The organism is uncultured Phascolarctobacterium sp., from assembly GCF_905212365.1.
GTDB lineage: Bacteria > Bacillota > Negativicutes > Acidaminococcales > Acidaminococcaceae > Phascolarctobacterium_A.
Genome location: NZ_CAJMEH010000003.1, coordinates 1 through 57,671 on the forward strand (window position 1 = coordinate 1; position 57,671 = coordinate 57,671).

A 57,671-nucleotide genomic window follows, 5' to 3' on the forward strand; every position below is an offset into this window, starting at 1 on the left:
GCGGAGATGCAGAATATCAGAAAGGTATCGTGAGAGAGGGGACTGGAGAAAAATGAAAGCAAGAAATGTCAGCTTTTCGCCTCCGGATATTACGGAAGCAGAAATCAAGGAAGTAGCGGAGGCTTTACGCAGCGGTTGGATAACCACTGGCCCGCGTACTAAAAAACTGGAAAAAGAAATTGCAGAAATGTGCCGCACATCTAAGGCGGTGTGTCTGAATAGCGCGACGGCAGCTTTGGAGCTGAACCTGCGAGTACTTGGTATTGGGCCCGGCGATGAAGTAATCACCAGCGCCTATACCTATACTGCGTCTGCCAGCGTTATCGAGCATGTGGGAGCGACTATTGTATTGGTAGATACAGCGCCGGACAGCTATGAAATGGATTATGCTAAGCTTGCTGACGCTATTACCGATAAAACTAAAGCGATTATACCGGTAGACTTGGCTGGTATTCCTTGCGATTACGATACAATTTTTGCCGTAGTAGAAAGTAAAAAGGCGCTGTTTAAGCCTGCCAATAAAATACAGCAGACCCTTGGACGCGTTGCTGTGTGCGCTGATGCAGCTCATGCTTTCGGCGCAAGCTGGAAGGGCCAGCCTGTGGGCAGCATTGCCGATTTCACCAGCTTTTCCTTCCATGCTGTAAAGAATTTTACTACGGCAGAAGGCGGCGCAGCCGTTTGGCGCGATATTCCCGGCATCGATAATGAAGAGCTGTACCATGAATACCAGCTGCTGTCCCTGCATGGGCAGAGCAAGGACGCCTTGGCTAAAACACAACTGGGAGCCTGGGAATATGATATCAAGGGAACTTATTATAAATGCAATATGACGGATATTATGGCAGCCATCGGCCTGGTGCAGTTTGAACGATATCCGCAGCTGCTGGCTCGCCGTAAGGAAATTATCACTCAATATGATGAAGCCTTAGCTGATTGCAATGTGCAGGTATTGGAGCATTATAACGGCCAGCATCAGAGCAGCGGGCATCTGTACCTTGTCCGTTTCAACGGTAAGGACAGCGAGTACCGCAATAAATTTATTATTAAAATGGCAGAGCGCGGCGTAGCGACAAACGTGCATTATAAGCCTCTGCCCATGCATACTGCGTATAAGAATTTGGGCTTTGATATTAAGGATTATCCAAATGCTTACGCGCAGTTTGCAAATGAAATGACACTGCCGCTGCATACCTTGCTGACTGACGAGGATGTGGAGTATGTGATGGAATGCTTTAAAGCTGTGCAGAAGGAAATGGCATGATGAAAAGACTCTTTATTATAGGCGCTTCGGTTTTGCAATTGCCTGCTATAAAAAAGGCTAAAGAAATGGGCTTTTATGTAGGCGTGGCAGACTATAATCCTGAAGCTGTTGGAATTAAATTTGCCGATAAATATTTTAATGTCAGTACAATTGATGAACAAGGGATATATCGGGCTGCTAAAGATTTTCGGGCCGATGGAATAATGACTTTGGCAACTGATATGCCAATGCGTTCGTTGGCGTATGCTGCGGAAAAATTGAACCTTCCCGGTATAAGTTATGAAACGGCGGTTAAAGCTACAGATAAAGGAGAAATGATAAAAGCCTTTGCAGCTAATGGAGTAGAACACCCATGGTATTTTGTTTTACAGCAAAAAGATGATCTGCATAATATTATTGAAAAGATAAAATATCCATGCATCAGCAAACCTGTTGATAATGCTGGCAGCAGAGGCGTTGTACTTGTAAAAAGCAAAGAAGAATTATTCGCAGCTTTTGAATATAGTTCAGAGCAAAGTCGTAATGGGGGCGTCATAATTGAAGAGTATCTGGAAGGGCAGGAATATAGCGTAGAAATAATGGTCTTACAAAATATTCCTAAAGTACTTCAAGTTACAGATAAATTAACTACAGGTGCTCCACATTTTGTTGAAATGGGGCATAATCAGCCTAGCCTTAGCAATGACGAGAATATAGAAAAGATTAAGAATTTAGCATGCAGAGCGGTTCAGGCACTAGGAATAAATATAGGTCCAGCTCATGTAGAAATAATGCTTACAAAAGAAGGACCTAAAATGATAGAGCTAGGTGCAAGAATGGGAGGAGACTGCATTACAACGCATTTAGTGCCGTTATCTACTGGTGTTGATATGGTGAAAGCCACGATAGAGTTATCTTGCGGCATAACTCCTAATATCGAGCCTTTATTTAATAAAGGTTCTGCTATTAGATATTTTCCGTCTGTAAAAGGAATCATAAAAAGTATAAGCAATGTGGAACAGGCAAAAAAAATTAGAGAAATAAAAGAGATAACTTTTGTACATAGAGCTGGCGATATGGTATCTGATGTAGCTAGTAGTACAGATAGAATTGGCTTTGTAATAGCGCAGGCAGAGACTGCGGCAGAAGCTATAAAAGCTTGTAATGAAGCTACTTCAATAGTAAAAATAGAGGAATAATATATGTACAGTAGATATTTTAAAAGATTGATTGATGTTTTAATAGCAATATTAGTATTTCCGTTCTTTGCTGTGCTGTTTATTATTGTAGCTCCGATGATTGTATTGGAGGATGGAGGCAGTATATTTTATAAAGCTAAGCGCAGAGGGTTAAATGGGTGTGTGTTCGAGATGTATAAATTTAGGTCGATGAAGATGAATGCACCTGATTTGCGAAATGCGGATAATTCTACTTATAATGCACCAGATGATCCTAGAATAACAAAGATTGGCAAATTTTTAAGAAATACTTCTTTGGATGAAATTCCGCAGATTATAAATGTCCTTAAAGGTGATATGAGCATTATTGGACCAAGACCTATTACGATAAATAGACCACTCCAAGATTATGATGAAAAAAGAAGAATTAGATTGCAAGTAAGGCCTGGGATAACAGGATATACGCAAGCTTATTTTAGAAACTCAATTAAACAGGAAGAAAAATTACAGTATGACGCTGATTATGCAATGAAAGTTAGCTTCTTTGGAGATATGGACATTTTGATGAAAACAGTAGAAACAGTTTTGCTTAGGAAAAATATTTATATTAAAACTAATAACGTGAAAGATGTTCATAAGATAAATTGAAATATTTAAAAAGAAAGGTCGTGTAATTATGGGAGTACAAGGTAAAAGGTTACTAATTTTAGGAGCTGGTCGTGGTCAGGTAGGATTGTACAAAGCAGCAAATGCTTTGGGTATTCATACTATTGCTGGAACAATGCTTGATAATAACCCTCCCGGAATTAAACTGGCAAAAGAAGTTTGTGAAATGAATATTGCTGACCCAGATGAAGTGCTTTTGAAAGCTAAAAATTTAAATTTAGATGGGATCGCAACTTGTTGTTTAGATACTGGAATTCCTGCGTTGGGCAAAACCTGTGATGCATTAAATCTTATTGGACTTACTGAAAGTGCTGCGATAATGTGTGGCGATAAGTTAAAAATGAAGCAGGCTTTCATGGAACACAATGTTAGTACAGCTAGATTCTATGAAATCTCAAATGAAAATGAATTAATAGTTGCTTTAGATAAACTGCAATTACCAGTAATCATTAAAGCTACAGATTTACAAGGAAGTAATGGCATATATATTGCTAAAACTAAAAAAGATGCTTTTGTTGGTTTCGCTGAAGCAATGAAAAAAACAAAACGCTCTTATTGCATTATAGAAGAATATATTGAAGGCTGGGAATTTGGTGCTCAAGCTTTTGTGTATAACGGACAGGTATTGTTTGTAATGCCGCATGGTGATGAAACATATATGAGTCACACTGCAGTACCGGTAGGGCACTATGTACCTCTTGATTGTAGCCAAGATATTTATAGACAAACTGAGCAAGCAGTGAAAAGTGCAATTTTAGCATTAGGATTAAATAATTGTGCTGTAAATGTTGATTTAATTTTAAAAGATAATACTGTATATGTGATTGAATTGACTGGCAGAGTGGGCGCAAATTGCTTGCCTGAATTAGTACAAATTAATTTTGGTATAGAATATTATAAAATGATTGCTATTATGGCTTTAGGAGAAGATCCATCTGAGCTTTGGCAGCAACAAAGAGGATATAATAAAGCTGGCCTAGCTAGGATGATGCTAGAAACTGAAAAGCAAGGAATTATTAGGGATATTAATTATGATGGTAAAGTAGCTGAAAACGTTATTGAAGTTACATTCTTTAAAAAGGTTGGCGATACAGTTAGAATTTTTGAGAATTCTAATGATTGCATTGGTCAAGTAATAGTGCAGGGAGATAATATGGACGAATGTAAAGAAATCCTTGATAATGTAATGAACGATATCCATATAAATTTGGTGTGATTAATATAATAAACGAGAGCTATTATGAGTAATACTTGTAATAGCTCTCTTAAAAATATTTTATGGTGTAAGAGATGAGAAAATTATTTTTGTTTACCAATGAATTTCCATATGGAACATGGGAACCTTATTTAGAAACTGAAGTAAAGTATTATAATAGATTTGATAAAGTATATATTATAGCATTACAGTTACGTAAAGAGCATACTAAAACTATACGTACTTTACCTGACAACGTGGAAGTAGTCCCTGTTTATTATGCACCAAAGTTCATCTATTTAATAAATAGCATCAGAGTATTGTTTAATGTAGATTTATATAGAGAACTTAAAGAATTATATAAGTCCAATAGATTGGGTGTCAGCCAGATAGTGTCTCTTTTTGTGTATTTGAGCCGGGCTGATTATGAAGCAAGAAAAATAAAAGATTTAATTCCAAAAGCTGAATTTAAAGATTCGCTGTTTTATTCTTATCGTTTTGAATATCAGCCATATGTGGCTATATTGTTGAAGAGATGGCTAATACTAAATAATAAAATAGTTTCTAGAGCTCATAGGTATGATTTGTATGAAGATAGACGAAAAAATGGCTATATACCTTTAAGAAAAATATTATTGGAGAATATAAACTGGGTATTACCATGTTCTCTGGATGGAGTAACATATTTGAATAATTGTTATCCTATTTATGCAGATAAAATAAAAGCCGCTTTTCTAGGAACAATGGATAAAGGAGTGGAAGAGTATTATTCAAGCGATAAATTTAGAATAGTAAGTTGTTCTAATGTAGTTGAAGTAAAACGGTTGGATTTATTGATTGAAGCTTTATCAAATATCCAAAAGCATCAAATTAAGTGGACTCACTTTGGTGATGGTGTATTGATGGAAAAGATAAAAAAACTAGCTGCTAATTTACCTGCTAATATTGAAGTGGATTTCAGGGGAAATGTAGCAAATAGTACATTAATGGATGATTATAAAAATAATTGTTACGATTTATTTGTCAATCTAAGTAGTTCGGAAGGGATTCCAGTATCTATAATGGAAGCTATGTCTTTTGGAATACCTTGCTTAGCTACAAACGCTGGTGGAACGGGAGAAATAGTTGAAGATGGAGTATGTGGAACCATTATTCCCGTTGATATAAGCGCTAATAAAGTTGCTGAAAATATTGTTAAATATATAAATATAAATAAAGAAAAATATTTACAATTTAGAAATAATGCTAGGGTACAATGGTTGGAAAAGTTTGATAGTTATAGAAATTATCGTGTTTTTATAGAAAAATTGATTAATGTCTGTGATATGAGAAATGAGGAATGAAGACTTTATGTGTTTAACTGTAAATAAAATTTTCGCTTTGACATTGATGTTATTTCTTCTTCCAATTTTACTATTTATTTTGGATTGTAATATTGTTTTTGTGGCTGTTGTTTATCTATGGTGTTATTTAGCTTTATATTCATATAAAGAGATAGAGAAAAGGGGGATGCTGTTTGCTTTTTTAGTTACTTTTTTTGCTTTTTAATGGGGAGAGAAATCTTAGAACAGTTTTTTATATATAAAGTAGAAGCTTTTGACGATAATACTAATAGGCATGCTTATATATCTATGCTGCTTAGTTTATTGTCTGTTGGCTTAGGTTATATGTTTTTTAGTCAAAAGAAACAAGAATCTAAAGGATTGATTAAAAATGATGGGAATAGTATTCGTTTGAGACTGATAAGTAAAATAGTTTATTATTTTACTATAATATTTGCTATAATAACTAAATTGGTCATAGCAAGATATGTTTTTTCACATGGGTACACTGAATATTATGTAAGTTTTTATGAAAATATGGCAAGTAATGGTATTTTGTATGTTATTAGCAAAATTGAAATTGCAATGCCTGTGGCGTTATGTGTATTTTTATCGACATTACCAACTAAAAAGGAATTACGTCAGCCAATATGGGTATATTTATTTTATTTACTGGTTTCATTAGGTAGTGGGCAAAGATCCACGTTGATGCTAGGGTTACTATTTTTAATGGTATATTTTTTTGTATAGACAGAGTATTGATCCAGATACGCTTTGGGTTAAAAGGAAATGGATATGTGGATCTATATTTGTTGTGCCATTTTTAGCATTGTTTTTTTCTTGGTTTAATGCTTGGCGTTTTAATGAAACGGATAATAACTTTGTATGGTATGCAGGATTATTTGATTTTTTTTATGCACAGGGGGTTACTGTTAATATTATTAAGCATGCTTATAATTTATATGAAGAATTAGCGAATCAACAATTTTATATATTAGAGTTCGCAAAAAGTGGTTTTTTAGCAAGATTATTTAATATTGAAGTATATAATGGAAATTCTATTGAACATGCTTTATATGGAGGAAGTTTTACACATGCCTTGGGGTATAAAGTTCTAGGCAATCTTTATTTAATGGGAAGAGGTACAGGAACTAGTTATATCGCAGAATTATTTCAAGACTTTTCTTATTTTGGTATAGTTTTAGGAAACATACTATATGCTTATTTATTGGCTAATATCAATAGATTTTCAGAATATAAGTCTATATTTATGCATTCGTTACAATTATTGATGATTACTCAGCTTTTATGGGCTCCGAGAGGAAGCTTTTCAGGCTTTTTGTCAGTAATATTTTTCCCATCTACAATCATTACGTTAATAATTATTTTTGGGCTTAACTATTTAATCTCTATCGGCACACGAGGTTCTAGGTGATGAAATGTCAGAAAAAAATGTAATACAGAAATCTATTAGTTGGTCCTTGTTATCTGAAGTAGCAGCAAAATTTATTACTCCAATAACTAGTATGTTGCTTGCACGTATTCTTACACCTAATGACTTTGGCGTTATTGCCATATGTAATATGGTAGTTACTTTTACCGATATTATAAAAGATGCTGGTTTTGGAAAATATATGATACAGAGAGATTTTTGCGATAAAAAAACTCGCGAAGATTATGCCAGTGTAGCTTTTTGGTCTAATTTATTATTATCTATATTCTTGTTTTGTTTTATTATACTAAATCAAGATATTATCGCCTCGTATTTAGGAAATAAGGAATATGGAGCAGCTATTTCTATAAGTTGCATACAATTAATGATTGCTTCTATCTCTAGTATACAAACTAATTTGTTAAGAAGAGAATTTGAATATAAAAAATTATTTATTGTGCGCATATTGATTTCTGCTGTACCTCTTTTAATAACTGTGCCATTGGCTTTCGTTACTAAATCTTTTTGGGCATTGATCATAGGTAATTTAATAGGTGCATTATGTAATGCTGTTACATTAACGTATTTATCTGATTGGAAACCTAGAGTATTTTATTCGGTAAAGATTTTAAAAGAAATGTTCAGTTTTAGTTTTTGGTCACTTTGTGAAGGATTAGCACATTGGTTAATATTTTGGATAGATACTTTTATTGCAGCACAAGTATTTTCTGATTACTATATAGGCTTATATAAAAATTCTGCTAATATGGTTATGTCAATAATGGGGATGGTTTCTGCTTCAATGAGTCCGGTGTTACTATCAGTCTTATCAAGACTTAAAAGTAAAGAAGATTTATTTTATTATACTTTTCTCAATATACAAAAGCTGATGTTATATTTAATCATTCCAATGGGATTAGGCCTATTCTGCTATAGAAAAATTATAACGTTAATTTTATTTGGTGCTAGGTGGTCTGAAGCAAGCGATATTGTGGGTATGTGGGGTTTAATGATGATGTGCAGTCTTATATTTTATAGTTTTACTGCCGAGCTTTACAAAGCAAAGGGAATTCCTAAAGTATTGTTTTTGTTCCAATGTTCATATTTGGCTTTTTTAATACCTGTATGTATGTTGACTACAAGATATGGGTTCTGGAATTTTGTATATGGGAGATGTTTTTCAATTTTAGAATTTGTAATAATGAGTTTGATACTTCTTAAAGTGACTTTTAAAGTAAATATCAAAGAAACTCTATGTAATATGATTAATCCCTTGATTGCTTCTTTAGTTATACCTATATCTTATTTGATGATGAACACATTAATGATTACTGATTTATTGGAATTTGTTGGTATGATGATAAGTACTTTTTCCTATTTTGTTGTAGTACACATGTTTCTTGTTAAAGATATAAATAATCTTAGAAGCTTAATCAAAAATGAGAAAATGGTTTGATGGAATTAAATGGACAACAACAATATAAAACTATAGATATTCTAAAATTTGTAATGGCTTCTTTGATATTAACGCTTCATATTGGAATTCCGTATGATAGCCAAAATATATTGTGCATTATAGCACAGTATATTACTAGATTAGGTGTTCCTTTTTTCTTTACTACATCAGGATTTTTTATATATAGGTAGAGGCTTATGCTTATAATAATAAAAAAGGACGGCCTGCGCCGTCCTCTAGTTTGCAATATGAAGCTGTGGCGTGGGCTGCACAACGGTAGCTTTTACTGAATAGCAAATTCTTTCATTAGGGCATTCCGATAATCTTTATCTATAGATACTCTCCGCGCATCATCCGTTCTACCAAGGGAATAAAGCTTTTGCATCAGTAAAGCGAAACGCTCTTCACCGCGGGCCTCACCACGAGCTTCGCCTTGGGCAATGCCTCTAGCAAATGCGACATCGGATAAATCATTAATAATCTTGCACATAGTTTGCACTCCTTCCTCGGTTTCCTTCAAGTATTTTACACGTTCCTGTAATTGTTTATAATGCATATCACTAGCGCTTGTGCAGAAAAAATCGTGCATCAGCCTGCTTAAAGCAGTTTGGTCGTAACGGCAATTGCCGTTGACATAAATAATGTGGGAGCCGTCGTTAAAGCTGGCTCCGCTTTCCTCAATCTTACGCTCGATGTGGTAAATAGGGCGGCCTTCGCCTAAAATATCGTCCTGCGTAATAAAGATTACATAAGTTTCAAAAAGCTCATGGTAATCGATACCTTTGGAAAAATGCGCAGTATCGACGACGCCGCCGTAGTAACGGGCGCGCTGCGGCGAAGCTCCTTCACTGGCGCTTTGTATTTCTACATTGAAGTACTTACCATTAGCGTCTTGGGCAAGTAAGTCCAGCTGTGCTGAATGTCCGTAAAGGTTGCTGACAACATATTGGCTTAGCGCTCTTACCACCTTAATTTTATCATCATGCAGGATGATACGCAAGAGAAGCTCGGCGGCTGGAATATTGTTTTCAAAGGCCTTGCGCATAAAGAAATCATCGATAAGACGCAGGCGCGCAATGGCTTCAAGATATTCCGGCTTGACAAATTCGTTGGGCATACTTTCATCTCCTATTACAATATATTTGGACAAGGAAGCCGGGCAGCCAGTCCGGCCTCCTTTCCATCTCATGCCTTTGATTTAAAGATTTTGAGTGAAAATACATAAGCAGAATGGGGTAAAACAAAAAAGCAGTACCGGCGCTCTGCAAAAACAGAACGGAGATACTGCTAAATAGATACCGTAAGGTACCGCCCTACTTATGTAATTTTTCAATGTTAGTATAACATATAATAAAAATATATACAAGGGTACTATTTTACAATATCCTTCAAGAAAGGCTACCATGATTGATTTGCAAAAAACTATTGGCACGTTACAATTGAATAATAAGCTTGTAATTTTGCGTACTTGCGGCAGCGAGCATCAAAATACTTTGCTGCGTGGGCTGACGGCCGGCTATCATGCGGTGGATTGCTCATTGCCCAGCGTTCGCATGCAGGTGGAGCAAGACGTTGAGGCTTTCGCAGGTAATTTACCATTGCCTGTTTATTTGGCTCATTTGCATTATGTGCCTGCTTTGCTGCCATGCTTACTGCGCAGCGGCTTGCCGTTGGGGCAAATACTTGCCAGCTGTGGGCAAAGCTGTTTTTTACAGCAGACGGTTAATACAGGCGAGGACGGCGCCGCAGTATTTATGGATTTACCTTTGGCTGCGGCAGATGCCGTAGGGCAGTATACGTTTTTGCCAACGGGGCAATGCCTGGAGCAAATTTTACAGCGGGAAAATAAGCGCGACGTACTGACGGCAATTGTTCAGGGAAGCTTTGGCGCAGACAGGCGGCAGGCGGCGTCCCAGTATATTCATCAGACCTTGCAGCACGACATTATGGAGCATACGCCTGTCAGTGACGATATAGCGCTGTACCGCCTGCTGTGCGCTGCCGCCGGTATGAGCGGGTCAGTAGTCAATTATGCTTTGCTTGCTAATAGCGTGGGCATCAGCGCGCCTACGGTTAAGCAGTGGCTGCAGTTTTTGGCGGGAGCCGGAGTGATTTATTTTTTGCAGCCAGTGGATGATATTGCCGGTAAGCGATTGGTCAAAGCGCCTAAGCTTTACTTTAGAGACACCGCTGCTGCTGCGTATTTGCTGCGGCTTTATGATGCTTCGGCGTTAGTTCCGAGCTTGTATTTTAAAAATTTGTATGAGAATTACGTTGTCAATATTTTGCGCGAAGGCTTTTTACGGCAGGGTATTGTGCCCGAGTGGCGCTTTTATCGTGATTCTAATAATAAGGAAATAAATTTGCTGATACGCTGGGAAAGTACGCTGTATCCTGTTTTTATTAGTAAAGATGCGGTGAATGTGCAGAAGCTGCAAAAGATTGCGGTGGTCTTGCAGCCTTATGCTGAGAGGCTGGGCTTATACTTAGGCGTCGGCTGCGTAATTACCTTGCAGGGTGAAAGCAGGCAGCTGGCGGCGGGCTTATGGCAGGTGAACGCAGCAAGCTTATAATAAAGAAAACCAGGCGTTGCACTGCGCCTGGTTTTTTAGCTGTATTTTATTTGCATAATTGTAAAATGTCGCTGGCTTTTTCCGCTAATAATTGCGCGCCGTGGTCGATTAAAAACTGGCGGCCGCGGAAGCCCCAGCAAGCGCCGATGCAGGGCACGCCGGTATTTTTTGCGGTTAAAAGGTCGGTGTCCGAATCGCCGACGTAGATGGTGCTGTTTTTATCAGCATGTAGCTGCTCCATAATAGCCAGCAGCATATCGGGCTTCGGCTTACGGGCGATGCCCTGGCGTTCGCCGCAGGCTGCGTCCAGCAGGTTAGGAAAATATTGCTGTGCCAGCTCCTGCACGGCGTAGTCCGCTTTGTTGGAGACGATGGCCGTTTGGCAGCCCTGCTTCCGCAGTTCGGCCAAAAGCGGCAGAATGCCGGGATAGGGCTGGGTGTTATCGGCGCAGTGCTCTTTGTAATAAAGGTTGAAGTCGGCAAAAACGGCTTCCTGAATTTCCTGCGAGGTGCCGGCGGGTACGGCGCGGGCGATAAGATTGCGAATGCCGTTGCCGACGAATTGACGTACTTCATCTACGGTACGCAGGGGCAGGCCGTGCTTACCTAAAGTGTAATTGGTAGCGTTGGCTAAATCCTGCAGCGTATCCAGCAGCGTACCGTCTAAATCGAAAATGATAGTGGTGTATTTCATTGTGTACTCCTTGCTCTAGTTTGAGATTAGCTTCTCTTGATATTCTAACATAAAAAATAGCTTTTGACAGCAAGATGCTATATAATAGTAGTGTCTTGAAATTTTGTGATAACCTTGGGGGAACGCAGATGACTTACGCTTATGAACGCATAAAAAAAATAAAGTGCTTTTTGTTTGATATGGACGGCACTATCAATTTAGGAAATGAGCTGATACCGGGTATGGAGGGCTTTTTTGAGAAGCTGAAGGCGGCAGGCCGCGATTATTACCTGCTGACCAATAATTCCTCCCGCAGCCACGAGCATTATGTAAATAAAATGAACGGCCTTGGCGTGCCGGTAACGCGGCAGGATATTTTGATTTCCTCCGACGCTTTGACTAATTGGCTGCGCAAGCATCAGCCGGGAGCGCGGCTTTTCGTTTTGGGCACACCGCAGCTGCTGCAAACGGTAGCGGAAGCGGGCTTTACGCTGACCAATACGTTGGACGAGGGCGCGGATTATGTTGTCGTAGGCTTTGACCAAACGCTGACCTACGAGCGTCTGAGCATTGCCTGCCGTTTGATTGACAAGGGCGTGCCTTATGTGGCTACACACCCGGACGTGCGCTGTCCTATTGAGGGCGGCGAATTTATTCCCGATACGGGCGCAATGCTGGAACTGATTAAAACGGCGACCGGAAAAACGCCGCAGCTGATTTTCGGCAAGCCCTATAAATATATGGTGGACGTGGTGCTGGACAAAACAGGCTATGCTAAAGAGGAAATCGCTATGGTGGGCGACCGCTTGGCGACGGATATTGCCTTTGGGCTGAACAACGATATTTTGTCCATTATGGTGCTGACCGGCGAAGCTACTATGGAGGACGTGGAGCAGGGAAGCATTAAGCCGGATATAATTTTGCCGCACGCTAAGGAAATTTTAAAGTATTTATGAGCCGTTAAAGCGGCTGCTTGTTGTGTATTGCGAGGGTGGTATTATGGCAATTTTAGAAAAAGCTACTGTTTTTACCGATAAAATCAGACCGGTTCCTGCCAGCGAGCTGGAAAAGCGTTTGCAGGCCTTCCGTCAGGCCATGGATAAAGCGCATCCCGGCTGGGAGATGGCGGCGATAAATCACAAAATCGCTATGTATTATTTTACCGGCACTATGCAGGAGGGGGTGCTGCTGATTCGTCCGCAGGATGCGATTCTGTGGGTGCGCCGCAGCTACGACCGTGCCTGCAACGAATCCCATTTCGACGATATCCGTCCGATGCGCAGCTTCCGTGAGGCGGCAGCCTATTATGGTAACGCGCCGAAGATTATGTATATGGAAGTAAGAAAAGCGACGGTGGATTGGGAACGCTTGCTGCGCAAGTATTTTGCGTTTGAGGAGATTGGCTCCATCGACGGTGTGCTGCAGGATTTGCGCATGGTGAAAAGCAAGTACGAGCTGGAAATGATGGCGACCAGCGGCGCTATTCACGAAACGGTGCTGGATGTGGTTGCTCCGGGGATGATTCGGGGCGGCGTCAGCGAGGCGCAGCTTGCTATCGAGCTGTACAGCGAAATGGTGATGCGTGGTTCTCACGGCATCGCGCGTTTTAACCTGCCCATGGGCGAGGAGGTTATCGGTATTGCGGCCTTTGGTAAGAGCGGCCTGGTGCGCACGGCCTTTGATGGCCCCGGCGGCACCAACGGCACCTGTATTGCGGTGCAGTCCATCGGAAACGCGTTCCGCAAGTTGCAGCCGGGACGTTTGGTGTATTTGGATATTCCCTGCGGCTTCGACGGCTATCATACGGATAAAACCGTGGTTTACTATTACGGCGATATTAAAAAGGACGAGCAGGCGCAGAAAATTTTGAACGCGCAGGAGCGCTGCCTGGAGCTTGAGCAGGAGGTCGTTTCCATGATGGCCCCCGGCGTAACGGTGGAAAGCCTGTACCTGCGCACGATGGCGAAATTCAATAATGTTTACGGCGACGGCTTTATGAACGGCGGTAAATTTTTAGGGCACAGCATCGGCCTGGTTATGGACGAAGCTCCGGCTATTGCCAAGGGCTTTACACAGCAGCTGCAGCCGGGAATGGTTTTTGCCGTGGAGCCTAAAATAGCGCTGCCGGGGTTGGGCTTAGTCGGCACGGAAAATACTTACGTCATTACGGAGCGCGGCGCTCAATCGCTGACGGGCCGCAGCCATGGACTGCGCATTGTAGATAAATAATGTACAGAGAGTCCGGCGATTTGCTGAGTTTTCACTGGCTGTATTCTGTTTACAGTTTATATTAAGCCAACAGTGAAAAAATATTAATAAAGAAGCTTAGAAAACTGAATATTTATGGCTTGGCGGCTTGCTGTGCTATCTGCCAAGTGATATAATAATTATAATTTCAAAGGTATATTGACATAATGAAAACTTTATCGTTCAATAAAGTGCGGAGGTGTAGTAGCGGCAGCAGGTATTTTGCTGCAGGCGAGAAACGATGTATGACATTCATTCTCATATAATTTACGGTATTGACGACGGTTCTCCTGATATTGAAACTTCCAGAGAGCTGCTGCGTATGGCGGCAGCCTGTGGGACGAAGCATATTGTGGCTACGCCCCATGTTATTGAAATCACTAATTGTCCGTCCTGGCAGAGAATTCAGGATGGCGTCGCCGAGCTGCGCGGTATAGCGACTGAAGAAAAATTAGATTTGACTATTTATCCCGGCGCGGAAATTGAAATGAACTGGGATATTTTGGATTTGTTTAAAGAGGACGAGCGCTGCTATTGCATAGGCGGTACGAGATACTTATTAGTCGAATTACCTGCCATGACTATTCCCGATTATGTGGAAGATTTTTGGTATGAATTGCAGTTGAAGGGTATCTGTCCGGTACTGGCGCATCCGGAGCGCAATAATATGCTGATGGAACAGCCGGAGCGGTTGTTGAAATGGATGCACGGCGGCTTGCTGACTCAAATGAACGGCGGCAGCGTAACCGGCAGATTTGGCGAGCATGTGCGCCAGAAAGCAGAATTTTTGTTGAAGAACGGTTTGATTTGCTTCTTTGGCAGCGATGCTCATAGAGTGAAAATACGCAATACGGATTTGACCCATGCGCGTGCGCGGCTGGCGGAATTAGTCGGCGAACAGCAGGCGCGGGCGATTTGTGTGGATAATCCCAGGAAGCTGCTGGCTAATGAGGACATAATAGTCAAGCTGCCGCAGCGCTTACAAAAAATAGAAAAAAAGAAGAGCTTTTGGAGTAAGCTTTTTGGATAAGGAGTGGAGTATGAAAAAGTTATTGTTTTCAGCATTGCTGGCAGGCAGTATTTTGTTGCCCTTCAACGGGGCGCTGGCTGCCGACCCCGCCGACTATATTATGTGCGGCGGCGATCAATTACAGCTGACCGTTTATAATCATCCTGATTTGAGCAGTCCGCCTACGGCAACTAATAACCCCTATGTCGTACGCCCTGACGGCAAAATGTCCATGCCTTTGATTGGCGAGGTAGACGTTAATGGTAAAACTGTAGCGCAGGTAACGCAGGAAATTACCGACAGGCTGAGCGAATACATCGTCGACCCGTTGGTAACGATTAATATTACTAAACTGGGCACGACGCGGGTTTACGTTTTAGGCGAGATTAAAAAACAAGGTCTGTACGAATTAGAAAAGAGCCATAATTTGTTGGACGCTTTGTCTAAGGCCGAAGGCTTTACGGAAAAATCCGGTAAGAAAAAGATTTTCGTTATCCGCCGCGGCGAGCAGGAGCCTTTCCTGAAGGTGAATATTAACGAGCTGCTTACTAAAGGCGATACAAGTAAGAATATCGTGCTGAACGAGGGCGATTGCGTATATCTGACCAGCAACGGTAAGATTACCTTCCAGAGAGATATTCTGCCGTTCTTGAGCGGTATTTACATGGTAAGCGAAGTCAAAGACAACGAGGACAATTAAGGAGTATAGACGTGGACGAGCAAGAAATTACAATTGATTTACGCGATTTATGGAACGTAATAAAAAAGAATGTGCCGACTATCAGAAAAGCGACGCTGGGCTGCGTAGCGGCAGCCGCGCTGTACCTGATTATCGTGCCGCCGACGTATGAATCCGTAGCCTTGCTGCGCGTGAAGCAGCCTAAGGGCATTGGCAGTTCCATTTTGGAATCCATGCCCATGGGCAACGCGATGGCTACCAAGCAGCTCATGAGCACCTACGCTGAGATTTTAAAGAGCCGCAGCGTAGTTGTGCCGGTAATCGAAGCTACGGAGGAGGCCGACGACGACGGCTTATACCCCCGCTATGAAAATTATCTGGAAAAGCGCGTAACTACCAATCCGTTTAAGGATACGGAAATCATGGAGGTTAAGGTGAACGCCAAAACCGCCGAGGACGCGCAAAAGGCCAACCAATTATTGGTTAACGGCTTTTTGTCCCGCTTGACCGATTTGGTGCGCGGCGAACAAAAAACTACGCGCTTATTTATCGAAGAGCGCGTAAAATCCTCCAAGCAGGAATTGAACGACGCAGAAACCAAGGTTACGGAGTTCAAAAAGGAAAATAACGTACTTTCCCCTGACGACCAGATTAAAATGGCCGCCGATAAGCTGAGCTTGGTAGATAAGCTGCGCGCCGAAAACCAGGTGGCTTTGGAAGCAGCTAAAGCGCGCAACAGCGCGGTCAGCGGCCAGCTGCAGAATAATTCCGCCAGCATTGCGGATAACAACGTTATTACCGCTTATCAAAAGCGCTTGGCTGAGTTGGAAGCCGAACGCATCGATTACCTCGATAAATATACGGAAAAGCATCCCAAGGTCGTTGAAGTGAACAGGGAAATCGCCGGCCTGCGCCGCAGCATGGACGAAGAAATTAACAAAATCGCTTCCTTGCAAACTTCTTCTACCAACCAGGTACATCAGGGCTTGTTGGCCGATAAGTTTAAGAGCGAAGCGGAACTGAACGTGGCGCAAAGTAATTTGAACACCATCAGCCAACTTGAAGAACGCTATAATAAAGACGTTCAGGTTTTGTCCGAAACGGAGCAGCAGTATTTGTCCCTGCTGCGCGACGCTCGCGTGGCTCAGGAAATTTACGTAATGCTGGCTAAACGCTTGGAGGAAGCGAAGGTTGCCGAGGTTGCCGTATCCACCGAGGTGCAGGTGGTCGATAATCCGACGCTGCCGGAAAAACCGGTCAAGCCTAAGAAGGCGTTGACTTTGGTGTTGTCCTTCTTGCTGGGTTTGTTCGGCAGCAGCGGTTTCGTTATCGCTCGCGAGCTGATGAACAGGACTATCAAGACCAGCGACGATGTGGAAACCTATTTGGGCTTGCCCGTTTTGGCGCAGGTTCCCAGCAACGAATCTCTGAACGAAGCTAAGGAAGTAGAAAATCTCAGCGCATGGCAGAAGCTTTGGAGGGCTGTATGGAAGAAGTAACCTTGATTGCGCACACGGATGCTAAATCTCCCGTATCCGAAGCGTACAGAACGATTAGAACGAATATCAAATTTTCTAATATTGCGGGCAAGGAGCTAAAGTCTATCTTGCTGACCAGCGCTACGCCTAACGAGGGCAAAAGCACTACTATCGGCAATCTGGCGGTAGTTATGGCGCAGGCCGGTTATAAAGTAGTTCTTTTGGATTGCGACTTCCGCAATCCAACGCAGCATAAAATGTTCAAGCTGCATAATAAGGGCTTGAGTAACTGCATCGCTACAGGCAGCGACGTTATGGAAATCATTCAGGCGACGAATGTGGAAAACCTGTATGTGCTGACCAGCGGCCCCGTGGCGCCCAATCCTTCCGAGCTTTTGGGCAACCAGAATATGATTGATATATTGAATACCCTGAAGCAGAATTTCGATTATGTTTTGGTAGACACGCCGCCGGTTATGCCGGTAACGGATGCCGCCGTCATCAGCGGCAAGGTCGACGGTACGATTTTGGTTATTGCGGCGGGCGAGGTAAGCCCGGCTATCGCTAAAGAGGCCAAGACTAAATTGGAGCAGGGCGGCGCGCACCTTTTGGGCGTAGTGCTGAATAAGGTGGATATTGCCGCCAGTCATCATTACGGTTACTATTATTATTATGGAACGGAAGACAAAAGTAATAGCGGGGGGGACAATGGCGTCTAAGGGATACTGGAAGGTAAAGCGTTATTATTAAAGTTTTCCTTGTTATGCATCTGTGCATTGTGCGTTTTGGTGCACGGCAAAGGCAGGAGGTTTAAGTTTAGATGAAAAAGATTTTTGCTGCAGGCGCAGTTGTGGCTTTATTAGCATGTTGTTCCATAGCGGCGGCGTCTCCGCTTGTTACAAGCAACGTATCGCTTGACAGCAGGTACTATGATTATGTCGATAAGCTGGAAGGTATGGGCTATATTAAGGATATGCCCAGCGGCACCAAACCCTATAGCCGTTTGGATATGGCTAAATGGATTGCTTCCATCAATCCAGCCGGTATGCCGGATTATTTGAAGGTTTATTACGATGAAATGGCTGCTGATTTAGCGGAAGAAATTGCTTATGTAAAGGGCGAAAAGCAGCGTTTTGAGAGCAATGTCAAGCTGCGCAGCGCATCGGTTGCTTTTTCTTATGTAGACGCTGACCATACTACTTACGATTATCGTAATAATAATTATAAGCATCAAGATATACCTTCTATTGGACAAAAAATTAACGCTCACTGGCAGCCCTTGAATAAAAATAATAACGGCTACCGTTACGGCGACGGCTTTAATGCCGTGGGCAAGCTGAATATTTCCGGTAGTATCAATAAGGACTTTGCTTTAAGCTTGACGCCGCGTTTCAGCTACGATAAGGACGAGCACGGCGACGCCAGCCTTGAGGAAGGCTATGTAAAGACGCATTTGGGCGTGTGGGGCATCGAGGTTGGCAAGCAGCCCTTGCAATGGGGCGGCAAAGGCAATAAGGGCGCGTTTGTATTCAGCAATAACGCTACGCCGCACACTATGGTCAAGCTGAACTTGCTGGAACCCCATACCTTTGACAACGGCTTTTTGAAATTCTTAGGCAAGGCTAACGTCAATGTTTTCTATAGTCAGATGGAAGGCAACAGGCGCGACCAGGCTGAGGGTTTCTTCCCAGCCGGTAGTGATAGATGGCAAAAAGAAAACGATGGGCTTGATTTATTAGGTGTTCGCGTGGATATTACGCCCAGCGATAATTTTACCTTTGGCTTGGAGCGTGTGTCCATGGCTAAGAGCTTGAACAAGGATTGGCTTTTTGGTGAGAATGCTGAAGCGGACGACCAATGGAACGATATCGGCGGCGTCGATTTCCGCCTTAAGTTCCCCGGCATGCAGGTTTACGGTTCTGCCTACGGCGAGGACCAGGCTGGCGGCCTGCCCTGTGAGTATGCTTACAGCGCGGGACTATACTTCCCGCAGCTTTCCAGCGACGGCAGATGGGATTTGCGCTTAGAAGCGGCTAAGACTAACGAATGGTGGTATAGCCACGGTACTTTTGAAAACGGGTGGACGTATAAGGACGATATCATGGGCGCGTCCATGGGTAAGGATACTTTAGAATGCAGCGCTATCATCAACCATTATATGGATAACGGCGACCGCATCGGCTTCCAGTATACCAATACTGATTTTGACCGCCATAAAACTAACAATCCTAGGATGCAGGAATTCCAAATCAATTACGCCAAGAAGCTGAAAAAAGATATGTATCTTGACGCTATGATAGGTTACGCTATGGTCGATAATGTCGGCTATGTAAAAAATGCCGACGACAGCACGACTATGGTTGGCTTGGGCCTGCGTTGGGAATATTGATTGGTATTACAAAAATAATAAAGCATCCGTCTTTTACGGCGGATGCTTTTTCTATGCATATTATAGATTTTATTCTGTCAGCTCGGCGGCGCAGCTGATAATCTGTACGCCTGCGTCACGCATTTCTTTGATGGCTTGGGATACGGTGTCGGGAGCAATGCCGCGGCAGGCCGCTAAATTTAAAATTACGTCGAAGCCTGCGGCTTTAAGCTGCAGCACGGTGTTCTTGACGCAGTAATCGGTAGCCAGACCGCCGCAGATAACGGTGGTGATGCCGTGGCAGCGCAGGTATTCGATAGCGCCGGTGGATAAAGTATTTTTTAAATCATGGTAGCAGGCGCCGTAGGGGTGTTTGTCCGGTTCGATGCCTTTAAAAATTTGGAAATCGTAGGCGGCGGGGTCGAGGCCCTCGATGAAGTCGAAGCCTTTCGTGCCGATGATGGCGTGCGCGGGCCAGCGGATATCGAGGTCTGGATGGCCTGCTATCGGGGAGAGCGGCGGATTTTGCTCGTCGCTGAGCCACAGGGCGCAGGTGCTGTGCGCGTCGCGCGACGCCAGGCGCAGGCTGGCAAATTGCGCTTGTGCGTTAAGTTCGCCGGCGATTTGGTCGCCTTCGGCTACGGGCAGCTCGTCGGGGCAAACGGGAGTAAACGTGTTTTGCGCGTCGATGTCAAAGGACGCGATATATTTTTTATCCGGTAATTTCATGGGGCAGGCCTTCTTTCTGTTTTGTTTTATTTATTATAGTACAAGGCAATGGCTTATGCAATTAGCTGTTGCCGCTTGGACGGTAAATTTTTTTGGCTGCCGTTGATTATGGGCGTGCGCGTTGCGGACGAGGGCAGTTTTACCGCAGTATGTTGCCTGTTTCTGTTATTGCTTAAATTGCTAGAGTAATGCTATGAACACAATAATTGTGACGAAATTATTATGTATGTGTTGATTTTGTAAAATAATACAAATTTTAGCACTCGCTGCTTGACAGTGCTAACAAAGAGTGGTATAACATAATTAACAAAAGAAATGAGAGCTGAAAAGAGTAAGCGGGCATTTCCAAGTTACAGTTTAACTTACAAATTGCTTCGCCCGTTGGCGGGGCAAGGCATATAAATTGGAGGAATGACTTATGATGTTACCTAGCGTATTTGGCGAAAGCTTATTTGATGATTTTATGAATTTCCCGTTTGAAAAAGAATTTTTCGGCCGCCGCAACTCGTTGTATGGCAAGCATGCGCAGAACGTTATGAAGACCGATATTAAAGAATCGGACGCGGCTTATGAAATGGATATCGACCTGCCGGGCTTTAAGAAAGAGGACGTCAGCGCTAAGCTGGAAAACGGTTACCTGACCATCAGCGCGTCTAAAGGCGTGGAGAAAGAAGAAAAGAACGACGAGGGCGTTTATATCCGCCGCGAGCGTTATACCGGCGAATGCTCCAGAACCTTCTACATTGGCGAAGCCGTCAAACAAGAAGACATCAAAGCCAGATTTGAAGACGGCATCCTGAAGGTTACGGTGCCAAAGGTTGCTCCTCAACAAGTTGAAGAGAAAAAGTACATCGCTATCGAAGGCTGATGCGCCGCTTCGCTTGGACTTGAAAAGATAAATTCATATTCCATCACATCTTACATCACATCCTTTCAAACTGTCGGGAGGGCGCTGCAAGCGTTCTTCCGGCAGTTCTTTATTTAGCGCGCTTGAAGGCTGGGCGCGCGGCTTTTGCTGTGAAAGAGGTTGACAGATGCTGTGCAATGCAATATTCTATGATTATGAAGGTATTTATTTTTTTATTGTTGCTATTGATGAATATTACGGCGGGCTGCGGCCCGATGCAGCGGCCCGCTTCCGATAAGCTGCTGGTGGCGGCCAGCTTTTATCCGATGGCGGAATTTGTCCGCGGCGTTGGCGGCGAACAGGTGGAGGTTATGACCATGGTGCCTGACGGCGCGGAGCCCCACGATTGGGAGCCTTCGCCGCGGGATTTGACGCGCCTGGGACACGCCAGAGTTTTTGTGTACAACGGCATGGTGGAGCCGTGGGCGCAGCAGGCTCTGGAGGCTTTAAGCGAGCGCGGCATTATGCCGGTGGAGGCGGGCGCACGCTTGTTTAATCGCGACGGTGTGCAGGACCCGCATGTGTGGATTAGCCCTAAGCGGGCTATGGTGGAGGTGGAGCGCATTACGGAGGCTTTATGCGCGGCCGACCCGGAGCACGCGGCTATTTACAAACGCAACAGCCGGGACTATCTCGCTCGCTTAAAGGAGTTGGACGCACGGCTGACGCAGATTGGGCGGATGGCGCCGAAAAAGGTTTTCGTGACGGCGCATGCGGCCTTCGGCCATTTAGCGGCGGATTACGGACTGCACCAGCTGAGCGTTACGGGAATTTCGCCGGAGGCGGAGCCGACGCCTGCAGACTTGCAGCGGCTGATAAAAACGGTGCGGCAGGAGGGCGTGCGCTATATCTTTTTTGAAACGCTGACCGACCCCAAAATTGCCGGGCTGGTCGCCAAGGAGGCGGGCGTGCAGACGGCGGTGCTGGACCCTTTGGAGGGAGTCGATGAGGAAGGGCGGCAGGCCGGTCTTGATTATTTAAAAATTATGGAGCGCAATGCGGACAATTTGGCGAAGGCCTTGAACGAATAGCAGAGGAGCTAGAATGGCAGTTAAAAATATTATTACGGTGCGCGGTTTGGGCTTCGATTACGGCGACGGCTGGGTATTCCATAATCTCGATTTGGACATTCCCCAGGGAGATTTTGTGGCCGTCATCGGCGCTAACGGCGCAGGCAAAAGTACGATGATGAAAATGCTGGCTCACGCCTTGGAGCCGACGGCGGGCGAGATTTATTATTTTGGCCGCCCTATTGCGGAGTTCAGCGAGTGGCAGAAAATTGGTTATGTGCCGCAAAATCCGGCGAAGCTGCAGCGGGAATTTCCTATCAGTGTGGAGGAGGTAGCGTCCCTGGGCCTGCTGTCCTCCGGCAGCTTGCTGCGCCGTTTTGGTCAGCAGGAGCGTAAAGCGGTGGACGAGGCGCTGACGGCGTTTAATTTGACGGCTTTGCGCAAGCGTAAAATAGGCGAGTTGAGCGGCGGGCAGCAGCAGCGGGTTTTTCTGGCGCGAGCTATGGTGAAGCGGCCGGAAATTTTGTTGCTGGACGAACCGGCGACGGGTATCGATACGGCGTCTAAAGTGGAGCTGTACGCGATGCTCAAGCGTATTAACCGGGAGCAGGGCGTGACCATCGTAATGATTTCCCACGATTTGGAGCTGGCGGCGGAGGCTGCAAAAAGCGCGCTGTGCATCGACCACGGCATTTGCTTTAGAGGCGAGGTGCACGCGGCGTTGCAGCATCATCATAAGCACGGTTATTTTTACAGATAGAGGTTTTGTTATGCTGGAAATGTTTGAGATGGAATTTATGCAGCGCGCCTGGCTGGCAGGCCTGATTATGGCCGTTATTTGCCCGCTTATCGGCAGCTTTCTGGTGCTGCGGCGGCAATCGCTGATTGGCGACGGCCTTGGGCATATCGCCTTTGCCGGTGTGGCCGGAGGGGCGCTGTGGGGCTATAGCCCTGTGCTGAGCGCGGCGGCGGCGACCGTTCTGGGAGCGCTGGCCATCGAGCGGGTGCGGGTGCGTTTAAGTGACGCGGCGGATATGGTGCTGGCGATCTTTTTTTACAGCGGCATGGGCCTGGCGGTAATTTTTACAGGGTTGAACAAGGAGGGCGGCTTTAATTTAAGCAGCGTACTTTTTGGCAGTCTGATGACGGTCAGCGGCAGGGATTTAATGATCGTCGCGCTTTTAGGCTTGTGTACGATAATTTTTGTGGTTCTATTTTACCGGCCGCTGCAATATCTTACCTTTGACGAAACATCGGCCAGGGTAGCGGGGCTGCCGGTGGAACGGCTGAATTTATTGCTGGCGCTGCTGACTGCGCTGACGGTAGCGTTGTCCATGCGCATTGTGGGCTTGCTTTTGGTATCGGCTATGCTGGTTATTCCTGTGGCCTGCGCTTTGCAGACGGCGCGCAGCTTTGCGGGAACAATTATGCAGAGCATGGCCTACGGCTTGCTGTCCGTGGCTTTGGGGCTGACTGTTTCCTATTACGCCAATCTGGCGCCGGGCGGTACTATTGTGCTGACGGGTACGGCGCTGTTTTTAGGCAGCGGCGTTGTAGGACGCCGCCGTGCGGGCAGCAGGCCTGCTCCCGGAAAGTGCGGCTGTCATATTTGCGAAGAGGAGGCGGCTGGAGATGCGCGTTGATTTGCATATTCACACTACCGCGTCCGACGGAACTTGGACGCCGCAGGAATTAGTGGAGCAGGCGCTGAGAGTTGGCCTGGGGGCTATTGCCGTTACGGACCACGACAGCGTGGCTAATGTGGCGGAAGCGCAGCGGCTGGCTGCGGCGGCGGGCGTTAAATTGTTACCGGCGGCAGAAATTTGTTCGACTAAGGAGAATTTATCCTTTCATATTTTAGGCTACGGCATCGATATTGCCAACAAGCATTTGCTAGAGCTTTTGCAGCATAACGAAGCGCTGCTGGAGCAGAAGGATGTGGACAGCATCGCCTTGCTGCAGCGCGATGGCTGGCCTGTGGACGCGGCGGAATTTGCCCGTTATACCTACGACCGGCGGCGCGGCGGCTGGCGGGCGCTGGCTTATTTGCAGGATAAGGGGCTGTGCAGCGGCGTTAATGATTTCTTCCAGCGTATTTTTACGCCAGAGCATGATTTAGGCTTTCCAACATTTCCTGCGATCGGGCAGGTGGTGGACGCGATCAAGGGAGCCGGAGGCGTAGCCATTTGCGCCCATGCTGCCAGCGGCTTTCATGGCCCCGGGCTGGAGCGCGTGATGGACTTGCTGCGCACAGAGCCTTTGGACGGCTTTGAATGCTATCATTCCGGGCATACGGAGGAGGGCACGAAGCGCCTGCTGCGGCACTGCGTTAAGCATGGGCTGCTGATAAGCGGCGGCAGCGACTGCCACGGCAGCTTTGTGCCGGGGCGTAATTTAGGAGAACCATTTGTGGATACGTCGATGCTGCGCCTGGGCGGCTTGCTGTAATAAAGAAGGCCGGCGCTTGCCGCGGCGGCCTGCTAAGCTGAAGACAAACGGAGGGAAAACTATGGAAAAGGCAAAGGTTTATTTTACTGATTTTCGCACGCCTTACGGAGGAGCCAGCATGCCGCAGAAGCTGCAAAAGCTGATGAAGAAGGCTGGCATTGGCGACATTGACTTTAAAAAGCAGTTTGTAGCCATTTAAATTCACTTTGGCGAGCCGGGCAATATCTCCTATCTGCGGCCTAATTATGCCAAGGCTGTGGTGGATGTGGTTAAAGAATTGGGCGGCAATCCTTTTTTGACGGACTGCAACACGCTGTATGTGGGGCGGCGCAAGCATGCGCTGGAGCATTTGGATACGGCTTATGAAAACGGCTTCAGCCCCTTTTCCACCGGCTGCCATGTAATTATTGCCGACGGCTTGAAGGGTACGGACGAGGCCTATGTGCCGGTGAAGAACGGCGAGCTGGTGAAGGAAGCCAAGATTGGCCGCGCCTTGATGGACGCGGATATCGTTATTTCATTAACGCATTTTAAGGGCCATGAGATGACCGGCTTTGGCGGCGCTATTAAAAACCTTGGCATGGGCGGCGGCTCACGCGCCGGTAAAATGGAAATGCACAACGACGGCAAGCCTAAGGTAAACCAAAAGAAATGCGTGGGCTGCGGGCGCTGCGTAAAAATTTGCGCTCACGGCGCGCCTGCGATTACCGACGGCAAAGCGGCTATCGATATCAATAAATGCGTAGGCTGCGGCCGCTGCCTGGGCACTTGTCCCATGGACGCCATTCATGCGCTTAACGACGCCAGCATGGAAAATCTGAATAAGAAAATGGCAGAATATGCGCAGGCCATTTGTCAGGATCGCCCGACCTTCCATATCAGCCTGATTGTGGACGTATCGCCCTATTGCGACTGCCACGGTGAAAACGACGCGCCCATCGTGCCGGATATCGGTATGCTGGCTTCCTTTGACCCTGTGGCTCTGGATCAGGCCTGCGCCGATTTGGTCAACGCTGCGCCGCCTGTGGCAAATTCCGTTTTAGGCGAGCATTTGGCGAAGGATGCGGCAGGCTGCGTCGGGCACGACCATTTCCATAACACGACGCCGGAATCCGAATGGCAGACCTGCCTGGCCCATGCGGAAAAGATTGGCTTGGGCACGCGGGCCTACGAGCTGATTAAAATGAAATAAGCGGCAGAAAAATTTTTGCTAAAACTGCGTTAAATAATCGACTTTTAAAGCCGGTTGTGATATTATTATTAACATCCAATTAGCAAATAAATTGTAGGAGGCTTTATCCATGCAAGAGTATAAACCGTTTAAATCCGGCAAGGTTCGCGAAATGTACGATATCGGCGACAGCATCGTAATGGTTGCTACCGACCGCATTTCTGCTTTTGACGTTATTTTGAAAAACAAAATTGAAAAGAAGGGCACTGTTTTGACGCAGCTGTCCAAGTTCTGGTTTGATTTTACGAAGGACATTGTGCCTAACCACATGCTGTCCGTTGACGTTAAAGAAATGCCGGAATTTTTCCAGCAGCCCGAATTTACCGGCAACAGCATGAAATGCCAAAAGTTGACCATGCTGCCTGTGGAGTGCATTGTGCGCGGTTATATTACCGGCAGCGGCTGGGCCAGCTACAAAAAAACCGGCGAGGTTTGCGGCATTAAGCTGCCCGAAGGCTTGCAGGAAGCGCAAAAGCTGCCTGAACCCATCTTTACTCCCAGCACTAAAGCTGAAATTGGCGACCATGACGAAAATATCAGCGTAGAGCAAAGCATTGAAATTTTGGAGAAGCTGTATCCGGGCCGCGGCAAGGAATACGCTCTCAAGCTGCGCGACTACACTATCGCTATTTATAAAAAATGCGCCGATTATGCGCTGTCCCGCGGCATTATTATTGCCGATACCAAGTTTGAATTTGGTCTGGACGAAAACGGCGAGGTTGTTTTGGGCGACGAAATGCTTACTCCCGACTGCTCCCGCTTCTGGCCGTTGGCAGGCTACGAGGTTGGTCACGACCAGCCTTCCTACGATAAGCAATTTGTGCGCAACTGGCTGTCTGCAAATCCTGATTCCGGCTACGAGCTGCCTCAGGAGGTTATCGATAAGACCATCGCTAAATATGTCGAGGCCTACGAGCTGCTGACCGGAGAAAAATTCGCTTTCTAAAATAAGCTAAAGTGTAAATATTGAAGCAAAAGCCGGGAAATTGAAATTTTTTCTGGAAAATGCTGCAAAAAATATTTACAAGTACCCATTGAAGTTGTATAATTGCACCATAAACAACAACGGCGTTGTAAAGCTTAGTCTTTATCGCCGTTGTTTTTTATTTTTCTAAACAGTGCTGTATCGCGTGAACATTTATCGCCGTAAAAATATAAAAGGCGAGTCGTGGAAGCGGCCAATTGAGGGGACTTTTGGAGGAGCTGAAAGTAAAGCACTGCCGGCAGGGGGCCGGATAACGTCGCGCGACAATAAAAATGCCCGCTGGGAAGCGGGTTTTTTTATGCGCAGAATATGCTCTGGGTTATAAAAATTTTCGAATACTTTAAACAATACGCCCGCCGCCGACCACTACGTCGCCGTCGTACATAACCAGCGCCTGGCCTTTGGTAATGGCTCGCTGGGGCTCGTCAAACTCCAGCTGCAGCGTGTTGTCGTCCGTCTGCGTAACGGTAGCCCACTGCTCCTTTTGGTGATAGCGGATGCGGGCCTGTACGCGGCGCGGCTCGTCGATGCGGTCGCAGTCGATAAGATTGATGTCTGTCGCCGTTACTTTAGTAGTGAAAAGCCCGGCGTTAGTAGAAAGAGTAACGGTATTGGCCGCCGGGTCGATGCTTTGCACATACATGGGCTCCGGCAGCGCCAGCCCTAAGCCCTTGCGCTGGCCCACGGTGTAATGGATGATGCCCTTATGCCGCCCCAGCACTTTGCCGTCGGCAGTGATAAAATTCCCCGGCGGAAATTTGCGCCCGGTGCGCTGCTCGATGAAGTCGGCGTAGGTAGTACCCTCGCGGATAAAGCAGATGTCCTGACTGTCGTGCTTATGCGCGTTGACAAAGCCGTGCTTTTCCGCAATTGCGCGCACCTGTGGCTTAGTCAGCTCGCCTAAAGGGAACTGCACGTGAGCCAGCTGCTCTTGGGTCAGCGAGTAGAGCACATAGCTTTGCTCCTTTTGCGTGTCCAAGGCCTTGAGCAGCAGGTAACGGCCCTTTTCCCCGTCATATTTTACGCGGGCGTAATGACCCGTTACTACATAGTCGCAGCCTAATTCCTGCGCTTTGGCGAAAAGCTCGCCGAATTTTAAATAACGGTTGCAGTCGATGCAGGGGTTAGGCGTTTGCCCGTTGATGTAAGCATTGATAAAGCGGTCGATAACGGCTGTACGGAAGCTGTCGCCGTAATTAAAGGTGTAATGCTCGATACCCATTTTGGCGCAGACGCTGCGGGCGTCGGCAATATCGTCCAGACTGCAGCATTTGCTGTCCATGATGGGCAGGCCGATATCCTCATTATTAAAAAGCTTCATGGTGACGCCGGTGCAGGCAAAGCCCTTTTCCAGCATCAGCAGAGCGGATACGCTGGAATCAACGCCGCCGCTCATGGCGATTAACGCTGTCTTGTTCATTTTTCCTTCCTCGTTTCCTTGAACCCTGCGCCAGCGGCGCTGGCTTTTTTAGAGGGTTGACTAACTCATACCTATTATATCATATTTGTCTTTTAACGTCGCCCCGGTCCGTAACGATGCGGTAGCCTGCGGCGTGCACGCGGGCCTCCAGACAGCCGCGGCACTGGGCGGCTTCTTCGCCGGTGCAGATTTTATTGGCGTACAGCTCGTACAGCTTACGCACGCCGACAGGCGAAAGATTGGGCATGACCACATTGCCTCCGGCCTGCAATCCCAGCTCCCGCCCGTTAGGGTCGATAGTGCCTAACGCAGTAGTGGCTGGCAGCAGCGCGTAAGGGAAAAGCAGCCGCAGCAGGGACAGCATGCGCAGGGTTTGCGTCAGCGTGCCGCTGGGCTGGTTTTTAAACGGCGTCTGCGCGTGAGTGATGTAGGGGCCGATACCTATCATATCGGGCTGGAGCCGCTGCAAAAAGCGCAGGTCGCTGAGCAGATTATGGGGCTGCTGGTAAGGCGAGCCCACCATAAAGCCGCTGCCAACCTGATAGCCTATTTCCTTAAGGTCGAACAGGCAGCGTTTACGGTTTTCCAAACTCATGCTTTCGGGATGCAGCAGAGCGTAATGAGCAGGGTCTGCCGTTTCATGGCGCAGCAGATAGCGGTTTGCTCCGGCGTCAAAATAGGCCTGATAGCTGGCGCGGGGCTTTTCGCCGATGGACAGCGTAATGGCGCAGTCCGGATGCTGGGCGCGGATGGCGGCGACTATGGCGCAGATGCGCTCGTCGGTAAAGTAAGGGTCCTCGCCGCCCTGCAGGACGAAGGTGCGGAAGCCCAGGGCATAGCCATTGCGGCAGCAGGCTAAAATTTCTTCCTGCGTCAGGCGGTAGCGCTGGACGTGGCTGTTACCGGCGCGGATGCCGCAGTAATAGCAGTTGTTGCGGCAGTAATTGGTAAATTCGATTAGTCCGCGGATATACACGGCGTCGCCGTAATATTGGCGGCGGATTTTGTCGGCGGCGGCAGCCAGCAGCGCGTTAGTATTTTCATCTTTTAATGTAATTAACGCCAGCAGCTCGGCGTCGCTTAAATCGTGCTGCCGCGCTAATTTATCGATAAGCAATTTTATGCGGCTCATGGCTGCACCTCCTAAAATCCTACTGCTTTAATATGTTTCATATGATACATTAAGAGCGAAAGCTTGTCAAGAAAATAAAATTTAGCGGAATATAGTTGACAGGCTGGCAAAAGGCGGTATAATAAGCCTATCAAACAACTATGAATAGTGGTATTATCAAAGGAGTGAATGATTATGGCAATTTACACAAGCATTACTGATTTGATTGGCGGTACGCCGCTGCTGGAGCTGAAAAATTATGAAGCAGCCAATAAGCTGGAAGCTAAGATTGTGGCTAAGCTGGAATATTTTAATCCGGCAGGCAGCGTGAAGGACAGAATCGCTAAAGCGATGCTGGACGACGCTGAAGCTAAGGGCGTATTGAAGCCGGGCGCAGTTATTATCGAGCCGACCAGCGGCAATACGGGTATTGGCCTGGCAGCCGTAGCTGCGGCGCGGGGCTATCGTATCATTTTAACCATGCCGGAAACTATGAGCGTGGAACGCCGCAACCTGCTGAAGGCCTACGGGGCCGAGCTGGTGCTGACCGACGGCGCGCAGGGCATGAAGGGCGCTATCGCCAAGGCTCAGGAGCTGGCGGAGCAAACGCCCAACAGCTTTATTCCCAGCCAGTTTACCAATCAGGCTAACCCTGCCGCGCATAAGGCTACTACGGGGCCGGAAATCTGGCGCGATACCGAGGGCAAGGTAGATATTTTCGTAGCTGGCGTAGGTACCGGCGGTACCGTTACCGGCGTAGGCGAATATTTGAAGGAGCAGAATCCTAACGTCAAGGTTGTCGCTGTAGAGCCTGCCAGCTCCCCGGTACTGTCCAAAGGCGTTGCAGGCGCTCATAAAATTCAGGGCATTGGCGCGGGCTTTGTCCCAGACACTCTTAATACCAAGGTTTATGACGAAATCATCGCCGTGGAAAACGACGACGCTTTCAAAACGGGACGCGCTATCGCTCGCAGCGAGGGCGTGCTGGTAGGTATTTCCTCCGGCGCGGCTGTGTATGCGGCTACAGTTTTGGCCCAGCGTCCGGAAAATAAGGGCAAGGTCATTGTGGCTTTGCTGCCGGATACAGGCGACCGCTATTTGTCCACGCCGCTGTTCAGCGATTAAGACGATTCGTTCGCCGGCGCCGCCGCGCAAGCTGCGGCGCTGGCTGGCGATATATTTTACATCCCATTTCCTACAAAGCAAAAAGGCAGCTTGGGCTGCCTTTTTTGCTGTAAGGATTACGTCGGAATTTACTGCCTGCGTATACGTTGTAAAATTTTAAATGAAGTAGTTATTGACGCTGCGGGCCTGATAATCGTCGATGAGATCCTGCAAAGTAATATTATCCAGATAATCGGCGATAACTTTGCTGAGACCCTGCCATAAGGGCAGCGTGATGCAGTCGCAGCGGCGTTCGCAGCCAACCGGCGTCCAGTCCAGGCAGGCCACGGGGGTAAGGCTGCCTTCCGTCAGGCGCAAAATGCTGCCGACTGTATATTCGCTGGGCGGGTTTACTAAACGGTAGCCGCCCTGAAAGCCGCGGTTAGCCTGGAGCAGATTAGATTTATTCAGAATGGGCACAATCTGCTCCAAATATTTTTTGGAAATATTTTGCCGGGCGGCAATATCCTTGAGGGCGATATAACCGTCCTGTTGGTGCATGGCTAAATCCAGCAGCATGCGCAGCGCATAGCGTCCTTTAGTTGAAATTTTCATGGTTAAACCACCTTTATCTATCCTTGTTTTCATTAAACAGATTAAGTTTAGCTAAATTATATGCTATTATGAAGCAACAGTCAATCGTTACGGCTCAGCGATCTGTAAATTGGTTTGCCAAGGAGCGTTTTCTGTAGTATGCTATAAATAGTAAGAATTACAAGATGCGAGGTGTTAAGTATGAAAATAGTTGTTATGGAGCCCTTGGGCGTAGCTGTGGAAAAGGTCAACGCTTTAGCCGCGCCGCTGATAGCCGCGGGCCATGAATTTATTTATTATCAGGCTAAGGAGCTGAATCAGGCCAAGCTGCTGGACAGGGTGCGCGACGCCGATATTATTATGCTGGCTAATCAGCCGCTGAGCGCGGAAATTATCAACGGCTGTCCCAAGCTGCAAATGCTGTCGGTAGCTTTTACCGGCGTGGACCATGTGGCGTTGGATGCCTGCCGTGAACGCGGCATTACAGTATGCAACGCCGCTGGCTATTCCACTAACGCCGTGGCCGAGCTGACCTTTGGCCTGGCTATCAGCGTGATTCGCAATATTGTACCCTGCGACGGCCGCTGCCGCAATGCGGGGACTAAGGACGGCTTGGTAGGCTTCGAGCTGTTCGGCAAAACCTTTGGCGTAGTGGGAACCGGCGCTATCGGCTGCAAGGTGGCGAAGATTGCGGCGGCCTTTGGTTGCCGTGTGCTGGCCTACAGCCGCACGCCTAAGCAGGAGCTGCTGGACGCAGGCGTGCGTTATGTGAGCCTGCCGGAGCTGTTGGCTGAGTCCGATTTTGTTTCCCTACATGTGCCTTTGACGGCAGAGACAAAGGGCTTGATTGGCACCGACGCTTTGGCGCAGATGAAACCCACGGCCGTGCTTTTAAATACGGCTCGCGGTCCCGTGGTGGACAGCGTGGCGCTGGCCGACGCTTTGAATGCAGGCCGCTTGGCAGGCGCAGGCGTAGACGTTTTTGAAAACGAGCCGCCCATCGCCAAAGAGCATCCGCTGTGCGGCGCTAAAAATACCGTACTGACGCCTCATGTGGCGTTTGCCAGCCGCGAGGCTTTGGCAACGCGGGCGGAGATTGTTTTTGCCAACATTGAAAAATATCTGGCGGGCGAGCCGCAGAATTTAGTAAAATAAATATTGCTTCATTGCTTCGGGCATAAAAAAGTCCTGCGGCCTTGCGGTCACAGGACTTTTACTTTTGAAACGAAGCTGATTATTTGCCTTCTATCAGCGCCATACCGGCTTCCAAGGCTTTAGTGTTGGCTTCCTCGGTGCCTTTCGGTACGCGGTTTAAAACGGCCTTGGTAATAGCTTCCTTGGAAACGCATTTGGTCAGCGCTACTACTGCGCCCAAAGCGACGATGTTAGCGAACAGCGTCTTGCCGCATACGGTGTTGGCCGTATGGGTGATGGGCAGGTCGACGCGCTTGCCGTAGGTTCCGGGAACCTCGGAAACAAAAAGCGTATCGGTGATAACAGTGGTGTTTTCGTCGCAGTCGGCGGTATATTTATTGGCTGCCTCCTGGCTCATAACCAGCAAAGTGTTGGGGCAGATTACGCGGCTGAAATAAATCGGCTCGTCGGAAATAATGGCTTCGGCCTTGGAGGAGCCGCCGCGGGCTTCTGGCCCGTAGGATTGGGATTGAACAGCCAGCTTGTCATTTAAGAGGGCAGCTTCGGCTAAAATGATACCGGCAGTAATCAGACCCTGGCCGCCGGTGCCGGAAAAACGAAAGCTTTGTCTCATGATTATTTACCCTCCTGTGCGCGTTTTATCAATTCGTCGTAAGCTGCGGTGTATTCCTGTACGTCGTTGTTTTCGTAGAGTACGCCGATGGGGAATTTACCGGCAGCGATTGCTTCGGCCTTTTTAGCTTCGTCCATGCGGTCCCAAACAGCCTTGAGCACGCCGTGGTCGCGCTGCCAGGCCATCATTTGAGCGGGGCCGCCCATTTTGTTTTGACGTCCGAAGGAAATAGGGCAGGCGCTGACAACTTCGATGATGGAAAAGCCTTTATGAGCAATGCCTTTAGCGATAACGTCTACCATCTGCGGAACGTGGTAGGTGGTAGCGCGGGCTACATAGGTTGCGCCTGCTGCCTGCGCCAGAGCCAGCAGATTAAAGCTGGGCTCGATGGTGCTGTAGGGAGCGGTGGTAGCCTTGGAGCCCTGCGGCGTCATGGGGGAGTATTGACCGCCGGTCATGCCGTAAATGCTGTTATTGTAAACGACTAAGGTCAGGTCGATATTGCGGCGGGCAGCATGGATAAGATGGTTGCCGCCGATAGCGGGGCAGTCGCCGTCGCCGCTGCACACGATAACGTTCAATTTGGGGTTGCCCATTTTTACGCCGGTAGCGATGGGCAGGGCGCGGCCGTGCAGGGTATTGGCGGTATTAAAATCCAGATAGCCGGACGCGCGGCTGGAGCAGCCGATACCGCTGATAACTGCTACGTCGTCTTTAGCCAGGCCTTGCTTGTCGATGGCTTTAACGATAGCTCCGGTGATAACGCCGTTGCCGCAGCCGGGGCACCAGATATGAGGCAGGCGGCCCGGACGGAAATATTTAGCGATTAAGTCTTCCATTACACTCATTCTATAATTCTCCTCTCATCCGATTAGGCCATAGCCTTTTTAATTTCAGCCAGCAGCTGGGCCGGAGTAGCAGATTCGTTGTCGTACTTGGCGTACAGGCTTACGGGTACCTTACCTGCTACGGCGCGCTCTACCTCCAGCACATATTGTCCGCAGTTCAGCTCGTGTACCAAGATACCTTTAACCTTGCCAGCCAGCTCCTGCATTTGCTTTTCAGCAAAAGGCCAGATGGTGATGGGGCGGACAAAGCCGACTTTCAACCCTTCTGCACGCGCCATGTCCACAGCCTCGTAAGCGGTGCGTGCTGCGCCGCCGAAAGCAACTACGGCGAATTCTGCGTCTTCCATTTTATAATTTTCTACTTGCACGATATCTTCCAGATTATCTTCAATCTTGGTGCGCAGACGATCCTGAGCGGATTTGGTAGCTGCGCCTGTACCTTTTGGGAAGCCGGTTTCATCGTGAATCAGTCCCGTTACATGCCAGCGGTAGCCGCTGCCGAAGGCAGCCATCGCGGGAACCTTGGAACCTTCCTCGCAGCCGTAAGCCAGATAATCCTCGGGAGCGCAGGTGGGCTGCTTGCGTTCAGCCTGCGGAATTTCATCGTAATTATCGGGCAGCTCAATTTTTTCGCGCATATGGCCGATAACCTCGTCCATCAGCAGAATAACCGGGCAGCGATATTTTTCGGAAAGCGCTACGGCGCGCAGCGTCAGCTCGAAGCATTCGGGAACGCTGGAGGGAGAAATAGTAATCAGCCAGTGGTCGCCGTGAGTACCCCAGCGAGCCTGCATAACCTCGCCCTGAGCGGGGGAGGTGGGTTGGCCGGTCGCGGGACCTACGCGCTGTACGTTGACGATTACGCAGGGGATTTCGGCAACGCAGGCCAGGCCCAGCATTTCCTGTTTTAGAGAGAAGCCGGGGCCGCTGGTAGCGGTCATAGCCTTTTGACCAGCCATGGAAGCGCCGATAACGGTGCCTAAGCCGGCAATTTCATCTTCAGTCTGCATGAATTTGCCGCCTACCTGGGGCAAACGCAGCGCTAATTGTTCTGCAATTTCGGTGGAAGGGGTGATAGGATAGCCACCGTAAAATTTTACACCGGCAGCAATCGCACCCTCGACAACCGCCTGGTTACCTTGTAACAGCAGGATTCTTGACATGGGTAATTCACTCCTTTTTATTTATCTACAAAAATAGCATAATCCGGGCAGCGCATCTCGCATTGTCCGCATTTGATGCAGTTTTCTTCAGCAACGGCTTCGACCTTGCCGACCTCGCTGACTGCCAAAACCTTTTTCGGGCAGAAAGCCGCGCAGATGCCGCAGCCCTTGCAACGCTTAGTGATGATTTTTAACATGGGATAACCTCCTTGTATCTCCTTGATGAAAAAACAGCATATATCACCTTGTATACATTATATCAAAAAAAATCGCTTTGGACAGATTTTTCTAAAATATTTGTTGTGAACTATTCTGGGCAATAGCGCTTTGCCGTCTGCAAAGAAAATTTCTTGTTGCTGCGGCTGGCATTTGAACGCAGAAAACGGTATAATTAAAGTATATTATAAAACAGGCGCGTTAATAAAAAGCGAAGGAGGTTACGAAGTGAGGGTAAACGGAAGGGCTCCGAAGGATCAGCGCATTCTAGAGGCCGCGGAAAAAATTTTTTCTATGTATGGTTATGAAAAAGCTACTATTGACGAGATTATTGCCTTGGCCGACGTGGGTAAGGGGACGGTTTATAAATATTTCGGCAATAAAGAGCAGTTATTTTACAAATTAGTAGAAGGTAAAAATAAACCGTTTGTAGAACGCTTGCAGGCCGCTGTTGCGGGAAAGCAGACGCTGAAGCAAAAGCTGATGGCGTATTTCAGGGAAATGGTTGAGTTTTATTATAAGAATAATACGCTGTGGCAGATTATTTTCTTTGAAATGCTGGAAGGCGAAAAGGACTGCCGCTTGCAAAGGGTGGATGGGCGCTATGTAGTAATGCCGCGTTATAGCCAGATAGAAATTTCTGAAGCGGCTAAGGAGCGTATTTTGCGTTACCATAAGCTTATCAACGATGAATACATTATTTTGGAAGAAGTAGTAAAGGAAGGAATGGCTGCGCGGCTTTTGAAGCAGGACTGCAATGAAGAAATTTCCAGTAAATTTATTTTCTTCGGTGTGGTTATGAGTATCTTTAACCCCACGCAGTTGATTCAGAATATGCCGCCTGACGAAGCCGCTGAAAATATAGTGGACCATTATTTATACGGCGAGGCAATATCGGTTCTGGCGAAGTTTTGGGATAACGTAATTTAGCGTTGCCAGAGGCAGGCTTTTGGTATATAATAATATTCGCAGTTTTGATGCGGGCAGGCTTGAGTTTGCGTTGGGACTGCTCTTATGTCTCTGTAGCTCAGTAGGATAGAGCGTTCGCCTCCTAAGCGAAAGGCCGTGAGTTCGATTCTCGCCAGGGACACCACATAAAAAGAAAAGCTGCAATCCGAAAAAGGGTTGCAGCTTTTTTCATTTTTGCGCAGAAGATTTCGCAAACATTTCATTTGTGTGTTTTGCGTCATAAGGTTACAATAATAGCAAAGGCAGTAAATTTTTGTAAAGGAGAGAGCAAGATGAATAGCAATAATAATAAAAAACGGCCTTTGATTTACTACTATGCCATGGCGATGCTGATTATTCTGGTGATTAATACGGTAATCGTTCCTACGTTTTTCAGTCCTAAGGTAAACGACGTGTCCTACGGCAGCTTTTTGCAGATGGTGGACGACGGTAAATTTTCCAAAGTAGAAATTACTGATAAGCGTATCGCCGCGTTGGGCAAGGGCGAAAATGAAAAGGAGATTTACGTTACCGGCCGCGTGGAGGACCCGCAGCTGGTGGATCGTTTGATTAAGAGCAAGGTTGAATTTTCTCAGGTTGTACCCAAGGAGCAAAGCCCTATTGTGAGCTTTTTCACTAACTGGATTTTGCCGATCCTGATATTCTTTGGCTTAGGCCAGCTGTTCATGTATTTCATGGGCAAGCGCATGGGCGGCAACGCCATGACCTTTGGCAAGAGCAATGCCAAGGTATATGTGGAGGCGCAAACCGGCAAAAGCTTTGCCGACGTGGCGGGGCAGGACGAGGCCAAGGAAGCCTTGATGGAGCTGGTGGACTTTCTGCATAATCCGGGTAAGTACAAGGATATAGGCGCGAATATGCCTAAGGGCGCGTTGCTGGTAGGCCCTCCGGGCACGGGCAAAACGCTGTTGGCGAAGGCGGTGGCCGGTGAAGCTAAGGTGCCGTTCTTTTCCATCAGCGGCAGCGAGTTCGTGGAAATGTTCGTGGGCATGGGCGCGGCCCGTGTGCGCGATTTATTCAAGCAGGCGCAGGAAAAGGCTCCCTGCATTGTGTTTATCGATGAGATTGACGCCATCGGCAAACGGCGCGATAACGGCCAGTTTGGCGGCAACGACGAGCGGGAGCAGACCTTGAACCAGCTGCTCAGCGAGATGGACGGCTTTGACGGCAGCAAGGGCGTGGTGATTTTGGCGGCGACCAACCGTCCTGAATCCCTGGATAAGGCGCTGCTGCGTCCTGGGCGCTTCGACCGGCGTATTCCCGTGGAGCTTCCCGATTTGCACGGTCGTGAAGCAATTTTGAAGGTGCACGCCCGCAATGTAAAAATGGCGGAGAATATCGATTATCTGGCTTTGGCCAGGGCGACGGCCGGCGCCAGCGGCGCAGAGCTGGCGAATATTATCAATGAAGGCGCGCTGAGAGCGGTAAAGCTGCACCGTGGCATAGTGGAGCAGGCTGATTTAGAGGAATCCATTGAGGTTGTTATCGCCGGTTATCAGCGTAAGGGCGCAGTTATTTCGCCGGAAGAAAAGCGGGTCATCGCTTATCACGAGATTGGTCACGCGCTGGTGGCTGCTATGCAGAAGAACAGCGCGCCGGTGCATAAGATTACCATTATCCCCCGTACTAACGGCGCTTTGGGTTATACCATGCAGATTAATGATAATGACAGCGTCTTAATGAAGAAAGAAGAGCTGTTCAACAAAATCGTGACTATTACCGGCGGCCGCAGCGCCGAGGAGCTTGTCTTCGGCAGTATTACCAGCGGCGCGGCTAACGATATCGAGCAGGCTACCAAGATTGCCCGCAGTATGGTAACGCGCCTGGGCATGACTGAGGAGTTCGATATGATGGCGACCGAGGTCGTAACTAACCAATATTTAGGCGGCGATACTTCCTTAGCTTGCAGTCAGGAAACTGCCGGCCGCATCGACGCCAAGGTTTTGGAGATTATCAAGAGCGCGCACGAGCAGGCGCGCAGTATTTTGCAGGCTAACAGGGATAAGCTGGACGTATTGGCAAGCTTTTTGCTGGAGAAAGAAACGATTACCGGCGAGCAGTTTATGGCGCTGCTGCGTCAGGAGGAAGCGGCGGCTGAAGGCAGCGCTGCCATTGCAGGACAGGCCGAGGAGCAGGCGTAAAAAAATACAAGAAATTTTTAAATTAGCCCTTGCTAACTTGAAAAAGCTGTGCTATAATTACAGCATAGTTAACAAATGCTAACCGGCGCTTCTATCCTTCCTGATTTTGCAGCCTTGACCTTGACCATATAACCACTTCCTTTGGGTGTCGGTTAGCGGATAACTATGAATAAGCTGCTGTACGTTTCTTATCTTATTACCTCTGGGTAAGAGGCGTATCCATATTTTCTCCTCCAAAATGATAGAGGGGCTTGCGTCACCACAGCGCAGGCTCCTTTATTATTTTTATGCGGCAATCTGGCCTGCGGCTTGCAAAAAGCTGTGGGACGGCTTATAATTAGTGCAGAAGTTGCGAGTGTTTTTGAAGATGAATTCTGTGCGGGTTTTTGAACTGCATGGTCTTTTTTATTTTTGGAGGTTTTATTTTGAAAAACTGGAAGGTTGTTCTGGCGATTTTAACGGCTAACGTAGTGATGATGGCTGCGGGCTATACGATGCTGATACCATTTTTGCCCATGTATTTGATGAACGAGCTGGGCGTCAGCGCGGAGCATGTAAAAATGTGGAACGGCGCTATTTTTTCCATAACCTTTTTGATTGGCGGCATTATGGCTCCCATTTGGGGCAGGATGGCTGATACCAAGGGTAAAAAAATGATGGCGATGCGGGCGGGCGCGGGCCTGGCCATATCCTATTTTTTAGGCGGCATTGTAACGAGCCCGGAGCAGATGTTCGGCGTGCGCGTCATTCAAGGCTTTGCCGCCGGTTTGTGGAGCGCCTGCCTGGCGCTGGCCACCAGCCTGGTGCCCATGGATAAGCTGGGCGTGAGCCTGGGCATCCTGCAGGCCGGATTGACCTGCGGCAATGTTATCGGTCCGCTGCTGGGCGGCACATTGGCTACGGCCTTTGGCATGCGCAGCTCCTTTATGGTAGCAGGCACGCTGCTGACCATTATTACTGCGGTCTTTTATTTATATATCCCGGAGCCGCCCAAGCAGGAAGCAGTTCGCAAGGAGACTGCTCCCAAAGCGCAGCTTTTGCAGCGGCCGGTGATTCGGGAAACGATGTTTTATGTGGCGGTGGCACAGATGGTTATTCTGTTGATACAGCCGATTTTGAGCTTGTATGTGGCGGAGCTGAATCATGGCGAGGGCAATTTAATTTTTCTGTCAGGCTTTGTCTTCAGCCTGGTGGGGATTGCTAGCGCTTTGACCGCGCCCAGCTGGGGCCGCTTCGGTCAGCGCCACGGCTTTTATCGCAGCCTGTATTTGGCGGCGCTGCTGGCTGGCGTAATGAATTTTATTGTGGCCATTCCCGATACACTGACGCTGTTCTGCGTGGGTAATTTTACCTATGGCTTATGCAGCGCTGGTATTCAGCCCTCCTTAAGCGCGGTGCTGGCCAGCAATACGGACGCCGACCAACGAGGCCGCGTTTTTGGCTTTATGTTCAGCGCCCAGCAGTTCGGCTCCATGGTGGGGCCGCTGGCCGGAGGCTTGATAGCTACCTTCTTCCCTTTAAAAAGCTTGTTCTTTGTGGCAGGCACACTGCTTTTGCTTATCAGCGGCGCGGTATATCTGCGTCACGGTAAAGACGAAGCGCTATCGTAAGACAATTAATGATGGAAAACGGCGTTGCCGTATTGGCAGCGCCATTTTTTGCGCATAAAAAGCCTCCCGGATTGCTCCAGGAGGCTTTGCTTGCTTTATGCAATTTGCTTATTTACCGAAGTAACGAGCCAGCAGGCCAGCGAAAGCTTTGCCATGACGAGCTTCGTCGCGGGCCATTTCATGAACGGTGTCATGGATAGCGTCCAGGTTCAAAGCTTTGGCGCGTTTTGCCAGATCAGTCTTGCCAGCGGTAGCGCCGTTTTCAGCTTCTACGCGCATTTCCAGATTCTTCTTGGTGGAGTCGGTAACAACTTCGCCCAGCAGCTCTGCAAATTTAGCGGCATGCTCTGCTTCTTCATAAGCGGCTTTTTCCCAGTACAGGCCGATTTCCGGATAGCCTTCGCGATGAGCTACGCGAGCCATTGCCAGATACATGCCAACCTCGGTGCATTCGCCGTTGAAGTTAGCGCGCAGGTCTGCTTTGATGTCCTCAGGAACATCGGCGGCAACGCCTACAACGTGTTCTGCAGCCCAAGTAACTTCACCCTTTTGTTCGGTGAATTTTGCAGCCGGAGCGCCGCATTGCGGGCATTTTTCCGGAGCAGCTTCGCCTTCATACACATAACCGCAAACTTGACATACAAATTTCTTCATATTAAATTCCCTCCAAATTTTATATTGCATTACAGCACAATGATGTGCAACCTTGACGCCTACATAATACCACAATTTAAAGCAGCCGTCAATAATTATTGTTTGTTGCTTCGCTGTGCAAGTAAAGCCTGAATCAGAACTTGACCGTCAGTCCTACGTTCACGCCTTTGGCTCGCATATCGCCGTCGTCGCCCAACGCGTCGTTAAACTTTTGGTCGTAGTAAGAAGCGTTCAGCTCCAGATTATTCAAAATAGGCTTGCTGACGCCGATTTCGTAGCCGGAATTTTTATTGCCCACGCCTACGTTGCCCCAAACTGTAAAGAGTAAAGGAATATCATAGGCTGCGGAAAGACCTACCTGTCCGGAATTTTTCGTTTTGCCGCCAAAGTCGGTAGAGGTATCGGCGTTAAGATAACCGGCGTAAGCGGAAATGCCGGGCAGCAGCTTGTACATCAGGTTCAGCTGCTGCGCGCGGGTTTTGCCCTGGTCAGCCTTGTAATTATTCCATTTGTAATTCAGCGCCATATTGCTGCCGATGCCAACGGTAGCGCCCAGGTAGGTACTGTCGCTTTTGCTCATCTTATAATTGCCGCCCTTCAAGCTGGAGGGCAGGGTAATGCCTGCGTCTACGGCTACCTTACCGACGCTGTAATTTTTCAGCGGCGAGGCGGAAACGCCGGAAGCCAACGCGGCGGCTGCCAAGAGGCAGGCGCTTAATGCTGTTATTGTTTTTTTCATTTTTGTTCAGCTCCTTAAAGGCCGTTTCATATGATTTTGCCAAACGGCCTGTGTATTATGATTATTGTAGCATATCGGCGTTATTATGCAAGCTTCTGCCATGGCAGATATATGATTTAAGTGTGAAAAACGCTTGTAAAATTGCTCGGAAAATAGGATAATTATACTGTACGATTATATTTGATTTTAAGGCGGATCAGAATGAGCGACGATAAGCAGAATTCCAATAGTAAATTTTTAAAGGGCACGATGATTTTAGCTGTTTCCAGTATTGTGGTAAAAATTATCGGCTCGCTGAACTGGATTATTTTATCCCGCGTTTTGGGAGGCGAAGGCATCGGCCTTTATCAAATGGGCTTTCCCATTTATTTAATGGCGATTACCGTTTCTTCGGCGGGCGTGCCTGTGGCTATTTCCATTATTACCTCGGAAAAGCTGGCGAATAAGGATTACCGCGGAGCGAAGCGTGTCTTTAACGTTTCGCTGCGGCTCCTGCTGGTGTCGGGCCTTTTGTTTTCTTCGGCGCTCTTTTTCGGAGCGGATTTTTTAATCAGCCAGCATATTATTCGTGATGCGCGGGCCTACTATTCCATTATCGCTTTGGCTCCGGCCGTATTTTTTGTAACCTTTCTTGCCAGCTTCCGCGGTTATCTGCAGGGCTGGCAGATTATGACGCCTACGGCTGCCTCTGAGGTGGTGGAACAGCTGACGCGCGTTATTACGATGCTGATTTTTGCCGACCTGTTTATGCCCTACGGCCTGGCATATGCGGCTGGCGGCGCCAGCATGGGCGCGGGCGTCGGCGCTTTCTGCGCTCTTTTGGTGCTGATGTGGTTTTACCGCCGTTTGAAGCGGCGCTTGCAGGCGGAAATGGCGGCGCAGGATGACAGCATTCCGGAGGAAAGCGCAGGGCATATTATTAAGCGCTTGCTGAAGCTGGCGCTGCCCGTATCCTTGACCAGTCTGATGCTGCCCATCGGCGCTAATCTGGATTTGCTGATCGTGCCGCAGCGCTTAGAGGCTGCAGGCTTTAACGTGCGCCACGCTACGGAGCTTTTTGGTTATCTGACGGGCATGGCGGTGCCGCTGGTCAATCTGGCGACCATCTTTACGGCGGCTATGACCATCAGCCTGGTGCCTTCTATTTCCGAATCCCGCGCTTTAAAACAGGCTGACGCCATCCGGGATAAAATCCGCATTGCTTTTCGCGTAGCCATGATTATTACCTTTCCCTGCTTTATGGGCTTGTTCTTTTTGGCGGAAAAGGTGGCGGCGCTTATTTATAATGCTCCCGGCGCGGCAGGCGCTATCCAGACCATGAGCGTCGGCATCCTGTTTTTGGGGATGCATCAGATAAGCACGGGCATTTTGCAGGGCTTGGGGCGCACGGCGATTCCGGTAATCAATATGATTTTGGCCTGCGCTGTGAAGGTTTTTTTGAGCTGGCAGCTGACAGCTCTGCCTGAACTGGGTATTAAGGGTGCGTCGTTGGCGACGGTGGCGGATTTCGCCGTAGCGGCAATTATCAATATGGGTTTTATTTATAAGCTGACGGGCTATGCCTTTTCTCTCAGCAATGTCATTCGCCCGTTGCTGGCTGCTGGCGTGATGGGCGCTGTGATTTACGGCGTGCTGGCTGCGACGGAAAGCATGGGTATGTGGTGCGTGCTTTTCGCTATGGCGGCGGCTGTACCGGCTTACGCTTTATCCCTGCTGGCCTTTGGCGGGCTGAGCAAGGAGGATTTGGACAATGTGCCCTTTGTTGGACGCAGATTGCTGGCTGTGGGCCAGCGCTTTGGTCTTTTCAAGTGAGGTAGTAATAAATGCAGGACAAAAAATGCGAGCTGCATCTGCCGGACGGCAGAACGGCGCGTTTTGCGTACAGCAGGCTTAAGGCCGGGCTGGCAGCTGCGGCGGTGCTGCTGGCCGCAGCGGTGGGAACAGCCGGTTATTTATATTATCAGCTGGCGGATTACCGCAGCGAGGCGGCAGAGTTTGCCGCGTACAAGGAGCATAAGGAGAAGCAGCAGGCTAAGCTGCAGCAGCTTTTGAACGATCATGAAAAGATGCTGCGGGACATGGCCGAAATCTCCAATTTGGAGAAGAAGCTGCGGCGGGCTATTATCCGCGATGTGGACAGCAGCAGGCTGAACGCCGGGGCCTTGACGGATACGCCTGCCGCCGCCAGTTCGTACACAGGGCAGGGCGGTGCAAAAAGCATGGACGCCCAAAGTACGATGGCTGTTTTGCAGGCTCAGAATGTTAATATACGCCGCGGCTTGGACGCGACGAAACGCTCTGTAAGCAATTTGCTGGGCGAGCTGGAGGGGCGCAGCGGTACGCTGGCGGCTTTCCCAGACCGCTGGCCGACGGACGGCGGCGTTATCAGCAGCGGCTACGGCGGGCGCACCGGCCCTATCGACGCAGGCTATGAATGGCATACGGGCGTGGATATCGCCGTGGATTTTGGTACGCCGGTATACGCGGCTGCGGCAGGTACGGTGGAGCAGGCCGGGTGGAACGGAGGCTATGGCCGTTGCATCCGCTTGAATCATGGTAACGGTTACGAAACTATATACGGGCATATGAGCGGGTTGGCGGTGAGCGCCGGCCAGCAGGTCATCAAGGGCGAGATCATCGGCTTTGTCGGCAGTACTGGCTACAGTACGGGACCGCACCTGCATTACGAGGTTTTGGCAGACGGGCAGAATGTCGACCCGTTTTATGTATTAAAGTAAAGCAAATAACAATTTGAGTAATGGAGAGATTTTTATGGCTTTGACAAAATTACGACAGGAAATTGATGCGGCGGTACAGCGGCCGGTTTTCGACTTGTCCCGCGAGGAATTGGTGCAGGAGGCGCTGCGCAACGGCGAAGGCATTCTGGCCGCTAACGGAGCTTTGCGCGTAGCCACGGGCAAACGCACCGGCCGTTCTCCCAAGGATAAATTTTTTGTGGATGATGAAACGACTCATGACGAGCTGTGTTGGGAAAACAATCAGCCCTGCAGTCCGGAAACCTTCGAGCGCTTGTACCGCAAAATGCTGGCTTACGCCGCCGACCATAAAATGTATGTGACCGACGTCTATGCGGGAGCTGACGCGCGCTATCGCTTGCCGGTGCATTTTGTCAACGAGCTGGCCTGGCACCAGCTGTTTATTCGCAATCTGTTTATCAGCGACGAAGCAGTGCCCATGGACGCCGAAGGCTTTACGGTTATGTGTATGCCCGGAGTTTATGCCGACGCTGAGCAGGACGGCGTACACTCGGAGATGTTCGTTATCATCAACCTGAAGGAAAAGGTGGTGCTTATTGGCGGCGGCCAGTATGCTGGGGAAATGAAGAAGGGTATTTTTACGGTTATGAACTATCTGCTGCCTAAGCAGGACGTCTTTTCCATGCACTGCTCGGCCAACGTAGGCGAGAAGGGCGACACGGCGCTGTTTTTCGGACTCAGCGGTACGGGCAAGACGACGCTTTCTGCCGACGGTACCCGCGCTTTGGTGGGCGACGACGAGCATGGCTGGAGCAAGGACGGCGTTTTTAATATTGAAGGCGGCTGCTACGCCAAGTGCATTCATTTGAGCGAATATACGGAGCCGCAGATTTTCCGGGCTATTAAGGAAAATACTGTGCTGGAAAATGTGATTTTGGATGAAAACGGCCAGCCGGATTATGACGATATCGCTTTGACGGAAAATACTCGTGCGGCGTATCCGCTGCATTATATCGATAACGCTTTGCTGCCTAGCGTGGCGGCTCATCCTAAGACTATTGTATTCCTTACGGCCGACGCCTTCGGCGTGCTGCCGCCGGTGGCTAAGCTGTCGACGGAGCAGGCTATGTACCATTATCTTTCCGGTTATACCAGCAAGGTTGCGGGAACGGAGGATGGTATTGTAGAGCCGCAGGCTACCTTTTCCATCGGCTTCGGCGAGCCTTTCCTGCCGCTGCCGCCGCTGACCTACGCCAAAATGCTGGGCGAGCGGATTAACGAATACGGCGCGTCCGTTTATCTGGTTAATACGGGTTGGAGCGCAGGGCCTTATGGTAAGGGGCACCGCATACGGCTGCAATATACCCGCCGCCTAGTCAATGCCGTTTTGGACGGCGAGCTGGATAATGTGCAATGGGAAAGCTTTCCTGTATTCGGCTTTCAAATACCAACCTCTTGTCCGGATGTTCCGGCAGATATCTTAAATCCGCGCAACACCTGGGAGGATAAAGCAGCTTACGACGAGCAGCTGCACAGATTGGCGGCGCTGTTCGGCAAAAATGTGGCTAAGTTTCACGGCCTGATTACTGACGATATTCTTTCGGCAGGACCAAAGGCTTAAAATTACTGCTGCCGGTTGCTTTTTGCTGCTTGTCATTCAAGTTAATATATGCTATAATCGTGGTTAACGAAAGCGGGCGCGCTTGCGGAAGCTTTCGTTAATTTTTTATAGCATAAACCTACTTAGCAAATAAGTATTTAAAGAAAGAGGCGTTAGTATGGATGTTAAGAAATTGGCCCAGCAGATTATTGATGGCAGAAGAATTACCAGGGAGGATGACGTCAGCATCTTCCTTACCTGTGATTTGCAGGAATTGTGCGAGGGCGCGGACCTTATCCGCAAGCATTTTTGCGGCGATAAGGTAGACCTGTGTACGATTATCAACGGCAAGAGCGGGCGCTGCGGTGAAAACTGCAAATACTGCGCTCAGTCGGCTCATAATAAAACGGGGATTGAAGAATATCCTTTCCTGTGCCAGTCGAAAATCGTCAACGAAGCTTTGGCTAACGAAAGCGAGGGCGTGGACCGTTTTGCCATCGTGACGGCAGGGCGCGGATTGAGCGGCGCTGATTTCGAGAAGGCCATTGCCGCCTACAAAGAGATGAAAGCCAAATGCAAGCTGTCGTTATGCGCTTCTCACGGCTTTTTGACGGCGGAACAGTTTCACCGACTGCACGAAGCGGGCGTGGAAAGCTATCACGAAAATATTGAAACATCGCGCCGTTTTTTCCCGCATATCTGCACTACGCATACCTATGACGATAAAATAGAGTCCATTAAGCTGGCGCAAAAGGAAGGCTTCTGCGTTTGCAGCGGCGGCATTATTGGGATGGGCGAAACCTGGGAGGACCGCTTGGATATGGCTTTAAGCCTAGCGGAGCTGGGAATCGAGTCCATTCCTATCAACGCATTAATGCCGATTAAGGGCACGCCGCTGGAAAATTTACCTACGCTTTCAGAGGACGATATTCTGCGTACCGTAGCCTTCTTCCGTTACATCAATCCTTTAGCTAATATCCGTCTGGCGGCAGGGCGTCGTTTGATGCATAACGATGGCGAGCGCGCTTTCCAGAGCGGCGCCAGCGCTACCATTACAGGCAATATGCTGACCACATCGGGCTCTACAATTGCCAGCGACAAGGAACTGCTGGTAAATTTAGGACGCGATATTGTACCCGTATATTTGCGTTGAAGCTACAAATGCACAATGTACCGTCAGGCTGCCGCGATACGGCAGCCTTTTTTTGACTTGTACAAAAAAATGTAATAGAGTATAATTATTGTGTATAAATATTATTTAAAGATCGTAAAAAGGGGGCCGTTAAACTGTGAAGCTGAATATCTTTAACAGAACGTATAAGGTGTCCTGGTTCAGCGTTATTGTTTTTGCCTTCTTTCTCCTGGTATCTTCCGTCAGCCTGCATATTGTGTGTGAAAAAATTTTGGAAAACTCGCATATTATGGGACAGGAGGTAGCGGCGCGCTTCGCCAGCCGGGAAACGTCCAAGATTAAAGCGCAAGAGCTTTTATTGCGCAGCGTGGCGCAAAGCATGGGCGATATGCTGCCTCTTAAAGCAAGCTGGACCGACGCGGAAATTGAACAGGCTCTGCGCCGGTTGACTGATTATATGAAAAGCAATACGGACGTTACCAGCTTTGATATGTGCGCAGTTATAGACGGGCGTTTGATTGGCAGCCGTCTGGACGAGCCTGATATCGACGTTAATCAGCTGAAATGGTATAAGGCGGCGCTGTCCAACGAGGGCAACGTGGCCTATACTAATCTTTACCGCTTTGGCCGAAGCAACGAATATGTGCTGACGATGGCTATTCGCCTGGATCACGGCAATGACGTGCTGGCGATGAACCTCTATCCGGAACAGCTTAATTCGCTGCTGGCAGAAAACAGGCTGCCGCGGCAAAGCTATTATTATTTGTGCGACCCCAACGGCAATATTATGTTTGCCATAAATGACCGCAATATGACCATCGAGGCGCAGCAGCCTTATGTGGACCATATCTTCGGCGAGCTGCGCAAGGGCGGCGACGGCTATATTATCGACTTAGAGGGAAATAAGCGCGGCGTTTATTATACGGTATCGGACCGCGGCTGGATTTCCATTGTAACGATTCCCTATGATTATCTTATGGGTGATTATCAGAATTTGCTGCAATGGTTCTTGCTGACGCTGGGCATTTTCTTTGTGATGGTGGTTATGCTGTCCCTGCGCGAATATTTGCTTAGCAAACAGATGCAGAATATTAACGAGGTCGTTCAGGTTATGAGCAAATCCTTCCTGGCGGTTTTCCGCGTTAACTTTCAGACGGGGCAGTACACTATGCTTAAAGCCAATATGGGCTTTGTGCTGGCCTCCGAAGGCAATTATGAGGATTTATTAAAGCAGATAGTTACTTATGTGGAGCCGGAAGCGGCCGCAGAATTTGCCGATACCTTTTCCCTGAAGAATATTAAAAATCTGGTGGAACATAGCATTTGCGAATTTGGCGGCGAATTTCGCCAGCGTTTCGGCAATGAATTTAAGTGGGTCAATGTGCGCCTGCTGCGCGACGAGATGCTGGGCAAGAACGAGGCCATCTTCTTCTTCCGCGAGGTGGATGCAGAAAAGCTGCGCGAGCTGGAGCATATGAAAGTGACGGAACGGGCGCTGAAAGTGGCGCGGGAAAATACTAAATCGCGCAATATGTTCTTTTCCGCTATGTCGCACGATATGCGCGCGCCTTTAAACGGCATTATCGGCATGGCGGAGCTGGCCGAGCTGCACAAGGACGACAGGGCCTTGGTCAGCGATTATGTGAGCAAGATAAAATCCTCCGGCAAGCAGCTTTTGACCTTGATTAACGATATTTTGGAAATGGCGCGGCTGGACGCCGGCAAGGTGGAGCATTTGCAGGAAACCTTTGATTTGGCGGCTGCGGTTAAGGAAATTGGCGGCATTTTTGCAGCTCAGTCCGAGATTGAGCAAAAATATTTTGAACAGCAGGTGCTGCTGGCAAAGGAAATGGTCAGCGGCGATTTGCAGGGCCTGCATCAGATTCTCAATAATATTTTGTCCAACGCCTTTAAGTATACCAAGGCTAATGGTAAAATCAGCTTTTTGGTGCGCCGGGAGGCGGGCGAAAAGCGTAATCGGGCTATGTATACCTTTATTGTAAAGGATACGGGCTGCGGTATGTCGGAAAAATTTCTGGAAAAAATTTATAATCCCTTTGAACGCGACAGCCGCTTTGGCGTGCCGAAGGTGGTGGGCACCGGCCTGGGCATGACCAGCGTTAAAAGCCTGGTGGAGCGTCTGGACGGAGCTATTCATATCACCAGCGAGGTGGATAAGGGAACCTGCGTCGTCGTGTCGCTGCCTTTTTTGCTGATCAAGCGGGAGCAGGCCGTTAAGCAAGCGCCGAAGCTGGCGGATTTTGCCGGCTGCCGCGTTTTGGTAGCCGAGGATAACGATATCAATATGGAAATTATCAGCGAGCTGCTGTCCATGAACGGGCTGGAGGTCATCGCTGCCGGCAACGGCAGGGAGGCGGGGGAAAAGTTCGCCGCCGCACCGGAGGGCAGCATCAGTATGGTGCTGATGGATATGCAGATGCCGGAAATGGGCGGCTGCGAGGCAGCGCGGGCGATTCGCCGGTTGCTGCGTGCCGATGCGGACAGCGTGCCTATTCTGGCGCTGACCGGCAGCAGCAGCAGCTACGATGTAGAGGCTGCCATGAAGTCCGGCATGAATAATTACATGGTTAAGCCGGTACAGATGAAGCTTTTGGCGCAAATGATGGAGGAATATATTCATAAATAGGAGCTGATACAATGAATTTGCAGGAATTGCCTCAATATATAAGTATTGATGTAGCAGGAAGCCTGGAGGACCGCTTTATGGGGAGCGAAGAGCTGTATGCGCGCTTTCTGCGCAAGCTGCTGGCTAGCGCTGATTTTGACGCTTTGCAGGAGCGGACAGCGGCAGGGGATTGGCAGGAGGCTTTGCGGCGGGCGCATAATTTAAAGGGCGTCTGCGCTAATCTTGGGTTGGCGGATTTGAGCGCGGCCTTTGCCGGACTGGTGCAGCTATTGCGCAGCGAAGGCTTTCAGCCGCGGCAGGCGCAGAGCCAATTGGCTGCTATCGTGCCGCAATGGGAAAAAACGCTGCGGTATATTGGGGAGCTGGAGTAAATGAAGCTGCCGCTTGCGGGCGGCGGCTTTTTCTTTCCTTAGTACGCGCAAAATTTTTTACAGCATTCTTTGCAACTTTGTCATATTTTCCGGCAGGAGTATGATTTGGCGGCGGAGAAATAAAATATTGTATTTTATTTTTACTATGAAAGCGATATAATAAGGTGTTGCTATGAACAAGATGGATAAATTACAGCAGGTATTATATGAGCGCCTGAACCGCCGTCCGGCAGGCATAGATAAGCTGGACAGGCTGTGGGAAGCGGCGGTGCTGCTGCCCTTGGTGCAGACCGATAAGGGCATAGCCGTGCTTTTTGAGGAACGGGCGCACAGTTTGCGGCGGCAGCCGGGAGAAATTTGCTTCCCCGGCGGTAAGGTGGAATGCAGCGACGCTAATTTTGCGGCGGCGGCAGTCCGCGAAACCTGCGAGGAGCTGGGTCTGCTGCCGCAGAGCATTACCCTATGCGGCGAGCTGGATTCGCTGGTTACGCATACCGGACCCATCATTCACCCGTTTGTGGGAGTGCTGGACGATATTTCTAAAATTACCTACAGCGCCAGCGAGGTGGAATGTATTTTTACCGTGCCTGTAAAGGAGCTGCTGGCTATAACGCCGAAGCGTTGCTCTATGGAGCTGGCGGATCACCCCGGCGAGGATTTCCCCTTTGACCTAGTGCCTAACAGAATGCGGGGCTGGCGTAAGCACAAGGAATATTACGTTTATTTTTATGAATATGAAGGCCGCGTAATCTGGGGATTGACGGCGCGGATATTGTACGCTTTTTTGCGGCGCAGCGGTAAGGAGCTGGCCGCCTTTGTAAGCGGTGAAGAAAGATGAGGGGCAGGCTTGTATGAGAAGATTGTTTTCTATTAAAATTTTAGGCTTGGTGGCTGTGGTATGCGCCTTGGCCTATTTATTATTCGGTTATTTAAATCCGGAAAAGGGCCTGGATAATTTAGAGCCCAAGGAACGACTGAATATGAAAAAGAATATTGTCGTTTTAGGCGTGGACGAGCGTGCTGAAGAACATGACGTTGGCCGCAGCGATACCTTGTTTGTGGTGATGTTCGATACCAATAAAAAGGCCGCCTCGCTGCTGTCCATTCCCCGCGATACCCGCGTGCCTATTCAGGGGCATGGCTGGGATAAAATTAACCATGCCTACGCTTACGGCGGCCGCGAGCTGACGCAGAAAACGGTGGAGGAGCTTTTGGGCTTGAAAATCAATAATTATGTGATGGTTGATTTCAACGGCTTCCAAGGCTTAGTGGACGCTATCGGCGGCGTGGATATAGATGTAGAAAACGATATGTATTATTACGACGATTGGGACGGCTTTAAGATCGACCTGAAAAAAGGGCGGCAGCATTTGGACGGCAAGACCGCTATTCAGTATGTGCGTTACCGCGACGAGGAGGGGGACATCGGCCGTATCCGCCGCCAGCAGCACTTCCTTCTGGCCGTATATGATAAAATAACCTCTGCCAATATGCTGCTGCATATTCCCGGCTTGGCGCAGCAGCTGACCAGCATGGTTAAGACGGATTTACCCTTGAGCGATATGGTGGATTTGGGCAGGGCGCTGCACGCAATGGTTAAAAGCCAGGGCCTGGCTATGGCGACTGTTCCGGGAACGCCCAAATATATTGACGGCATCAGCTACTGGCTGCCGGATATTACGGATTTGCGCGAGCAGATGGTAAAAATGCAGGGCGCGGAAATGACCGAAAGGTATCGTTCCGCAGCCGAGCTTATGGAAAAGCAGTATCAGGAGGCTGTGGCTAAGGCAGAAGGCGGCGACGACAGCGGCGAAAATAAGGAAGCCGTAAAGGAAGAAAAGGAGCAGCAGCAGTCTAAGGAGAAGAAAGATAGAAAGAAGCTTAAACAGGCTAAGGAAAACTCGGAGAAAAAGCAGGCTGCTAAGGACGAAAAGGGTAAGAAGGCTGATAAGGCTGCTTCCGAGGTTAAGCGCGACGGTACTGTGGTGCGGTTGGTAAACTGCAGCGGCAGTAAAACCGCCGGAGCAGAGGCTTTGGCGCGGCTGCGTGACGCCGGCTTCACGGTTATCAATGGCGGCAGCGGCGAGCTTTTGGCTGAAACAACCGTAATTTCCACTACTAATAACGGCGCCGTAGTAGGGCGTTTGTCCAATGTTCCCTTTAAGCACAGGCTGCGCATTAGCCGCGACGGAGCGGCTGATTGCGACGGCGTGGTTATGCTGGGCGCTGATTACAAATAATTTTACGGCGCGTTGTAAATATAAAAATGCTAAAATATCTTCCAGCACGTCGTTCGTTCTTAATATATGGACAAGAAAATGTTAGAAAAATTACAAAAAAGTGCTTGCATTTTGTATACAAATTTGCTATACTAAGAGCATCAAAACAGCCCCTCATTTGGCCCTTCTTCGTAAGGGCTTTTTTTTTTGCTATTTTTCCTGTGCAGCTTTTTTATATAATAAAAGACAGGCAGATGAGTAGCGATAAAATGTGGTAATAATATTCAGATTATGGTACAATATAATATAATATGGAATAAGTGCGGATAAATTACAGAATCTAAGACTAATATATTTTGCAGGAGGCTATTATGCACGATGAAATACACGTTATAGTAGACAGTATAGCAATTGCGGGAGAAACGCCGCTGAAGGACGACCCTCGCTGCCATGTGCTGCGGCTTATCGCCCGCCACGGGGATTTGGAGTGGCTGGACGGTGACCGCTCTTTGGCAGAAATGTTCGCTATGGTGGAAAAAAGCGGTAAACTGCCGGGAACCTCGCAGCCGCCCATCGGGACCATGTTGGAAATGTTTACCGAATTGAGCCGGGCTGGCAAAAAGATTATTATGCTGACGGTGGACAGCGTTTTAAGCGGAACCTATCAAACCGCTTGCGTAGCCGCTAAGCAGGTTATGGAAGAAATTAAGGGCGCGGACATCCGCATTATCGACAGCAAAACCGCGGCCTGCCCCATAAGCGGTATCGCTATGGAGGCGCTGGCTCATGCCGATAAGGGCGCTGGCATCGACGAGCTGGAAGCAATGGCCCGCTCCATGGTAGAACGCACGGAAACGTATTTCAGCGTCAACACTTTGGATTATTTGCAGAAGGGCGGACGCATTGGCGCCGTAGGCGCTTTGCTTGGCAGCATTTTTGGCATTCGTCCCATTGTGCATTTGGATAAAGAAGGGCGGCTGGAGGTCGCCGATAAATGCCGTACCCGCAAAAAGGTGCTGAAGCGTATGATAGAATTGGCCGCTTCCCAAGCGCCGCTGGAGGCTATATTTGTGGCCCATGCGGAGGCTGAAGAAGACGCGGTTTATTTAAAACAGCAGATGCAGGAGCTGTTCCCCGGCCTGCCGGTTTTGCTGACAGGCATCGGCACGGTTTTGGCTGCTCATCTCGGCCCCGGCGTTATCGGACTTTTCGTGCGCCGCAGGGCTTAAAGGAAAGGTGTGGAAAGAATGGAGGAAATGAAGGTTATCACCGGCAAGCAGATAAAGGATATGCTGCTGGGAGCCTATCACAGCTTTGAAAAAAATTTTGAAGCGATTAACGATTTGAATGTTTTCCCGGTGCCGGACGGCGATACGGGTACGAATATGATGCATACCATGGCTTCTGTGGCGAAGGCTATCAGCGCCATGAGCGATACGGCAGAGGCTGGCGAGATCGGCGCGGCTGCCGCCCGCAGCGCTATTATGGGCGCGCGCGGCAATTCCGGCGTCATTTTATCCCAGCTGCTGCGCGGCATCGGTAAGGGCGTGGCCGGTAAAAAAACGCTTAATAATACGGAAATCGGCAAAGCCTTCCAGTTTGGCATCTTGTACGCCTACCGCAGCGTATCCAAGCCGGTGGAGGGAACTATCCTGACGGTGGCTCGCGGTATGGCAAAGGGCGCTTACCATGCGGTTCGCGGCAAAAACGTCAGTCTGGAAGACGTGCTGCTGGAAGCCATCCGCACAGGCAAGGAGGAGCTGGCAAAAACGCCGGAAATGCTGCCTGCTTTAAAAGCTGCGGGCGTAGTGGACGCCGGCGGCCAGGGATTGATAGTTTTCTTTGAGGGCTGCTTGGCAGGACTGCGCGGCCATGACTGCGAGGTGCTGCAAATTGCGCCTAAGGCAGCGGCAGGCGTAACTATTAAAGGAGAGCCTTTGGATTTGGAATATCCGTACTGTACGGAATTTATCGTCAAGGGCGCCAGCGTAGATAAAAAAACGGTCAGCGATGCTTTGCAGGGCTTCGGCAATTCTATGATTGTGGCCGTGGTGGAGGATATCGTTAAGGTGCATATCCACACCAAGCATCCCGGAGACGCTTTGAATACGGCCCAAGAGTGGGGCACGCTGCACGATATTAAAATAGAAAATATGCGCGACCAGCATGAAAACCGCTTGTTTACTGCGGAGGATATTAAGCCGGTTAAGCATGGCGTAGGCGTGCTGACCGTAGCGCCCGGCGAAGGATTGGCGAAGATTATGCATGAAATGGGCGCGGCTGAAATCATCAGCGGCGGCCAGAGCATGAACCCGCCGGTGGAAGATTTTGTACAGGCTATTGAAAACGGCGTTTGCGAGCAGTATATTATTCTGCCGAACAATAAAAATATTATTTTGGCTGCCGAGCAGGTACGCAAGCTCATGGGAGCGTCCAAGGTTTCCTTTGTGCCCAGCACTAATGTGGCGCAGGGCCTGGCGGCGCTGCTGCATTTTGACTCTACCCGCAGCTTGGATGAAAACACAGTCATTATGACTAAGGAGACTAAGGAGGCCGCCAGCGGCAGCGTGACCGTAGCCGTGCGCAACAGCGTGGTTAACGGGCTTGAGGTGCATGAGGGCGAATACCTTGGCATTTTAAACGATAAGCTTGTCTGCACAGGCGCCAGCATTGAAGCGGTGCTGGAGCAAATGCTGCGCGAGGGGGATTATGAGCTTATCAGCATGTATTACGGTGCAGATTTAAGCGAAGCGGAAGCAGGGCAATTAGCGGATAAGCTTCAGAATATGAATGAGGACTGGGAAGTGGAAACATTTTACGGGGGACAGCCTTTATATCCCCTGCTTTTAGCAATGGAGTGATGTAAAATGCTTACTAGTCAGGAATTGACGAATATGCTGCGCGAGCACGGCTATAAGGTGACTCCGCAGCGCTTGGCTGTGTACGAGGCGCTGGCGGACGAAATTTGGCACCCCAATGCCGAAATGCTGTATAAAAAATTACAGCCTAAATTTCCGGCCATGAGCTTTGCCACAGTATATAAGTCGATTGAAATTTTGCATACTATCAATGTTATCAAAGTGCTGAATATTGGCGAGGACAGCTACCGTTACGACGCTAATATTACGGAGCATTGCCATTTGCATTGCCTGCAGTGCGGCAGAGTGGAGGACGCTATGCCCGACGGCGCGGCAGCGGATAATTTGACGCGGCTGGTAAAAGCAAGCAGCGGTTATGCAATAAATACGCGGCAATTTTTCTTCTACGGCCTGTGCCCGGAATGCCGCAGGGTGCATTGATGAATATATTTTGTGCAAGTGTACTGACTGCGCGTGGCTTTCAGTACACTTTTTCTTTTCGTAGCATGATTTTTACCAAAACGCCACAATAATTTTATGAAATTTTGTTATAATATAGGCGTTATAGCGATAGGAGTGCACCGGATTGTCTAAGGATTTTCAAGTAGTAATGCTGGCCAGCGGCAGCAAGGGGAACGCCGCTCTCATCAGTACGGACAGCCAGCGCTTTTTAGTGGACGTAGGCGTCAGCTGCCGCGAGCTGGTTAAGCGTATGCGGGAAGCGGGGGCCGGACCTGAGCAGCTGGACGGGGTCTTTTTAACTCATGAGCATATCGACCATGTCAAGGGCTTGGCGACCTTCGCTAAAAAATATCGGGTGCCGCTTTATGCCAGCGAAGGCACCTGGCGCGCCCTTTGGCAGAAATATCCGGCCCTGGCGCGCGATAACTGCCGTCTGACGGGGGCCAGCATGCTGTGCGGCGATGTGCGGGTGGACTGTTTTGCTATTCCTCACGATGCTGCGGAGCCTCAGGGCTACAGCTTCACCTGGCGCAGCGGTGGCTGTAAATGCACCTATGTTACCGATACCGGCTATATTACGCCGGTAGTACGCGAGGCGGTCTGCGGCAGCGACGTGCTGGTTTTGGAGGCTAATCACGATGTGGAGATGCTCAAAACCGGCAGCTATCCCTATGATTTGAAACAGCGCATTTTAGGTATGCGGGGGCATTTGGCCAATGTGACGGCGGCGCAGCTGCTTTTGCATTTGCCGCGGCTGCCCAGGCATGTAATCCTGGCGCATTTAAGCGAACAGAATAACCGTCCGCAGTTAGCGCTATCCACGGTGCAGAATGCTTTGGACAGCAAAAAGCGGCTGCCGGAAACGCAGCTTTTCGTAGCGGCGCAGAATAGCATTGTGTCGGACTTTCCCCTGCAGCAGCTATGCATCTTTTAAGCTCGCTGAAATATACGAGAATATGATTTAAGGAGTGAATAATATGCAAAAGAGTTTATGGAAAAAGACCGCCAATATTTTAGTTTGCGGTCTGTTGGGCGCAGCCGTTTTGGTGGCTGGCTGCGGCGATAATAAAACCTCCGCAGCTGACAGCAAGCCGCAGACTAAACAGGAGCAGCAGCTGAGCGCCGCCCGCAATACGCCGATAGTAACGGCGGCTAAAAAGGTAGGTCCGGCGGTTGTGGGCATCACCAATAAGGCCTATGTGCGCGATTTCTTCAACAGAGTGAAGCTGACGGAGCGCGGCACAGGCAGCGGCGTTATTTACGATAAGGCCGGTTATATTGCCACTAATAATCATGTGGTGGAGGGCGCTTCGGAAATTATCGTCAGCCTGTCCGACGGCCGTACCGTTAAGGGCAAGGTTTTGGGCGCTGACGCTGTGACCGATTTAGCCGTAGTTAAGATTAACGCCGATAATCTGACCGTCGCTGAATTTGGCGACAGCGATACCTTGCAGGTAGGCGAGCCTGCTATCGCTATCGGCAATCCGCTGGGCTTGGAGTTTCGCGGCAGCGTTACCGCGGGCGTTATCAGCGCTTTGAACCGCAGCATTGAAATCGGCGAGCGTAAATTTAATCTGATTCAGACGGACGCGGCTATTAACCCCGGCAACAGCGGCGGCGCGTTGGTCAATGCCGACGGCGAGGTAGTAGGCATCAACAGCGCTAAGATTGCCGTCAGCGGCGTAGAAGGCATTGGTTTTGCCATTCCGGTAAACACGGCCAAGCCGATTTTGCAGGAACTGGCAGACCGCGGCCGTGTTGCCAGACCGTATCTGGGCGCTTCTTTGATGGATAAGGATATTGCCGCCCGCTACGGCTTTGAAATCGACCTGCACGGCGGTATCTTCCTGGTTAAGGTTGTGCCTAACAGCCCTGCGGCTAAGGCCGATATCCGCGCTGGGGATATTATTTTGAACTTTAACGGCAGCAAGGTGTCCACGGCTTTAGAGCTGCGCAGTAAGCTGTCCGAATGCAAGGTAGGCCAGAGCGTGGATGTTTTGATTATGCGTAACGGCGATACCCAGACTAAGACAGTGGTATTGGAGGAAGTGCCGGAGGAGTACGCTAATTGAAGATAACCGTTGCCTGCGTGGGGAAGATTAAAGAAAAATATCTTACAGCCGGTATCGTGGAGTTTACTAAAAGGCTGACGCCTTTCTGTAAGCTGGAAACGATTGCTATCAGCGAGGAGCGTATGCCCGAGAACCCGGCGCCTGCGGAAAAGCAGCAGGTGCTGGAGCGAGAAACGCAGCGCTTGCTGGCCGTCGTTCCGCAAAATTCCTATGTGATTTTGCTGGACGTAGTTGGTAAGCCGCTTTCCTCGCCGGAGCTGGCGGCAAAGATGGATAGTCTGGCGCTGGCTGGGCACAGCCATCTGACCTTTGTCATCGGCGGGGCCTTCGGATATACGGACGCTTTGCGGCGGCGCGCAGATATGTCGCTGAGCTTTTCCAAAATGACCTTCACACATCAAATGATACGTCTGCTTTTGCTGGAGCA

General features: G+C 48.7%; 52 protein-coding genes, 1 tRNA gene and 2 pseudogenes (1 of these 55 running past the window's edge). 43 read left to right on the plus strand and 12 right to left on the minus strand.

Annotated features, from left to right (window positions below; genetic code table 11):
- Positions 1–52 precede the first annotated feature (52 nt).
- The 8 genes and pseudogenes from QZ105_RS01035 to QZ105_RS01070 all read left to right on the plus strand — a co-directional run bounded on the left by QZ105_RS01035 (position 53) and on the right by QZ105_RS01070 (position 8,492).
- Positions 53–1,264 (plus strand): DegT/DnrJ/EryC1/StrS aminotransferase family protein, encoded by a 1,212-nt coding sequence (locus QZ105_RS01035; protein WP_293727992.1) that lies wholly within the window; start codon positions 53–55, stop codon positions 1,262–1,264.
- Complete coding sequence (locus QZ105_RS01040) at positions 1,261–2,442, plus strand: ATP-grasp domain-containing protein (protein ID WP_293727993.1); 1,182 nt, start codon at positions 1,261–1,263, stop codon at positions 2,440–2,442. The genes QZ105_RS01035 and QZ105_RS01040 overlap by 4 nt, the downstream gene beginning before the upstream one ends.
- A 3-nt stretch (positions 2,443–2,445) precedes the next feature.
- Entirely contained in the window at positions 2,446–3,069 is a 624-nt protein-coding gene (locus tag QZ105_RS01045) for a sugar transferase (RefSeq protein WP_293727994.1), read from the plus strand.
- Positions 3,070–3,097: 28 nt separating this feature from the next.
- A complete protein-coding gene (locus QZ105_RS01050; protein ID WP_293727995.1) occupies positions 3,098–4,303 on the plus strand; it encodes an ATP-grasp domain-containing protein in 1,206 nt (401 codons plus the stop codon).
- A gap of 74 nt (positions 4,304–4,377) precedes the next feature.
- The gene (locus QZ105_RS01055) at positions 4,378–5,625 is read left to right on the plus strand and encodes a glycosyltransferase (RefSeq protein ID WP_293727996.1); all 1,248 of its coding nucleotides are present in this window, start codon (positions 4,378–4,380) and stop codon (positions 5,623–5,625) included.
- A gap of 183 nt (positions 5,626–5,808) precedes the next feature.
- Positions 5,809–6,354 (plus strand): annotated as a pseudogene (gene wzy, locus QZ105_RS01060) (O-antigen polysaccharide polymerase Wzy); the annotation flags it as partial.
- Entirely contained in the window at positions 6,347–7,039 is a 693-nt protein-coding gene (wzy, locus tag QZ105_RS01065; protein ID WP_293727997.1) for an O-antigen polysaccharide polymerase Wzy, read from the plus strand. The pseudogene wzy (QZ105_RS01060) and the gene wzy (QZ105_RS01065), both read left to right, overlap by 8 nt.
- A gap of 4 nt (positions 7,040–7,043) precedes the next feature.
- Positions 7,044–8,492: a lipopolysaccharide biosynthesis protein gene (locus tag QZ105_RS01070; RefSeq protein WP_293727998.1), complete on the plus strand. Its 1,449-nt coding sequence runs from the start codon at positions 7,044–7,046 to the stop codon at positions 8,490–8,492.
- Positions 8,493–8,775: 283 nt separating this feature from the next.
- Here the strand turns inward: QZ105_RS01070 and QZ105_RS01075 are convergent, their stop codons facing one another.
- Positions 8,776–9,609, minus strand: a complete 834-nt coding sequence (locus tag QZ105_RS01075; RefSeq protein ID WP_293727999.1) for a PD-(D/E)XK nuclease family transposase — start codon at positions 9,607–9,609, stop codon at positions 8,776–8,778.
- 286 nt (positions 9,610–9,895) lie between these two features.
- Here QZ105_RS01075 and QZ105_RS01080 point away from each other — a divergent pair, with 286 nt between their 5' ends.
- Positions 9,896–11,065, plus strand: a complete 1,170-nt coding sequence (locus QZ105_RS01080; RefSeq protein WP_293728000.1) for a DUF4143 domain-containing protein — start codon at positions 9,896–9,898, stop codon at positions 11,063–11,065.
- 46 nt (positions 11,066–11,111) lie between these two features.
- Here QZ105_RS01080 and QZ105_RS01085 read toward each other — a convergent pair whose 3' ends face one another.
- The gene (locus QZ105_RS01085; RefSeq protein WP_293728001.1) at positions 11,112–11,759 is read right to left on the minus strand and encodes an HAD family hydrolase; all 648 of its coding nucleotides are present in this window, start codon (positions 11,757–11,759) and stop codon (positions 11,112–11,114) included.
- A gap of 128 nt (positions 11,760–11,887) precedes the next feature.
- Here QZ105_RS01085 and QZ105_RS01090 point away from each other — a divergent pair, with 128 nt between their 5' ends.
- From QZ105_RS01090 to QZ105_RS01120, 7 genes are all read left to right on the plus strand, one after another.
- Positions 11,888–12,694, plus strand: a complete 807-nt coding sequence (locus tag QZ105_RS01090) for an HAD-IIA family hydrolase (RefSeq protein WP_293728002.1) — start codon at positions 11,888–11,890, stop codon at positions 12,692–12,694.
- 43 nt (positions 12,695–12,737) lie between these two features.
- Complete coding sequence (locus QZ105_RS01095) at positions 12,738–13,967, plus strand: Xaa-Pro peptidase family protein (RefSeq protein WP_293728003.1); 1,230 nt, start codon at positions 12,738–12,740, stop codon at positions 13,965–13,967.
- Between the two features lie 259 nt (positions 13,968–14,226).
- Complete coding sequence (locus QZ105_RS01100) at positions 14,227–15,015, plus strand: CpsB/CapC family capsule biosynthesis tyrosine phosphatase (RefSeq protein ID WP_293728004.1); 789 nt, start codon at positions 14,227–14,229, stop codon at positions 15,013–15,015.
- Positions 15,016–15,025: 10 nt separating this feature from the next.
- Complete coding sequence (locus QZ105_RS01105) at positions 15,026–15,694, plus strand: polysaccharide biosynthesis/export family protein (RefSeq protein ID WP_293728005.1); 669 nt, start codon at positions 15,026–15,028, stop codon at positions 15,692–15,694.
- Between the two features lie 11 nt (positions 15,695–15,705).
- The gene (locus QZ105_RS01110) at positions 15,706–17,172 is read left to right on the plus strand and encodes a GumC family protein (RefSeq protein WP_293728006.1); all 1,467 of its coding nucleotides are present in this window, start codon (positions 15,706–15,708) and stop codon (positions 17,170–17,172) included.
- Positions 17,160–17,870 carry a CpsD/CapB family tyrosine-protein kinase gene (locus QZ105_RS01115; RefSeq protein ID WP_293728007.1) on the plus strand — a complete coding sequence of 237 codons (711 nt, stop codon included), beginning with the start codon at positions 17,160–17,162 and terminating at the stop codon, positions 17,868–17,870. The genes QZ105_RS01110 and QZ105_RS01115 overlap by 13 nt, the downstream gene beginning before the upstream one ends.
- Positions 17,871–17,971: 101 nt before the next feature.
- Positions 17,972–19,540, plus strand: a complete 1,569-nt coding sequence (locus QZ105_RS01120; RefSeq protein WP_293728008.1) for a capsule assembly Wzi family protein — start codon at positions 17,972–17,974, stop codon at positions 19,538–19,540.
- A gap of 69 nt (positions 19,541–19,609) precedes the next feature.
- Here the strand turns inward: QZ105_RS01120 and QZ105_RS01125 are convergent, their stop codons facing one another.
- Entirely contained in the window at positions 19,610–20,248 is a 639-nt protein-coding gene (locus QZ105_RS01125) for a nicotinamidase (RefSeq protein WP_293728009.1), read from the minus strand.
- Between the two features lie 418 nt (positions 20,249–20,666).
- On the opposite strand from QZ105_RS01125, the gene QZ105_RS01130 reads away from it, so the two are divergent.
- From QZ105_RS01130 to QZ105_RS01165, 7 genes and pseudogenes are all read left to right on the plus strand, one after another.
- Positions 20,667–21,116, plus strand: coding sequence for an Hsp20/alpha crystallin family protein (locus QZ105_RS01130; protein WP_293728010.1), 450 nt, complete (start codon positions 20,667–20,669; stop codon positions 21,114–21,116).
- A 176-nt stretch (positions 21,117–21,292) separates the two neighbouring features.
- Positions 21,293–22,186, plus strand: coding sequence for a zinc ABC transporter substrate-binding protein (locus QZ105_RS01135; protein WP_293728011.1), 894 nt, complete (start codon positions 21,293–21,295; stop codon positions 22,184–22,186).
- Positions 22,187–22,199: 13 nt separating this feature from the next.
- Positions 22,200–22,925: a metal ABC transporter ATP-binding protein gene (locus QZ105_RS01140; protein WP_293728012.1), complete on the plus strand. Its 726-nt coding sequence runs from the start codon at positions 22,200–22,202 to the stop codon at positions 22,923–22,925.
- A gap of 10 nt (positions 22,926–22,935) precedes the next feature.
- Positions 22,936–23,808, plus strand: a complete 873-nt coding sequence (locus QZ105_RS01145) for a metal ABC transporter permease (RefSeq protein ID WP_293728013.1) — start codon at positions 22,936–22,938, stop codon at positions 23,806–23,808.
- Positions 23,798–24,613, plus strand: coding sequence for a PHP domain-containing protein (locus QZ105_RS01150; protein WP_293728014.1), 816 nt, complete (start codon positions 23,798–23,800; stop codon positions 24,611–24,613). The genes QZ105_RS01145 and QZ105_RS01150 overlap by 11 nt, the downstream gene beginning before the upstream one ends.
- Positions 24,614–24,674: 61 nt before the next feature.
- Positions 24,675–25,805: pseudogene (locus QZ105_RS01160) on the plus strand (DUF362 domain-containing protein).
- Positions 25,806–25,914: 109 nt separating this feature from the next.
- Positions 25,915–26,790: a phosphoribosylaminoimidazolesuccinocarboxamide synthase gene (locus QZ105_RS01165; RefSeq protein ID WP_293728016.1), complete on the plus strand. Its 876-nt coding sequence runs from the start codon at positions 25,915–25,917 to the stop codon at positions 26,788–26,790.
- 379 nt (positions 26,791–27,169) lie between these two features.
- Here the strand turns inward: QZ105_RS01165 and mnmA are convergent, their stop codons facing one another.
- Both mnmA and hydE read right to left on the minus strand, forming a co-directional pair.
- Positions 27,170–28,249 (minus strand): tRNA 2-thiouridine(34) synthase MnmA, encoded by a 1,080-nt coding sequence (mnmA, locus tag QZ105_RS01170; RefSeq protein WP_293728017.1) that lies wholly within the window; start codon positions 28,247–28,249, stop codon positions 27,170–27,172.
- Between the two features lie 79 nt (positions 28,250–28,328).
- The gene (gene hydE, locus QZ105_RS01175; RefSeq protein WP_293728018.1) at positions 28,329–29,381 is read right to left on the minus strand and encodes a [FeFe] hydrogenase H-cluster radical SAM maturase HydE; all 1,053 of its coding nucleotides are present in this window, start codon (positions 29,379–29,381) and stop codon (positions 28,329–28,331) included.
- Between the two features lie 174 nt (positions 29,382–29,555).
- Here hydE and cysK point away from each other — a divergent pair, with 174 nt between their 5' ends.
- The gene (gene cysK, locus QZ105_RS01180; protein WP_366935943.1) at positions 29,556–30,485 is read left to right on the plus strand and encodes a cysteine synthase A; all 930 of its coding nucleotides are present in this window, start codon (positions 29,556–29,558) and stop codon (positions 30,483–30,485) included.
- Positions 30,486–30,641: 156 nt separating this feature from the next.
- Here cysK and QZ105_RS01185 read toward each other — a convergent pair whose 3' ends face one another.
- The gene (locus QZ105_RS01185) at positions 30,642–31,079 is read right to left on the minus strand and encodes an Rrf2 family transcriptional regulator (RefSeq protein WP_293728019.1); all 438 of its coding nucleotides are present in this window, start codon (positions 31,077–31,079) and stop codon (positions 30,642–30,644) included.
- 180 nt (positions 31,080–31,259) lie between these two features.
- On the opposite strand from QZ105_RS01185, the gene QZ105_RS01190 reads away from it, so the two are divergent.
- Entirely contained in the window at positions 31,260–32,213 is a 954-nt protein-coding gene (locus QZ105_RS01190) for a 2-hydroxyacid dehydrogenase (protein ID WP_293728020.1), read from the plus strand.
- A 79-nt stretch (positions 32,214–32,292) separates the two neighbouring features.
- On the opposite strand, the gene QZ105_RS01195 is transcribed toward QZ105_RS01190, so the two are convergent.
- The 4 genes from QZ105_RS01195 to QZ105_RS01210 are packed head-to-tail and all read right to left on the minus strand — an operon-like array spanning position 32,293 to position 35,034.
- Entirely contained in the window at positions 32,293–32,826 is a 534-nt protein-coding gene (locus QZ105_RS01195) for a 2-oxoacid:acceptor oxidoreductase family protein (protein ID WP_293728021.1), read from the minus strand.
- Between the two features lie 2 nt (positions 32,827–32,828).
- Complete coding sequence (locus QZ105_RS01200; protein ID WP_366935946.1) at positions 32,829–33,665, minus strand: 2-oxoacid:ferredoxin oxidoreductase subunit beta; 837 nt, start codon at positions 33,663–33,665, stop codon at positions 32,829–32,831.
- A gap of 32 nt (positions 33,666–33,697) precedes the next feature.
- Complete coding sequence (locus tag QZ105_RS01205; protein ID WP_293728023.1) at positions 33,698–34,837, minus strand: 2-oxoacid:acceptor oxidoreductase subunit alpha; 1,140 nt, start codon at positions 34,835–34,837, stop codon at positions 33,698–33,700.
- Positions 34,838–34,854: 17 nt separating this feature from the next.
- Positions 34,855–35,034 carry a 4Fe-4S binding protein gene (locus tag QZ105_RS01210; RefSeq protein ID WP_293728024.1) on the minus strand — a complete coding sequence of 60 codons (180 nt, stop codon included), beginning with the start codon at positions 35,032–35,034 and terminating at the stop codon, positions 34,855–34,857.
- Positions 35,035–35,281: 247 nt separating this feature from the next.
- Between QZ105_RS01210 and QZ105_RS01215 the strand changes: the two genes are divergently transcribed.
- From QZ105_RS01215 to QZ105_RS01230, 4 genes are all read left to right on the plus strand, one after another.
- Positions 35,282–35,983: a TetR/AcrR family transcriptional regulator gene (locus QZ105_RS01215; RefSeq protein ID WP_293728025.1), complete on the plus strand. Its 702-nt coding sequence runs from the start codon at positions 35,282–35,284 to the stop codon at positions 35,981–35,983.
- An 86-nt stretch (positions 35,984–36,069) separates the two neighbouring features.
- Positions 36,070–36,146, plus strand: a tRNA-Arg gene (locus QZ105_RS01220).
- Positions 36,147–36,294: 148 nt separating this feature from the next.
- A complete protein-coding gene (ftsH, locus tag QZ105_RS01225; RefSeq protein ID WP_293728026.1) occupies positions 36,295–38,163 on the plus strand; it encodes an ATP-dependent zinc metalloprotease FtsH in 1,869 nt (622 codons plus the stop codon).
- 395 nt (positions 38,164–38,558) lie between these two features.
- Positions 38,559–39,773, plus strand: a complete 1,215-nt coding sequence (locus QZ105_RS01230) for an MFS transporter (RefSeq protein ID WP_366935944.1) — start codon at positions 38,559–38,561, stop codon at positions 39,771–39,773.
- 108 nt (positions 39,774–39,881) lie between these two features.
- On the opposite strand, the gene QZ105_RS01235 is transcribed toward QZ105_RS01230, so the two are convergent.
- Both QZ105_RS01235 and QZ105_RS01240 read right to left on the minus strand, forming a co-directional pair.
- Positions 39,882–40,427, minus strand: coding sequence for an NADH peroxidase (locus QZ105_RS01235; protein WP_293728028.1), 546 nt, complete (start codon positions 40,425–40,427; stop codon positions 39,882–39,884).
- 133 nt (positions 40,428–40,560) lie between these two features.
- Positions 40,561–41,166 carry a hypothetical protein gene (locus tag QZ105_RS01240; protein WP_293728029.1) on the minus strand — a complete coding sequence of 202 codons (606 nt, stop codon included), beginning with the start codon at positions 41,164–41,166 and terminating at the stop codon, positions 40,561–40,563.
- Between the two features lie 201 nt (positions 41,167–41,367).
- On the opposite strand from QZ105_RS01240, the gene QZ105_RS01245 reads away from it, so the two are divergent.
- From QZ105_RS01245 to rlmH, 14 genes are all read left to right on the plus strand, one after another.
- Positions 41,368–42,978, plus strand: a complete 1,611-nt coding sequence (locus tag QZ105_RS01245; protein ID WP_293728030.1) for a polysaccharide biosynthesis protein — start codon at positions 41,368–41,370, stop codon at positions 42,976–42,978.
- Positions 42,979–42,989: 11 nt separating this feature from the next.
- A complete protein-coding gene (locus tag QZ105_RS01250; protein ID WP_293728031.1) occupies positions 42,990–43,904 on the plus strand; it encodes a M23 family metallopeptidase in 915 nt (304 codons plus the stop codon).
- 34 nt (positions 43,905–43,938) lie between these two features.
- The gene (gene pckA, locus QZ105_RS01255) at positions 43,939–45,504 is read left to right on the plus strand and encodes a phosphoenolpyruvate carboxykinase (ATP) (protein ID WP_293728032.1); all 1,566 of its coding nucleotides are present in this window, start codon (positions 43,939–43,941) and stop codon (positions 45,502–45,504) included.
- 157 nt (positions 45,505–45,661) lie between these two features.
- Positions 45,662–46,636 carry a biotin synthase BioB gene (gene bioB / locus QZ105_RS01260; protein ID WP_293728033.1) on the plus strand — a complete coding sequence of 325 codons (975 nt, stop codon included), beginning with the start codon at positions 45,662–45,664 and terminating at the stop codon, positions 46,634–46,636.
- A 136-nt stretch (positions 46,637–46,772) separates the two neighbouring features.
- Positions 46,773–49,262 carry an ATP-binding protein gene (locus tag QZ105_RS01265; RefSeq protein WP_293728034.1) on the plus strand — a complete coding sequence of 830 codons (2,490 nt, stop codon included), beginning with the start codon at positions 46,773–46,775 and terminating at the stop codon, positions 49,260–49,262.
- A gap of 11 nt (positions 49,263–49,273) precedes the next feature.
- Positions 49,274–49,633, plus strand: a complete 360-nt coding sequence (locus tag QZ105_RS01270; RefSeq protein WP_293728035.1) for an Hpt domain-containing protein — start codon at positions 49,274–49,276, stop codon at positions 49,631–49,633.
- 172 nt (positions 49,634–49,805) lie between these two features.
- Positions 49,806–50,471: a CoA pyrophosphatase gene (locus tag QZ105_RS01275; protein WP_293728036.1), complete on the plus strand. Its 666-nt coding sequence runs from the start codon at positions 49,806–49,808 to the stop codon at positions 50,469–50,471.
- A gap of 13 nt (positions 50,472–50,484) precedes the next feature.
- A complete protein-coding gene (locus QZ105_RS01280; RefSeq protein WP_293728037.1) occupies positions 50,485–51,873 on the plus strand; it encodes an LCP family protein in 1,389 nt (462 codons plus the stop codon).
- A 350-nt stretch (positions 51,874–52,223) separates the two neighbouring features.
- Positions 52,224–53,081: a DegV family protein gene (locus QZ105_RS01285; RefSeq protein WP_293728038.1), complete on the plus strand. Its 858-nt coding sequence runs from the start codon at positions 52,224–52,226 to the stop codon at positions 53,079–53,081.
- A gap of 18 nt (positions 53,082–53,099) precedes the next feature.
- Positions 53,100–54,713, plus strand: coding sequence for a DAK2 domain-containing protein (locus QZ105_RS01290; protein WP_293728039.1), 1,614 nt, complete (start codon positions 53,100–53,102; stop codon positions 54,711–54,713).
- 6 nt (positions 54,714–54,719) lie between these two features.
- Positions 54,720–55,151, plus strand: coding sequence for a Fur family transcriptional regulator (locus QZ105_RS01295; protein WP_293728040.1), 432 nt, complete (start codon positions 54,720–54,722; stop codon positions 55,149–55,151).
- Positions 55,152–55,296: 145 nt separating this feature from the next.
- Positions 55,297–56,106, plus strand: coding sequence for an MBL fold metallo-hydrolase (locus tag QZ105_RS01300; protein ID WP_293728041.1), 810 nt, complete (start codon positions 55,297–55,299; stop codon positions 56,104–56,106).
- Between the two features lie 43 nt (positions 56,107–56,149).
- The gene (locus QZ105_RS01305) at positions 56,150–57,244 is read left to right on the plus strand and encodes a trypsin-like peptidase domain-containing protein (RefSeq protein ID WP_293728042.1); all 1,095 of its coding nucleotides are present in this window, start codon (positions 56,150–56,152) and stop codon (positions 57,242–57,244) included.
- Positions 57,241–57,671, plus strand: partial view of a 23S rRNA (pseudouridine(1915)-N(3))-methyltransferase RlmH gene (rlmH, locus tag QZ105_RS01310; protein ID WP_293728043.1) — the 5' portion only. Its footprint extends 49 nt past the window's final position; 431 of the gene's 480 nt are visible here — the first part of the coding sequence; its start codon is at positions 57,241–57,243; its stop codon lies off the right edge, out of view. The genes QZ105_RS01305 and rlmH overlap by 4 nt, the downstream gene beginning before the upstream one ends.

Bases quoted from the DNA above. Each gene is read 5' to 3' on its own strand.
- QZ105_RS01055 (WP_293727996.1), top strand. From the start codon at position 4,378: ATGAGAAAATTATTTTTGTTTACCAATGAATTTCCATATGGAACATGG.
- QZ105_RS01045 (WP_293727994.1), top strand. From the start codon at position 2,446: ATGTACAGTAGATATTTTAAAAGATTGATTGATGTTTTAATAGCAATA.
- QZ105_RS01295 (WP_293728040.1), top strand. From the start codon at position 54,720: ATGCTTACTAGTCAGGAATTGACGAATATGCTGCGCGAGCACGGCTAT.
- QZ105_RS01285 (WP_293728038.1), top strand. From the start codon at position 52,224: ATGCACGATGAAATACACGTTATAGTAGACAGTATAGCAATTGCGGGA.
- QZ105_RS01250 (WP_293728031.1), top strand. From the start codon at position 42,990: ATGCAGGACAAAAAATGCGAGCTGCATCTGCCGGACGGCAGAACGGCG.
- QZ105_RS01035 (WP_293727992.1), top strand. From the start codon at position 53: ATGAAAGCAAGAAATGTCAGCTTTTCGCCTCCGGATATTACGGAAGCA.
- QZ105_RS01290 (WP_293728039.1), top strand. From the start codon at position 53,100: ATGGAGGAAATGAAGGTTATCACCGGCAAGCAGATAAAGGATATGCTG.
- QZ105_RS01190 (WP_293728020.1), top strand. From the start codon at position 31,260: ATGAAAATAGTTGTTATGGAGCCCTTGGGCGTAGCTGTGGAAAAGGTC.
- QZ105_RS01145 (WP_293728013.1), top strand. From the start codon at position 22,936: ATGCTGGAAATGTTTGAGATGGAATTTATGCAGCGCGCCTGGCTGGCA.
- QZ105_RS01280 (WP_293728037.1), top strand. From the start codon at position 50,485: ATGAGAAGATTGTTTTCTATTAAAATTTTAGGCTTGGTGGCTGTGGTA.
- pckA (WP_293728032.1), top strand. From the start codon at position 43,939: ATGGCTTTGACAAAATTACGACAGGAAATTGATGCGGCGGTACAGCGG.
- QZ105_RS01135 (WP_293728011.1), top strand. From the start codon at position 21,293: ATGCAATATTCTATGATTATGAAGGTATTTATTTTTTTATTGTTGCTA.
- QZ105_RS01240 (WP_293728029.1), bottom strand. From the start codon at position 41,166: ATGAAAAAAACAATAACAGCATTAAGCGCCTGCCTCTTGGCAGCCGCC.
- QZ105_RS01130 (WP_293728010.1), top strand. From the start codon at position 20,667: ATGATGTTACCTAGCGTATTTGGCGAAAGCTTATTTGATGATTTTATG.
- QZ105_RS01080 (WP_293728000.1), top strand. From the start codon at position 9,896: ATGATTGATTTGCAAAAAACTATTGGCACGTTACAATTGAATAATAAG.
- QZ105_RS01150 (WP_293728014.1), top strand. From the start codon at position 23,798: ATGCGCGTTGATTTGCATATTCACACTACCGCGTCCGACGGAACTTGG.
- cysK (WP_366935943.1), top strand. From the start codon at position 29,556: ATGGCAATTTACACAAGCATTACTGATTTGATTGGCGGTACGCCGCTG.
- QZ105_RS01305 (WP_293728042.1), top strand. From the start codon at position 56,150: ATGCAAAAGAGTTTATGGAAAAAGACCGCCAATATTTTAGTTTGCGGT.
- QZ105_RS01115 (WP_293728007.1), top strand. From the start codon at position 17,160: ATGGAAGAAGTAACCTTGATTGCGCACACGGATGCTAAATCTCCCGTA.
- QZ105_RS01235 (WP_293728028.1), bottom strand. From the start codon at position 40,427: ATGAAGAAATTTGTATGTCAAGTTTGCGGTTATGTGTATGAAGGCGAA.
- QZ105_RS01200 (WP_366935946.1), bottom strand. From the start codon at position 33,665: ATGGAAGACTTAATCGCTAAATATTTCCGTCCGGGCCGCCTGCCTCAT.
- QZ105_RS01040 (WP_293727993.1), top strand. From the start codon at position 1,261: ATGATGAAAAGACTCTTTATTATAGGCGCTTCGGTTTTGCAATTGCCT.
- QZ105_RS01230 (WP_366935944.1), top strand. From the start codon at position 38,559: ATGGTCTTTTTTATTTTTGGAGGTTTTATTTTGAAAAACTGGAAGGTT.
- QZ105_RS01120 (WP_293728008.1), top strand. From the start codon at position 17,972: ATGAAAAAGATTTTTGCTGCAGGCGCAGTTGTGGCTTTATTAGCATGT.
- QZ105_RS01100 (WP_293728004.1), top strand. From the start codon at position 14,227: ATGTATGACATTCATTCTCATATAATTTACGGTATTGACGACGGTTCT.
- ftsH (WP_293728026.1), top strand. From the start codon at position 36,295: ATGAATAGCAATAATAATAAAAAACGGCCTTTGATTTACTACTATGCC.
- QZ105_RS01140 (WP_293728012.1), top strand. From the start codon at position 22,200: ATGGCAGTTAAAAATATTATTACGGTGCGCGGTTTGGGCTTCGATTAC.
- hydE (WP_293728018.1), bottom strand. From the start codon at position 29,381: ATGAGCCGCATAAAATTGCTTATCGATAAATTAGCGCGGCAGCACGAT.
- QZ105_RS01205 (WP_293728023.1), bottom strand. From the start codon at position 34,837: ATGTCAAGAATCCTGCTGTTACAAGGTAACCAGGCGGTTGTCGAGGGT.
- bioB (WP_293728033.1), top strand. From the start codon at position 45,662: ATGGATGTTAAGAAATTGGCCCAGCAGATTATTGATGGCAGAAGAATT.
- QZ105_RS01105 (WP_293728005.1), top strand. From the start codon at position 15,026: ATGAAAAAGTTATTGTTTTCAGCATTGCTGGCAGGCAGTATTTTGTTG.
- QZ105_RS01085 (WP_293728001.1), bottom strand. From the start codon at position 11,759: ATGAAATACACCACTATCATTTTCGATTTAGACGGTACGCTGCTGGAT.
- QZ105_RS01270 (WP_293728035.1), top strand. From the start codon at position 49,274: ATGAATTTGCAGGAATTGCCTCAATATATAAGTATTGATGTAGCAGGA.
- QZ105_RS01090 (WP_293728002.1), top strand. From the start codon at position 11,888: ATGACTTACGCTTATGAACGCATAAAAAAAATAAAGTGCTTTTTGTTT.
- QZ105_RS01125 (WP_293728009.1), bottom strand. From the start codon at position 20,248: ATGAAATTACCGGATAAAAAATATATCGCGTCCTTTGACATCGACGCG.
- QZ105_RS01210 (WP_293728024.1), bottom strand. From the start codon at position 35,034: ATGTTAAAAATCATCACTAAGCGTTGCAAGGGCTGCGGCATCTGCGCG.
- QZ105_RS01050 (WP_293727995.1), top strand. From the start codon at position 3,098: ATGGGAGTACAAGGTAAAAGGTTACTAATTTTAGGAGCTGGTCGTGGT.
- QZ105_RS01075 (WP_293727999.1), bottom strand. From the start codon at position 9,609: ATGCCCAACGAATTTGTCAAGCCGGAATATCTTGAAGCCATTGCGCGC.
- QZ105_RS01185 (WP_293728019.1), bottom strand. From the start codon at position 31,079: ATGAAAATTTCAACTAAAGGACGCTATGCGCTGCGCATGCTGCTGGAT.
- QZ105_RS01165 (WP_293728016.1), top strand. From the start codon at position 25,915: ATGCAAGAGTATAAACCGTTTAAATCCGGCAAGGTTCGCGAAATGTAC.
- QZ105_RS01245 (WP_293728030.1), top strand. From the start codon at position 41,368: ATGAGCGACGATAAGCAGAATTCCAATAGTAAATTTTTAAAGGGCACG.
- QZ105_RS01095 (WP_293728003.1), top strand. From the start codon at position 12,738: ATGGCAATTTTAGAAAAAGCTACTGTTTTTACCGATAAAATCAGACCG.
- QZ105_RS01275 (WP_293728036.1), top strand. From the start codon at position 49,806: ATGAACAAGATGGATAAATTACAGCAGGTATTATATGAGCGCCTGAAC.
- QZ105_RS01070 (WP_293727998.1), top strand. From the start codon at position 7,044: ATGTCAGAAAAAAATGTAATACAGAAATCTATTAGTTGGTCCTTGTTA.
- mnmA (WP_293728017.1), bottom strand. From the start codon at position 28,249: ATGAACAAGACAGCGTTAATCGCCATGAGCGGCGGCGTTGATTCCAGC.
- QZ105_RS01195 (WP_293728021.1), bottom strand. From the start codon at position 32,826: ATGAGACAAAGCTTTCGTTTTTCCGGCACCGGCGGCCAGGGTCTGATT.